This is a genomic window from Mucilaginibacter lutimaris (assembly GCF_042676625.1).
In the GTDB taxonomy this organism is placed as follows: Bacteria; Bacteroidota; Bacteroidia; order Sphingobacteriales; family Sphingobacteriaceae; genus Mucilaginibacter; species Mucilaginibacter lutimaris.
The window spans coordinates 517,510-575,180 of sequence record NZ_JBHTIA010000012.1 but is presented as its reverse complement, the minus strand read 5'-3'; the positions used below and the strand labels follow the sequence as shown (position 1 = coordinate 575,180).

The 57,671-nt window shown below is 44.2% G+C and carries 51 protein-coding genes (2 of these 51 only partly in view); 30 read left to right on the top strand and 21 right to left on the bottom strand.

Annotated features, from left to right (window positions below; genetic code table 11):
- Positions 1-319 carry the start of a helix-turn-helix domain-containing protein gene (locus tag ACFQZI_RS17600; RefSeq protein ID WP_377144820.1) on the bottom strand. 596 nt of this gene lie to the left of the window's left edge, so only the first 319 of its 915 coding nucleotides appear in the window; the start codon lies at positions 317-319; its stop codon lies off the left edge, out of view.
- A 340-nt stretch (positions 320-659) separates the two neighbouring features.
- Between ACFQZI_RS17600 and ACFQZI_RS17595 the strand changes: the two genes are divergently transcribed.
- Together ACFQZI_RS17595 and ACFQZI_RS17590 are read left to right on the top strand one after the other, a co-directional pair.
- The gene (locus tag ACFQZI_RS17595; protein WP_377144818.1) at positions 660-1,127 is read left to right on the top strand and encodes an ester cyclase; all 468 of its coding nucleotides are present in this window, start codon (positions 660-662) and stop codon (positions 1,125-1,127) included.
- Positions 1,128-1,142: 15 nt separating this feature from the next.
- Complete coding sequence (locus ACFQZI_RS17590; protein WP_377144816.1) at positions 1,143-1,820, top strand: SDR family NAD(P)-dependent oxidoreductase; 678 nt, start codon at positions 1,143-1,145, stop codon at positions 1,818-1,820.
- A 63-nt stretch (positions 1,821-1,883) separates the two neighbouring features.
- Here the strand turns inward: ACFQZI_RS17590 and ACFQZI_RS17585 are convergent, their stop codons facing one another.
- Positions 1,884-2,225 (bottom strand): hypothetical protein, encoded by a 342-nt coding sequence (locus tag ACFQZI_RS17585; protein ID WP_377144814.1) that lies wholly within the window; start codon positions 2,223-2,225, stop codon positions 1,884-1,886.
- A gap of 52 nt (positions 2,226-2,277) precedes the next feature.
- The gene (locus ACFQZI_RS17580) at positions 2,278-3,363 is read right to left on the bottom strand and encodes an acyltransferase family protein (RefSeq protein ID WP_377144812.1); all 1,086 of its coding nucleotides are present in this window, start codon (positions 3,361-3,363) and stop codon (positions 2,278-2,280) included.
- Between the two features lie 62 nt (positions 3,364-3,425).
- Here ACFQZI_RS17580 and ACFQZI_RS17575 point away from each other — a divergent pair, with 62 nt between their 5' ends.
- On the top strand, positions 3,426-4,010 hold the full coding sequence (locus tag ACFQZI_RS17575) for a TlpA family protein disulfide reductase (RefSeq protein ID WP_377144810.1): 585 nt from the start codon (positions 3,426-3,428) through the stop codon (positions 4,008-4,010).
- A 277-nt stretch (positions 4,011-4,287) separates the two neighbouring features.
- Positions 4,288-4,956: a DUF2971 domain-containing protein gene (locus ACFQZI_RS17570; RefSeq protein WP_377144808.1), complete on the top strand. Its 669-nt coding sequence runs from the start codon at positions 4,288-4,290 to the stop codon at positions 4,954-4,956.
- Positions 4,957-4,992: 36 nt separating this feature from the next.
- Here ACFQZI_RS17570 and ACFQZI_RS17565 read toward each other — a convergent pair whose 3' ends face one another.
- From ACFQZI_RS17565 to ACFQZI_RS17550, 4 genes are all read right to left on the bottom strand, one after another.
- Complete coding sequence (locus ACFQZI_RS17565) at positions 4,993-6,339, bottom strand: BamA/TamA family outer membrane protein (RefSeq protein ID WP_377144806.1); 1,347 nt, start codon at positions 6,337-6,339, stop codon at positions 4,993-4,995.
- A 96-nt stretch (positions 6,340-6,435) separates the two neighbouring features.
- On the bottom strand, positions 6,436-7,212 hold the full coding sequence (xth, locus tag ACFQZI_RS17560) for an exodeoxyribonuclease III (protein ID WP_377144804.1): 777 nt from the start codon (positions 7,210-7,212) through the stop codon (positions 6,436-6,438).
- 27 nt (positions 7,213-7,239) lie between these two features.
- Positions 7,240-7,617 carry a nuclear transport factor 2 family protein gene (locus ACFQZI_RS17555; RefSeq protein WP_377144802.1) on the bottom strand — a complete coding sequence of 126 codons (378 nt, stop codon included), beginning with the start codon at positions 7,615-7,617 and terminating at the stop codon, positions 7,240-7,242.
- A gap of 5 nt (positions 7,618-7,622) precedes the next feature.
- Positions 7,623-8,354, bottom strand: coding sequence for a GDSL-type esterase/lipase family protein (locus tag ACFQZI_RS17550; protein ID WP_377144800.1), 732 nt, complete (start codon positions 8,352-8,354; stop codon positions 7,623-7,625).
- A gap of 224 nt (positions 8,355-8,578) precedes the next feature.
- Here ACFQZI_RS17550 and ACFQZI_RS17545 point away from each other — a divergent pair, with 224 nt between their 5' ends.
- The 15 genes from ACFQZI_RS17545 (at position 8,579) to gltX (ending at position 25,311) form a co-directional block, all read left to right on the top strand.
- The gene (locus ACFQZI_RS17545) at positions 8,579-9,226 is read left to right on the top strand and encodes an autotransporter outer membrane beta-barrel domain-containing protein (protein WP_377144798.1); all 648 of its coding nucleotides are present in this window, start codon (positions 8,579-8,581) and stop codon (positions 9,224-9,226) included.
- 160 nt (positions 9,227-9,386) lie between these two features.
- The gene (locus ACFQZI_RS17540) at positions 9,387-9,938 is read left to right on the top strand and encodes a hypothetical protein (protein WP_377144796.1); all 552 of its coding nucleotides are present in this window, start codon (positions 9,387-9,389) and stop codon (positions 9,936-9,938) included.
- A gap of 130 nt (positions 9,939-10,068) precedes the next feature.
- Positions 10,069-10,629 carry a carboxymuconolactone decarboxylase family protein gene (locus ACFQZI_RS17535; protein ID WP_377144794.1) on the top strand — a complete coding sequence of 187 codons (561 nt, stop codon included), beginning with the start codon at positions 10,069-10,071 and terminating at the stop codon, positions 10,627-10,629.
- Positions 10,630-10,689: 60 nt separating this feature from the next.
- Complete coding sequence (locus ACFQZI_RS17530; protein ID WP_377144792.1) at positions 10,690-13,425, top strand: TonB-dependent receptor; 2,736 nt, start codon at positions 10,690-10,692, stop codon at positions 13,423-13,425.
- Between the two features lie 7 nt (positions 13,426-13,432).
- A complete protein-coding gene (locus ACFQZI_RS17525; protein WP_377144791.1) occupies positions 13,433-14,707 on the top strand; it encodes an MFS transporter in 1,275 nt (424 codons plus the stop codon).
- Positions 14,708-14,718: 11 nt separating this feature from the next.
- Positions 14,719-15,261: a carboxymuconolactone decarboxylase family protein gene (locus ACFQZI_RS17520; RefSeq protein ID WP_377144789.1), complete on the top strand. Its 543-nt coding sequence runs from the start codon at positions 14,719-14,721 to the stop codon at positions 15,259-15,261.
- Positions 15,262-15,263: 2 nt separating this feature from the next.
- Positions 15,264-15,812: a carboxymuconolactone decarboxylase family protein gene (locus ACFQZI_RS17515; RefSeq protein ID WP_377144788.1), complete on the top strand. Its 549-nt coding sequence runs from the start codon at positions 15,264-15,266 to the stop codon at positions 15,810-15,812.
- A 178-nt stretch (positions 15,813-15,990) separates the two neighbouring features.
- Positions 15,991-16,722: a hypothetical protein gene (locus ACFQZI_RS17510; protein WP_377144786.1), complete on the top strand. Its 732-nt coding sequence runs from the start codon at positions 15,991-15,993 to the stop codon at positions 16,720-16,722.
- Between the two features lie 118 nt (positions 16,723-16,840).
- A complete protein-coding gene (locus ACFQZI_RS17505; RefSeq protein WP_377144785.1) occupies positions 16,841-18,040 on the top strand; it encodes a glycosyltransferase family 87 protein in 1,200 nt (399 codons plus the stop codon).
- Positions 18,041-18,328: 288 nt separating this feature from the next.
- The gene (locus tag ACFQZI_RS17500) at positions 18,329-19,777 is read left to right on the top strand and encodes a circularly permuted type 2 ATP-grasp protein (protein ID WP_377144784.1); all 1,449 of its coding nucleotides are present in this window, start codon (positions 18,329-18,331) and stop codon (positions 19,775-19,777) included.
- 88 nt (positions 19,778-19,865) lie between these two features.
- Positions 19,866-20,801: an alpha-E domain-containing protein gene (locus ACFQZI_RS17495; protein WP_377144782.1), complete on the top strand. Its 936-nt coding sequence runs from the start codon at positions 19,866-19,868 to the stop codon at positions 20,799-20,801.
- A 104-nt stretch (positions 20,802-20,905) separates the two neighbouring features.
- On the top strand, positions 20,906-21,877 hold the full coding sequence (locus tag ACFQZI_RS17490) for a transglutaminase family protein (protein WP_377144780.1): 972 nt from the start codon (positions 20,906-20,908) through the stop codon (positions 21,875-21,877).
- 89 nt (positions 21,878-21,966) lie between these two features.
- The gene (locus ACFQZI_RS17485) at positions 21,967-22,704 is read left to right on the top strand and encodes a peptidase (protein ID WP_377144779.1); all 738 of its coding nucleotides are present in this window, start codon (positions 21,967-21,969) and stop codon (positions 22,702-22,704) included.
- Positions 22,694-23,542, top strand: coding sequence for a transglutaminase-like domain-containing protein (locus ACFQZI_RS17480; RefSeq protein ID WP_377144777.1), 849 nt, complete (start codon positions 22,694-22,696; stop codon positions 23,540-23,542). The genes ACFQZI_RS17485 and ACFQZI_RS17480 overlap by 11 nt, the downstream gene beginning before the upstream one ends.
- A gap of 251 nt (positions 23,543-23,793) precedes the next feature.
- Complete coding sequence (gltX, locus tag ACFQZI_RS17475; protein WP_377144776.1) at positions 23,794-25,311, top strand: glutamate--tRNA ligase; 1,518 nt, start codon at positions 23,794-23,796, stop codon at positions 25,309-25,311.
- Between the two features lie 166 nt (positions 25,312-25,477).
- On the opposite strand, the gene ACFQZI_RS17470 is transcribed toward gltX, so the two are convergent.
- From ACFQZI_RS17470 to ACFQZI_RS17455, 4 genes are read right to left on the bottom strand one after another with little or no spacing between them, the layout of a single operon-like run.
- Positions 25,478-25,972: a GNAT family N-acetyltransferase gene (locus ACFQZI_RS17470; RefSeq protein ID WP_377144774.1), complete on the bottom strand. Its 495-nt coding sequence runs from the start codon at positions 25,970-25,972 to the stop codon at positions 25,478-25,480.
- A 10-nt stretch (positions 25,973-25,982) separates the two neighbouring features.
- Complete coding sequence (locus ACFQZI_RS17465) at positions 25,983-26,723, bottom strand: ABC transporter ATP-binding protein (protein ID WP_377144772.1); 741 nt, start codon at positions 26,721-26,723, stop codon at positions 25,983-25,985.
- A 2-nt stretch (positions 26,724-26,725) separates the two neighbouring features.
- A complete protein-coding gene (locus ACFQZI_RS17460) occupies positions 26,726-28,198 on the bottom strand; it encodes a DUF5687 family protein (RefSeq protein WP_377144770.1) in 1,473 nt (490 codons plus the stop codon).
- 47 nt (positions 28,199-28,245) lie between these two features.
- Positions 28,246-29,526: a replication-associated recombination protein A gene (locus ACFQZI_RS17455; protein WP_377144768.1), complete on the bottom strand. Its 1,281-nt coding sequence runs from the start codon at positions 29,524-29,526 to the stop codon at positions 28,246-28,248.
- Between the two features lie 65 nt (positions 29,527-29,591).
- Here ACFQZI_RS17455 and ACFQZI_RS17450 point away from each other — a divergent pair, with 65 nt between their 5' ends.
- On the top strand, positions 29,592-30,236 hold the full coding sequence (locus ACFQZI_RS17450) for a DNA-3-methyladenine glycosylase family protein (RefSeq protein WP_377144767.1): 645 nt from the start codon (positions 29,592-29,594) through the stop codon (positions 30,234-30,236).
- Positions 30,237-30,538: 302 nt separating this feature from the next.
- On the opposite strand, the gene cphA is transcribed toward ACFQZI_RS17450, so the two are convergent.
- Positions 30,539-33,166 (bottom strand): cyanophycin synthetase, encoded by a 2,628-nt coding sequence (gene cphA, locus ACFQZI_RS17445; RefSeq protein WP_377144766.1) that lies wholly within the window; start codon positions 33,164-33,166, stop codon positions 30,539-30,541.
- A 152-nt stretch (positions 33,167-33,318) separates the two neighbouring features.
- On the opposite strand from cphA, the gene ACFQZI_RS17440 reads away from it, so the two are divergent.
- From ACFQZI_RS17440 to ACFQZI_RS17415, 6 genes are all read left to right on the top strand, one after another.
- Positions 33,319-34,251, top strand: a complete 933-nt coding sequence (locus ACFQZI_RS17440; protein WP_377144765.1) for a cyanophycinase — start codon at positions 33,319-33,321, stop codon at positions 34,249-34,251.
- Positions 34,248-35,090 (top strand): isoaspartyl peptidase/L-asparaginase, encoded by an 843-nt coding sequence (locus ACFQZI_RS17435; protein ID WP_377144764.1) that lies wholly within the window; start codon positions 34,248-34,250, stop codon positions 35,088-35,090. The genes ACFQZI_RS17440 and ACFQZI_RS17435 overlap by 4 nt, the downstream gene beginning before the upstream one ends.
- Positions 35,091-35,278: 188 nt before the next feature.
- Positions 35,279-35,905, top strand: a complete 627-nt coding sequence (locus ACFQZI_RS17430; protein ID WP_377144762.1) for a hypothetical protein — start codon at positions 35,279-35,281, stop codon at positions 35,903-35,905.
- A 189-nt stretch (positions 35,906-36,094) separates the two neighbouring features.
- Positions 36,095-38,239: a carboxy terminal-processing peptidase gene (locus tag ACFQZI_RS17425; protein WP_377144760.1), complete on the top strand. Its 2,145-nt coding sequence runs from the start codon at positions 36,095-36,097 to the stop codon at positions 38,237-38,239.
- A gap of 143 nt (positions 38,240-38,382) precedes the next feature.
- On the top strand, positions 38,383-39,495 hold the full coding sequence (locus ACFQZI_RS17420; RefSeq protein WP_377144758.1) for a ligase-associated DNA damage response exonuclease: 1,113 nt from the start codon (positions 38,383-38,385) through the stop codon (positions 39,493-39,495).
- On the top strand, positions 39,492-41,117 hold the full coding sequence (locus ACFQZI_RS17415) for an ATP-dependent DNA ligase (protein ID WP_377144756.1): 1,626 nt from the start codon (positions 39,492-39,494) through the stop codon (positions 41,115-41,117). The genes ACFQZI_RS17420 and ACFQZI_RS17415 overlap by 4 nt, the downstream gene beginning before the upstream one ends.
- A 30-nt stretch (positions 41,118-41,147) precedes the next feature.
- Here ACFQZI_RS17415 and ACFQZI_RS17410 read toward each other — a convergent pair whose 3' ends face one another.
- Positions 41,148-41,807, bottom strand: a complete 660-nt coding sequence (locus tag ACFQZI_RS17410; RefSeq protein WP_377144754.1) for a metal-dependent transcriptional regulator — start codon at positions 41,805-41,807, stop codon at positions 41,148-41,150.
- Positions 41,808-41,950: 143 nt separating this feature from the next.
- Between ACFQZI_RS17410 and ACFQZI_RS17405 the strand changes: the two genes are divergently transcribed.
- Positions 41,951-44,386 carry a TonB-dependent receptor gene (locus ACFQZI_RS17405; RefSeq protein ID WP_377144753.1) on the top strand — a complete coding sequence of 812 codons (2,436 nt, stop codon included), beginning with the start codon at positions 41,951-41,953 and terminating at the stop codon, positions 44,384-44,386.
- A 211-nt stretch (positions 44,387-44,597) separates the two neighbouring features.
- A complete protein-coding gene (locus ACFQZI_RS17400) occupies positions 44,598-46,868 on the top strand; it encodes a Tex family protein (RefSeq protein ID WP_377144752.1) in 2,271 nt (756 codons plus the stop codon).
- A gap of 114 nt (positions 46,869-46,982) precedes the next feature.
- Here the strand turns inward: ACFQZI_RS17400 and ACFQZI_RS17395 are convergent, their stop codons facing one another.
- The 7 genes from ACFQZI_RS17395 to ACFQZI_RS17365 form a co-directional block, all read right to left on the bottom strand.
- Entirely contained in the window at positions 46,983-47,771 is a 789-nt protein-coding gene (locus ACFQZI_RS17395; RefSeq protein ID WP_377144750.1) for a TerC family protein, read from the bottom strand.
- An 86-nt stretch (positions 47,772-47,857) separates the two neighbouring features.
- Entirely contained in the window at positions 47,858-49,246 is a 1,389-nt protein-coding gene (locus ACFQZI_RS17390) for a hypothetical protein (RefSeq protein WP_377144748.1), read from the bottom strand.
- Positions 49,221-49,796, bottom strand: coding sequence for a hypothetical protein (locus ACFQZI_RS17385; RefSeq protein WP_377144746.1), 576 nt, complete (start codon positions 49,794-49,796; stop codon positions 49,221-49,223). The genes ACFQZI_RS17390 and ACFQZI_RS17385 overlap by 26 nt, the downstream gene beginning before the upstream one ends.
- On the bottom strand, positions 49,793-50,353 hold the full coding sequence (locus ACFQZI_RS17380) for an RNA polymerase sigma factor (RefSeq protein WP_377144744.1): 561 nt from the start codon (positions 50,351-50,353) through the stop codon (positions 49,793-49,795). Before ACFQZI_RS17380 ends, ACFQZI_RS17385 begins: the two co-directional genes overlap by 4 nt.
- Before the next feature lie 134 nt (positions 50,354-50,487).
- Complete coding sequence (locus ACFQZI_RS17375; protein ID WP_377144742.1) at positions 50,488-51,036, bottom strand: AAA family ATPase; 549 nt, start codon at positions 51,034-51,036, stop codon at positions 50,488-50,490.
- Positions 51,037-51,044: 8 nt separating this feature from the next.
- Positions 51,045-51,668 carry a nicotinamide riboside transporter PnuC gene (gene pnuC / locus ACFQZI_RS17370; protein ID WP_377144740.1) on the bottom strand — a complete coding sequence of 208 codons (624 nt, stop codon included), beginning with the start codon at positions 51,666-51,668 and terminating at the stop codon, positions 51,045-51,047.
- A gap of 140 nt (positions 51,669-51,808) precedes the next feature.
- The gene (locus tag ACFQZI_RS17365; protein WP_377144738.1) at positions 51,809-53,863 is read right to left on the bottom strand and encodes a M13 family metallopeptidase; all 2,055 of its coding nucleotides are present in this window, start codon (positions 53,861-53,863) and stop codon (positions 51,809-51,811) included.
- Positions 53,864-54,476: 613 nt separating this feature from the next.
- Here ACFQZI_RS17365 and ACFQZI_RS17360 point away from each other — a divergent pair.
- Both ACFQZI_RS17360 and ACFQZI_RS17355 read left to right on the top strand, forming a co-directional pair.
- Complete coding sequence (locus ACFQZI_RS17360) at positions 54,477-55,616, top strand: acyl-CoA dehydrogenase (protein WP_377144736.1); 1,140 nt, start codon at positions 54,477-54,479, stop codon at positions 55,614-55,616.
- A 57-nt stretch (positions 55,617-55,673) separates the two neighbouring features.
- A complete protein-coding gene (locus ACFQZI_RS17355) occupies positions 55,674-56,906 on the top strand; it encodes a TlpA disulfide reductase family protein (protein WP_377144735.1) in 1,233 nt (410 codons plus the stop codon).
- A 123-nt stretch (positions 56,907-57,029) separates the two neighbouring features.
- On the opposite strand, the gene ACFQZI_RS17350 is transcribed toward ACFQZI_RS17355, so the two are convergent.
- A protein-coding gene (locus ACFQZI_RS17350) for a menaquinone biosynthesis family protein (protein WP_377144733.1) crosses the window boundary here: on the bottom strand, positions 57,030-57,671 show its 3' portion. The gene runs 210 nt beyond the window's last position; only the last 642 of its 852 coding nucleotides appear in the window; its start codon lies beyond the right edge, outside the window — the gene reads right to left on this strand; the stop codon is at positions 57,030-57,032.

The window sequence follows — 57,671 nt, the reverse complement described above, 5'->3', positions numbered from 1 at the left end:
GATGTATCAACAGAAGCCACCCAGTATGCTTCAGATCTCCCTCCGCTTCTATAGAGAAAACCTGCCCCGGCGAAATAAAGATCATGAGGCCTTCATCAAAATCATACTGTTGCTGGCCGTATTTTATTTTGCCGTTAAAATTCCGTTTCAACGCTATAGAATAAAAATCGTGTACCAAAGCTTTAGGCTCTTCATCGGCCAATTTTTTAATATCCTCAAAATTTATAACGCTTACCAACGGATGCTCGGGTTTAGGCAGGTCCATTAGTTTATGGTAGGCGGTAATGGTTTTTATATGGTAAGGATGCACGCTTTTCATAATAGTCTTGAATTAGTTGATTAAAGGTCGGAAATATGTTGATCCAATATGTAGCCTAATCTATTTTTAGTGTAACTAAATCCCCTAAGTATCGAAGCAGTATTCGACCTTCAAAAAAAGAACCCCAGTGTTCACGTTCACGTTTGCACAACCAGCCACTGTTTTCACAAATTGCTCATTATCAATAATTACAGGCTAAAACCACTGACAAGGTCCTGACACCACATATATCAATTATTATCCTAAAAAACTTAAATCCTCACCATTAATACTTAAATCCTCACCACAGATAGCCCTGCCGCTTGCCCGACCTTTGTTTCAATAATTTAAATGAAACAAGATGACAACACAATCAGAAACACCAGGCATGGTAAAGGGCCTTACATCACAAGAACGTAAGGCCATCGAGATATTTTACGGCGCATGGAAAGCCAAACAGCCCGATCTGCTCGACATGGTTTGTACGCCCGACTGGAAAGATATTCCACTGGGGCCGGGGCAGGTTGATGGCCCGCAGGGATTAAAAGACATTATTACTTACTTTACATCTGTACTGCCCGATGTAGAGATCGTTATCCACGAGATCTTTGGTACGCACGAACGCGCCGGGGTTAGGGCATCCATCGTATTTACCCATAACAACGAAATACTGGGCATACCCGCGACTAATAAAAAGGTAAGCATTGCCCTGCACGAGTTTCACTACCTAAAGAATGGCAAACTAACCCACACCTGGCACCTCGAAGATTGGTTTGGCCTGCTCATGCAAAGCGATGCCTGGCCCCCAAAAGGCCTTAACAAAAAATAACTTTAATTAATAAAAATGAGCATTACACATAAAACAGCCGTTATAACCGGCATAAGCAGCGGCATTGGCCTGGCGCTTACCAAAAAATTATTAACCGAGGGCTACAGGGTTATAGGCACAACCCGCACGGGAAGCATCAACGGCCTTAAGCATGAACAATTACAGTTGGTATCGTTGGATATTACAGATGATGATAGTTTAAAAACAGCGGCTAATAACATCATAAAGCTTGCATCATCAGACATTGACCTTTTAATAAACAACGCGGGTATCGCGCCCGATGTATTCGCGGTGAAGCCGGAGCCGGTTAGCTTTACCCAAACCATTGCCACAAACTTAACAGGCACCGTGTTTTTTACCGAGGCGTTAATTGAGCACTTAAATAGCAACGCTCAGGTAATTTTCATAAGCAGTAATATGGCGCTACCCCGCAACGCGGCAGCTAACGGCCCGGGCTACAGGTTATCTAAAGCGGCCATAAATATGTATGCCGCCATGCTTGCCGAGCGACTGAAAACAAGCGGCATCCGCGTTACACCAATGCACCCGGGTTGGGTTAAAACAAAACTGGGTGGCAATAGCGCGCCTTTTACTACCGAACAATCTGCCGATGCGCTTTACCGGGGCATAAGCACAAATACACAAACAGGGAAATTCTGGAATGCGGACACCCATAGTATTGAGGAATACTAAAAGTTGATAAAGCAGAAAGCCTCTCAAATGAATTGAGAGGCTTTAATGTATATGTAGTTTTTACTATTCAACAATATCCAATGCTTCCGGCTTTTCGGTAACTTTTTTCCAGATGGTGTACCCGCCATACATAAATATGCAGGCAATAAGCATATAAACCCAAACCGGGATATCGCGCCCGGCAATTATGATATAGGTGTATGGCACGCTGAAGAAAATACCGGCCAGTAATATCAGTAAGGTAATAGGCTTTTTGGCGCGGAGGTTTCTGACCAAAAAACCAAGGCTGGTAAAAAGCGATACCTTGCTAACCAGGTAAAGGCAGCCCAATAATAAAGGGTCAACGTCGTGCTTGTCGCCAAGTTCAATAACCCATTCTTGTAGTTCCGTTAGGTATTCTGTCATTAATTGCAAGGTATGAATTACTTAACGGTAATTTACCAAGTTTAGCGCATTGTTATTTTGGCAGGCCCTGCTTTCTTTTGCTGGTAAGGTACTTACGCAGCGGCATATCATAAAAAACCATTATCAGGTAAGCAAACGCTACCATCACTATCATCCCCACAATAATAATAAGCGTAAGCTGAGCAGTGGCAGGTTTGTTTGCGGTATAATAGTTGCCGTAAGCCCATATTACGGCGTAATGCGTCATATAAAGCGGGTATGAAATATTGCCGGCAAACTGGTAGAACTTTCTTAGCCCCGGCTTTAATACGGCACCGGCACCAAGCGCAACCAACAGCGGGAAATAGAATAACACTACTAAAGGTTCGGTAAGCCAAACCCATTTGTTAAAGGGCATAACAAATACAAGCATCAACAAAATGCTCAACCCTGTAAAGCCCAGTTTATTTTTGATGATCCATTGACTACGATAAACCAACAGGCCTGCTAAAAACGAATAACTGATGCGTGCGCTGCCATCCCAAAATGTGCCGCCGCTCCATCCGCCTATAACATTGCCGGATCTGTAGGCGATGAAGCAAATACCAAAAGCCGCAAGCAAAGTAAGTACGAGCAAGAGTTTTGGCTTTACCCGCCAAAGTACGAACGCGTAAAAAATATTGGCCACATATTCCCAAAATAGCGACCATGCCGGGGCGTTAAAACTAAACAGATTAAACGCCCGCTCCTGCATTACCGGGTATGGGATAAGCAATACAGAACTTAAAAATATCAGGGCTATTTTGCCTGCGCTATAACCGTTAGGGAATACAACAAACGGATCGAACAAGAAGGCCAGCAAGCCCAGCACCGACCCTAATACCACCAGCGGATGCAGGCGGATGATGCGAGATTTAAAAAATTCGATAACACCCATTTTGCTAATACGGTCGTCATAAGCATAGCCAATAACAAAACCCGACAGGCAGAAAAAGAAATCGACCGCGAGGAAGCCGTGGGCGATAAAGTTTTTTTCGGGCGGATAAACCATCTCCATAAAATGGAAACACACAACTGATAGCGCCGCCACCCCGCGTAAGCCGTCTAATATTTCGAAATGTTGTTTGGTTTTTAATATTTCGGGCGTAGTTGTCTCCATGTATTTCAAAAGCCAATAAGCAGCTAAATGCGAGTGTACACAAAATAAGCTAATTTTGCAGAATGAATTTACAGGCATCAAAAATACTTACCCGGTCTAACTTAGTGAATGGCCTGTTAATAGCTTTATTCCTGCTTGTGCTTTTTGTGCCATCTGTAAAGGGCTTGTTTATTCGCGGGCTAATGAAGGTTGGCTTCTTTCAGCCGGATATTGCCCAAACCATTGATACGCCTGTGATGCTTCCGCCAGTTATATTTGAGGGAGCTGATGGCCATATGCTGAATTTGCAGGGGCAAAGGGGTAAAGTAGTGTTCATTAACTTTTGGGCTACCTGGTGCCCGCCATGCGTAGCCGAAATGCCTTCAATTAATGAGCTTTACGGAAAGCTCAAGGACAACAAAAACATCGTTTTTATTATGGTAGATGCCGATGGCGATTTCAACAAGTCGGCGCTGTTTATGCTTAAGCATAATTACACCATGCCGCTTTACCGGGTTACAGGCAACTTTCCTGAAAGTTTATTCAAGGGCACACTTCCTACAACCGTCATATTTGATAAACAGGGCAAAATGGTTTTCCGCCACGAAGGCAGTGCAGATTATGGCGGGACTAAAGTTTCTGATTATTTGCAGCAGCTGGCTAAGTAATTAGTATGTTTTAATTTCGATTGTAGAGATATAACTATTGTTAAATTAATCAATAGATTTAAATTAATATTTCGATTTAAACTCTATGATTATTTCTCGAACATTTAAACCAAAACGAAATGATAATATATATCATTATTGTGATGCAAATGCCTTCTTATCCATCTGCACTAATAAAAAGATACGATTGAGTGATGTATTCTCAATGAATGATTATTTTGAAATGCATTGGGGATAATCCATTTGGGAAAAGGTCGCAGGAAGCCTAATAAAGGAATTGGGCTTTGAATTTATTGATAGTATAGACCAAATTATACATGCCTCAGGTCTTAACGGCCTAATTGTTTCATCAAGCTTTTCTCAAGAAGAGGATGTTTTAAGTCAATGGAGAGCTTACGCAGATGACGGTAAGGGGTATGTCATAGGTTTTAAAGCGTCTGACATGACAAAAATGGCTGTAAGGCCTCTAGAGGTATTGTATGACGAAAAACTTCAAATTCAAGAACTTACAGCTTTAATTAGAGCTTTTCATCATGTAGAGTCGAAAGAATCAGAAAAATTTGGGAATGATTTTTTTAGAACGTGCCATAATATCGCTTTCGATTTAGCCGCGTTTATAAATCCTGCATTTAATGAGGAGAAAGAAATCAGGCTTGTTCACTTATTGAATTTTGAACAATCAAATGATTTCATGAAATTAAAAGATATCGGCGGTCATGCTTTTGGAAAGAAAAAGAGTCCAGAAACTATTCAATTTAGAACTCGTGGATATGGAATATTGCCTTTTATAGATATTGATTTTTCAAATGAAGGAAAAGTCAACCCCATAAAAGAAGTTGTTATAGGGCCGAAAAATCAAATGTTGCCGACTGCTATTTCCGTATTTCTTGAAACTATTGGTATTGGCAAAGTAAAAATAAAACGCTCTACAGCTTCCTATCGTTAAGTATCAACTTATTTGCAGCAGCTGCTGGCTAAGTAATTAGAACGCTTCGTTCAGGCCTAAGAAGAAACCGCGCGCGCCATAATTTCCCCATGCATAATCTAAACAAAGGTTGGTACGGGTGGCTTTGTTAAACAATACACGCAAACCGGCACCGTATCCGGCCTGCCACCTTTCAAATAGCTTGGTGCCCAGCTCATCATTAGCGGTTTGCACATTTACAAATGCTACGCCGCTTAAGAATTTATTGTTGGTGATGGGGAATCGATATTCCATTTCAGAATAATCATACTGTGTGCCTTTAAAGTAACCTGTGGTATAACCACGGCCGCTGCGGAAAGAGCCGTCTTTAGCAGTTCCGGGCAAATCCAGGTATGGCAAAGCGCCGCTGATGAGGTACGAGCCCCAATTCCAAAAGGCTATCACATGCTCGGGGTGGCTTTCAGACAAGCTGATGTATTTCCTGAAATCGGCAGTAAATTGTAACGCGTTTTTCGAACTGCCCATCCATGATTGGTTAACCCTGAAACCCGCGTCAACATAAATACCTTTATAGGCGCGGTTCTGGTTATCGCGGGTGGTATATTGTACGTTAAACAACAAACCACTGGATGTGTAATGATCGTTGTTGAAGCCGTAACGTTCGTTGTAAATGGAATATGGTGTAGGCACCTCTGGGGTACTAACGTCGGTTATTTTACGCCGCAGATCAAACGATACACCGGCGCCTAAAAACAGGTTTTTCTCTATCTCTTTGTAAACCTTTTCGCGGAAACTGTAAAACTGCGAATGAATGGCGTAACCTTTACGGTTTGGGTTAGTTAATATGGCATCGTTTACGTTACCTGTAGCCCCATTGCCAATACCGAGGCCAAAATCGGGCGTAACGGTTTTAGCGGCGACCAAACTACCCTGAAAATTCCAGCGGTTGCCCGGTGTAAATACGTTGTGATTGATATAAAAATAGATAATGTTTTTTGTGGTGATAGATGCCGATGTTGCCGCTACAGACATAAATGTACCGGGCTCGGTACCCAACACCCTGCCTGCAACAGCCTTGATACCAATCTGCGACCCAATACTGGGGTTTGACGCGATGTTTGGGATTATGGTTATACCCGACGATTTTTTAACGACAGAATCGGGTTTCTTTTTAGGGTGAAAAATATCGCTAAACAGGTTACCCACATCATATTGCTTAGAAAGGTCTGCCGGTTGCGGTTTATGGTTTTTATTAGTATCGGGCGCTGCAACTGTAACCTTTGTAGAATCTGCTGCTACTTTTACCTGGCCATGAGCCATGTTAGCTGCACCCAATACGGCAAATATTACAAATATTGCCCGGAGTAAATTCCTGCTGATGTGGTATGTATGTGCTATGTTCAATTTAATGTCGCTGTGTGTTGAGTGAAAAATCAACTGTTAATACTTTAAAACTGTAACAAGTGTTTTAATTTAATAACAGTTATGACTGTAATATGTTTAAATATCAGCCAGTTCTACCCAAACCGGGCCGTGGTCGCTTGTTTTTTCCCACCCGCGCACATGGCGGTCAACACCTGCTGTTAATAGCCGTTTATCCACATCGGGGCTAAGCAGAAAATGGTCTATCCGTAAACCCGCGTCGCGGCCGTATGCGTTCCTGAAATAATCCCAAAAAGTATATATCACTTTATCGGGGTTAAGCTTACGTATCGCATCCGTCCACCCTTGGTCAACAAGGTTTTTGTAAGCCGCCCGGGTTTCGGGCCTAAACAAGGCATCTTCTACCCAGCGTTCGGCCTTGTAGGCATCAAGTTCGGTTGGTATAGCATTATAATCGCCGGTTAGTACAACAGGCTTACCGGATGCCAGCAGGCCAGCGGCATGCTCGGTAAACCGCTCGAACCATCGCAGCTTGTAATCAAATTTAGGCCCCGGCGCGGGGTTACCGTTTGGCAGGTATAGGCAGCCTATGGTAATACCATTTACAATAGCCTCAATGTAGCGGCTATGTGTATCGTCCGGGTCACCGGGCAGGCCGCGTTGCGTTTCCTCTATCTCGGCATTACGGGCTAAAATGGCTACGCCATTCCAGCTTTTCTGGCCATGCCAAATGGCTTTGTAACCTATGTCGTTTATAGCCTTTAACGGAAACTTTTCATCCGGCGCTTTTAGTTCCTGCAGGCAGGCCACATCGGGCTTTGTTTCTTCCAGCCAGCGCAGCAGTACAGGCAGGCGGCCATTTATTCCGTTAACATTATAAGTAGCTATTTTCATATGGTTTACTTTACAAAGATGCTGCCATTAGCTTTCATCACGTAATCTTATTATTTTGTCGCCGGCAAAAGTAAAGGTCGATCTTCCCGTTAAGTTCAGCTCATCGCCTTGCTTCATGCCATTAGGCAGATCGATGGCTAAAACACCATGATAGGCGATATCAATTATAATTTGGTTAACAGCCTGCGTTAAATTGGCAATTGTTTGCTTTCTGCTGCTAAACAGATCAACAGCCTGTAATGCCTGGTTACGAAATTCTTCTATTCCGTTAAGCGTCATATTTACTTCTCCGCCAGATACGTTCTCAAACACTACCGCTTCATCCATATGAATAAGCATGCCTTCTATATCAAACTTATTATAAGCTTCTATATAGCTTTTAACAATAGATTCTAATTCATCCATAGCTTTTACTTATTTAATGCTTTTGCAATAGCTTTGTCGGTAACCTTCGCCATTATCTTATATCCTGCCGCGTTAGGATGCACGCCATCGGTAGTTAATTCAGCCCGTGTTCCTTTCTTATCATCTACAAGTGGTGTATAATAGTCGAGCAGAATCAGCTTATTTTTGGCCGCGTAAGCTGTTATGGCTTTATTAAGACTAATGATTTTTTCGGCCGGCTGAAGGCCTTTGCGCCAGGGATATTCGTTAATAGGCAAGTATGCACATAGTATAGGTTTGATGCTATGCACCCTGCACAATTCAACCATCGATTTGATATTATCTAAAATTCTCTCGTTAGTTACATGCCCGGTTGTGCCCGCAATATCGTTACTCCCGGCCAGTATAATTACGGCTTTGGGCTTTAATGATATTACATCCTGTTGAAACCTGATGAGCAATTGCGGGGCAATTTGTCCGCTAATACCTCTATCAATATAGTTTTTATGCGCTTCAAAATATTCGGGCATACGTGTTTTCCAAAATTCGAAGATGGAGCTGCCTAAAAACACAACGCGCTTTTCGCCGGGTGCCGGGGCGGGTAATGTTTTATTCTCCGCCTCGTAATGGCGCAGGTTGGCCCAGTCGTCGCTATAATCATTTTTAACGGTGGCGATATTTTTGGCAGAATCGGCTTTTTGCTGGGCAAATACCGGGGCTGTTAATAACAGCAATGGCAGCAGGTATGTTAATTTCATATTTAGTTTTTCGCGGGTAATTAACCTCAAATTTATCTACAGATAATATGCGGTGCAAGGTTTGTAAAGTAAAGAAAATATGGCTAAAAAATTAAATAGCACATTATAAACATGTTAGCCAACATTTAATTTTTTCTTGAGAAGTGTGTTAAACCAAACTTAGAGCGTACCGTCATACAGCCGATTTGCAAATCAAAAACACAACAAACCTTTAAAACAATTTTATGTACAAAAAACTCCTGCTGGTATGCGTATCGGCAATCACAATTCACACCGCAAAAGCACAAACAGAAAAAGGCAGCCAGATGATCGGCGCCAGTTTTGGGTTCTCAACATCAACCTCAAATTTTAAAACATTCGATGCCTCTATTAACGCCTTAGGCCCAACTCAACACAGTAAGTTTACAACTTACAACATTGGGCCCGATTACAGTTATTTTATCGCCGACAACCTCGACCTGGGCGCAGGTGTTTCTTACGGTTATTCAAAACAAGAAAATGAAGCGGGTTTCACTTTCCCTAACGAGCAAAGGTCACGCGCGTTTAACGCCGGCCTGTATTTGCGCAAGTATGTACTGTTTGAAAATAAGATAGGTATCCGTACCGGTCCTTATTTAAATTATAATATGACAAAACTTACTGCATTTGACAGCGGCAACCCTTCCTATTACAACAACACTAATAAAACTTACTCGGGCGGAATCGGGCTCGATTTTGTTTATTTCCCGGTAAAAAAACTTGCCCTTGCAGCCAGGATGGGTAACATCAATTACTCTCACCAAAAAATGGAGGGTTATACCGAGGGAACAAGCAATGGGTTTAACGCGAGTTTTGTAAATGGCGTTAATTTCTCCGTCAACTACGTATTTTAAAACCCTGCCTATACCTTATCATACATGCCCAAGCCCTTTGCATTGCTGCAAGGGGCTTTTTGTTGAACGGTCTGCTTTGTAACATTTCTATTTCACAAAATATTTGCAGGTTAATTTTTTCTTAATACATTTATCCTGACCTAATTAGAAACCTTAATAGTTGAAAAAGCTTTTCGCAATAGTTATGCTTGCTGTGCTTGTGTTTAACATGTGCGGTTACATGCTATTGTATCAGTATTTCATCAACCAATCTGACGCATTTGCCAATGAGCAGATAAGCAAAGGTTACTATAAGCCCGATGAACTTGTAGAAATTAAGATCCCTGTGCGGATGCCTTATGTACAGGAACAGCGCCGTTACGAAAATATCTCCGGCCAGATCCAGCTTAAGGGTAACTGCTATAACTACGTTGCCCTAAAAATGACGCGCGATACCATGTACGTAAAGTGTATCCCTAACTACACCAAAACAAAACTGGTTAACGATAACGTTATTAACGCGAAAGATATAAGCGATAGTCCGCTGGCTAAAAAGAACCACGTGCCCCTTGCCAAAAAGAGCGGTACCGATAATGATTTTAATTACGCCGTTACGTTGTTTAACCTCGCGGTGCCTGCCAGGGCATTGCAGGTGCCTTATATGTATATAGCGCCTAAACCGCTTACTGTTCACCTTACCGCGCTGGGCCAACCGCCCGATGTGCAGGCATAAATCCTATTCATAAATTTATTGGGGATGCTACTGCATGGCTTAGCCACTGCTGTATTGTATTTTGCTTCGGTTTAAACAACCCTCTTTGTTTACGCATTCCCCATTTTGTCTTATTTATTGATGATTTTTTATGCCTTACATAGCACTTGAAGACCATTTGCCGGGCATTACCGGCTTATTAGAATACAGCAAGGGTACCGCGCAGCCTATACGCGAACTTACCCAATTTTTATTGCGCGGACCATCAACTTTAACCGAGGCCGAGCGCGAACTTATTGCCACCGTGGTATCTTACGGTAACGAATGTACTTTTTGTACAACAGCCCACACAGCCGCTGCCGACCTGCTTGCCGGGGACGCCGCTATATCCGCGAAGGTCAAGCAGGATATTGATACCGCACCGGTTAGCCACAAAATGAAGGCGTTGTTAAAAATCGCATCGCTAACGCGCCAAAGTGGCAAAAGTGTAACAGCCGATATTGTACAACAAGCCAAAAACGCCGGCGCTACTGATGTGGAGATCCACGACACGGTGCTTATTGCCGCGCTGTTTTGCCTGTATAACAGGTATGTTGATGGCCTGGGTACCGCCCTCCCCGCCGACCCTGACTATTACAACGTTTTGGCCGACAGGCTTGTTAACCATGGCTATACCCGCCTGCCACAAGGGTACGATCATTTAAAAAAATAGTTACTCAACCCTAATTTAAACTTACTCACAGTGAAAAAACTTTTATTATTAATTATGTTCATGGCATCCCTTAATGTGTTTGCACAGGATGTTAAAATAACCGGTGCAGTTAAAGATGCCGCGGGCAACCCCGTTAGCAATGCCAGTGTTAACGTTAAAAGCAAAACCGTTGGCACAACTACCAATTCAAACGGTACCTTCAGCTTAAATACCAGCGGCATAAAACTGCCTTTTACCATCGTAATATCCGGCATTGGCTACGAGCAGCAGGACATAGTTATAACCACCCCGGTTACTCATATTACTCCCCTGCTAAATGTTAAAACCGTTATGCTAAACGAGGTAGTAACGGCTGCAACCCGTGTAAATCAAAGCAGCCTGCAATCGCCGGTCAGTATCGAAAAATTGGGACAGCGGGCCATTAAAGAAAACCCGTCTTTCACTTTTTATGATGGCTTGCAAAGCCTTAAAGGTATGGAAGCCGTTACCAGCAGCTTAACCTACAAACAGGTTAACACCCGCGGTTTTAACAGCACCGGCAACTCGCGCTTCTTACAATTGGTAGATGGGGTAGACAACCAAACGCCCGGCTTAAACTTTTCTGTTGGTAACCTTTTTGGTGCGTCAGATCTGGATATTGAGTCGGCAGAGGTAATTCCCGGTGCCGCGTCGGCGCTTTACGGGCCGGTGGCATTCAACGGTTTATTATCTATCAAAACCAAAGACCCATTTAAATATGAAGGCTTGGCCGTACAGGTAAAATCGGGCTTAAATCATATTAACGACCTCGCAACAGATTCAAAACATCTGCATGATTTTGCCCTGCGTTATGCTAAAACGTTCAACAATAAATTCGCGTTTAAACTGAATGGATCTTACCTGAGAGGTACCGATTGGTATGCCAATGACTATACCGATATAAGCGCATCTACCCCAGCTGATAAACGCGGCCCCAACAACCCCGCCCGCGACGCCTTAAATATTTATGGCGATGAGGTTACTAAAAACCTGCCTGGCATTGGCCTGGTATCGCGCACCGGGTACGAAGAAAAGGATCTGATGAACTATGATGTGTACAGCCTTAAATTAAACGGCGCCTTACATTATAAAGTAACTAACGATGTTGAAGCCATTTATCAATACAACTACGGCCGCGGTACCGCCAGCTACACAGGCAGCAGCCGTTTCGACCTGAATAATTTTGTATTGCAAACGCACCGCGCAGAGTTAAAAGGAAGCAATTTTTTTATCCGCAGTTATATGGTGAGCGAAAACTCGCACGACTCATACAACACCCGGTCGTTAGCGCAATTTATTAACCGCGATTGGGTGCAGGACCTGAATGGCAAAGTGGTATCGCCGGATAAGGCTGATGCCACCTGGTTCGATCGTTATGCCGCCGCCTTTGGTGGTACCATACCGGGTGTTACGCCAAACAATAACATTGCAGCACGCACCTTTGCCGACCAGGGCATGTTTATGCCGGGCAGTGCCGAGTTTAACAAATCAAAGGATGCATCTATCCATAACTATGGTTTAAGTGGCGCGGGCGTTTTTAGTAACAGTAAATTTTACCATACCGATGGGCAGTACGATCTTACAAAGGCTGTAAAGGTGGTTGAGCTTTTGGTTGGCGGCAGTTTCCGTAAATATTCTATGTTTACCAACGGCAGCTTGTTTGATGATAAAACCAACCGGATAAAGATCAACGAATACGGCACTTTCCTGCAGGCAGGTAAAAAGCTGTTTGATGACGATCTGAAACTAACCGCATCCATCCGCTACGATAAGAACGAGAACTTCAAGGGCAGCTTTACCCCGCGTTTTTCGGCCGTATACACCGTTGCCAAAACGCACAACTTTAGGGCATCGTACCAAACCGGTTTCCGTAACCCAACCCCTGTAGATCAGTTCATCCACCTAAATGTTGGCCCGATAACCATTCTTGGTGGCGCGCCAAATAACAGCGCCGATCTAAACGTTTATCAAAATTCATTTACATCGGCATCTGCAAACGCTTTCCAGGGGGCCGTTGGTGCGGCTATAGCAGGTGGCACGCCACCCCCAACAGCTATAGCGCAAAACAAAGATTTGCTGATAAAAGCAAACGTGCCATACATCAGGCCCGAGCAGCAAAAGGCCTTTGAGGTTGGTTACAAAAGCCTTATAAACGACAAGTTATTGGTTGATGTGAACTATTACTACAGCAAATACACCAACTTTATATTAAATACCGTGGTGCTAAACCCTAACAGCCCGGTATTGGGTGCCGATGGTAAAGTAAACCCTGCCGCTGCCGGCGACCTGGGTTCGGGCAACTTCCACCTTTACCAATTGTATACCAATGCTACTGATAAAGTGTCGGCACAAGGTTTAAGTTTGGGTTTAACTTACCTTATTAACAAAGGCTACATTCTTGGTGGTAACGGTACGCTATCATCATTTAACCTTGGCTCGGCAAACATCAATAACATTGCCCAATACAACACTCCACGCTACAGCACCAACATGACGTTTGGGAACGCCAACGTTGCCGAAGGTTTTGGCTTTGACGTGGCATGGCACTGGCAAACCGCTTTTGATTGGTACGGTACATTTACCAGCACAAGGCCGGGCCGCGTGCAGGCGTACTCCATGGTTGATGCGCAGATCAACAAAAAGATCCCGAAAGCTAACACCACCATTAAACTCGGTGGCAGTAACATATTTAACAAATACATTTCACAGGCATACGGTTCGCCGGCAGTTGGGGCAATCTATTACTTAGCCCTGGTGTTCGATAGCCCTTTAAAATAATATTAACATGAGTACATTAACAATTGACCAGCCGGCGGCTACCTCAAAAACAAGTACGGCATATTTAAGCGCGTTGTTCATCATTTGCTTTGTAAGCAGCGTACTGGGCGGTTCGGTTTCAACATTAATGTCGGTTTATCTCCCTGTGGTTGTTAAAGACTTGCAGGGAGCTTTAAAACCCGACGAACTAAACAGCGTAAGCGGCTTTATTAACGCCCTCTTTATTTTTGGCTGGGCCATTGGCGGCTTTACGTGGGGTGTTATCAGCGATAGGATAGGCCGTAAAAAAGCATTGCTTTGTGCCATTGGTTGTTATGGTTTATTTACGGTGTTAACGGGCTTTATGCCGCAATGGGCGGGCCTTGTAGTTTGCCGGTTTATGAGCGGTTTTGGCGTAGGCGGCGAATTGGTAGTTGCCTTTACGCTGCTCAGCGAAGTTTGGCCTGAGAAAAGCAAAGCTATCATCACCGGCATACTATCCATCGCGTTCCCTGTGGGTATATTTTCTGCCGGAGCAATCAATTACGTAGTACCATTGTGGCGAGAAGGCTTTTTTATAGGTGTAATACCGGTTACAATGGCCCTGATAGGCGCATTTGTAATTAAAGAATCTGCCGTTTGGGTGAACCACAAACAACAACCGCAGGCAGGCGCCAATAAACTTTTTGCACCGGCAAACCGCCGCAATGTTATACTGGGCTCGCTAATGTTTGGCACCATGTTAATAGGGCTTTGGGCGATATTTTCGTGGATGCCTACCTGGGTGCAAAGCCTGTTTACTACCGATGCGCCAAAACAACGCGGCTTAAGCATGATGTTCCTGGGCATGGGCGGCCTGGCCGGCGGCTTCTTTTCCGGCTGGCTGGTAAACCTGATGGGCCTGCGCAAATCAATGATGCTATGCTTTGTGGTTTGTACCGCACTGTCGTTCATTCTATTTAAAACCAACAGTACGTTTTCGCCAATAATTTATGGGGAGATAGCAGTGATGGCTTTATTTTTTGGAGCCAGCCAGGGAGTGCTATCGTCATACATTCCGCAGCTGTTCCATACAGGCATCCGTGCAACGGCTACCGGCTTTTGCTTTAATGTTGGCAGGTTGTTTACAGCAACAGCGGTACTGTTCATAGGTGTTTTGGTAACTACATTAGGTGGTTACGGCAACGCCATATTCATCTTTTCGCTGGTATTTGTACTGGGGCTGATCGTAATGTTTTTTGTGAAAGACAAAACAGGCACAGCCAACGTAAGCGAGATAAATATTTTAGCAGATAACAATTAAAAAAAAATTATATGGCACACATTAATGTTCCTGAAGGCGTACCAGGTATCCGGTCGCTGGTAATGTTCAGGCCCGAAACAGGGCAGCACCTTTATGAGCTGGCCGAGGTTTTATTGCGCGGCGAATCTCCCCTATCGCAAGCCGAGCGTGAATTGATAGCGGCTTATGTATCATCGCGTAACGAATGTATGTTTTGCATGAGCAGCCATGCCGCTGCTGCCCGCTGCCTTTATGGCGATGGCGACACCACGGTTGATGATGTTTTAAAAGATATGCAGCAAGCCAACATCAGCCCAAAAATGAAGGCGCTGCTGCACATTGCAGGCAAGGTACAGATATTAGGCAAGGAGGTAAACACGGAGGATATTGAAGCTGCCCGGGCAATTGGCGCTACAGATAAGGAACTGCATGATACGGTTTTGATAGCAGCATCGTTCAGCATGTTTAACCGCTATGTAGACGGATTAGCCAGCCTTACCCCTACAGACCCCGAAGCGTACAAGGAAATGGGCAAGCGAATGGTACAGGGATATGCTTTACCAAAAAAACAATAAACATGGCATATATAGAACTGAATAACGAACTGCCCGGCATCCGCGGTTTAATGGCGTACCGCCCCGAAACAGAGAAACCCCTGAACGCGCTTGCCGAGGTGTTGCTGCGCGATGATAACAATAGCTTATCGCGCGGCGAACGGGAGTTGATAGGCACCTACGTTTCTTACCTTAACGACTGTTTCTTTTGCCAGAATGTGCATGGCGCTTTGGCCGGCCACTACCTGGGCTGCGATATTGACGAGGTAGACGCTATTAAAAAAGATTTCTCATCGGCAAACGTGTCGCCAAAAATGAAGGCATTACTAAACATTGCCGCAAAAGTGCAGAAAGGTGGAAAATACGTAACCGCAGAAGATATTGACAGGGCGCGGGCAGCAGATGCAACCGACAAAGAGATACATGATACAGTATTAATAGCAGCGGCCTTTTGCATGTTTAACCGCTATGTAGATGGCCTGGGTACCTGGGCGCCTCAGGACAGACAGTTTTACGTAAACCGCGCGCCTCAGCGTGCCGAAGAAGGTTACCAAAGCAGCATATATAAGTAAAGACCTTTTAACATGAGTGAGTAAGTGATTAAAGCTTAAAGCCCCCTCGCGAAAGCCTGGGGGATTTTTGGTTATCTCAATTAATTAGGAGTCAGCGTGTTTTACTTTTTTACGCTATAAAGCAACCTCAAATGGATACTTATCGTATAAAAGGAATATAACCCCTATTAATAACTATATGAAATCCACTTTCTTGAAATTTGGTGCTGTTGCCATGATGGCGAGCGCTGCCCTAACATCCTGCACTAAGGATAAATCCGCAAACACTGCATCAAGCGCCGATGTAGCCTTTGCGATGACCGCAGACAACGCTACATCAAATGTATCCACAACATCAACAGGCGGCTTGCAAGTTAATGTAACCCCCATCTCTAACGCAAGCATCAAATGGACATCAGCCATCGCCAACGTTAGCCGCTTTATACTGGAAGCTAAAAAGAACAACCGGGAAGTTGAGGTCACCACGAAAAACATTAGCAATCTTGACCTGCTGACGTTGGATCCTGCAACCGTTACCGCAAAGATAGATACCGGAACTTACAAAGAAATTGAAGTAAAAGCGTTCCTGTTAAAATCAACAGGTGCAGATATTCCGCTTACCCTTAAAGGCACATTTACAACAGCAGGCGGCGTGGCTGTACCTATTGAGTTTGATTACAATGATAACGCCATACTAAAAACCGAGGCAGAGAATGTAACCGTTGATGCAACTACCAACGTTACCGCTAAGTTAAGCTTCCACTTAAATAGGTTGCTTACAGCTATCCCCTCCAGCCAGATAGACGCAGCTACACGCACCAACGGCACAATTGTTATAAGCAGTACAAGCAATACTGCCATTTACAACAAAGTGATTGTAAACATGCTTTTAGCGTTTGAAGCCCGCGGCTTTGAGCACCATAAAAGATAAGAGACCTAATAATTTTTATTTTTGTGCCGATACCTTTTGGGCCGCTTTTAAAAGCGGCCCTTTTTATTGCATTTAGTCCGGACAGATAAATATATTTTCCTTTATTTTATACCATAAAATGAACGGAAAATTATCACCCAAAAAATTTCTTAACCTTACCGGTTACCAATGGACATGCGTGCTATACTTGGCCGTGGCCATTTTTTGCTGGCAGCTAAAATATTTCAGGCATATTGATAATAATTACCTCATTTTCCGCGCCTCTTACTTTCACTTCAGGGATCATGTAAACCTGTACCTGCATTACCCAAAAGAGTATTACGACGTATATATATACGGCCCGGCATTTACCCTGCTCATAGCGCCCATGTCGCTGATGCCCGAAAGCTGGGGTTTCTTTTTTTGGGAAGTAGGTAATGCCGCCATGTTTTTGTGGGCCATCAACACCCTGCCATTTACTAACCGCACTAAAACTGCCATACTTTTATTATGTGCCATCGAGTTTGCCAACTCCAGCCATTATATGCAGTTCAACCCAACAATTGCAGCCCTTATTATACTGAGTTTTACCTTTGTTAAGCGCCTAAAAGAGCAATATGCAACGTTATTTACGGTATTTGGCACATTGATGAAGATTTACCCAATTGTGGGTTTGGCGTTTTTTGTGTTCTCTAAAAATAAGCTGAAATACATCATTTGTTCGTTTATATGGCTATTGGTTTTTCTTTGCCTGCCGGCCATTATTTCGGGCCCCGGTTTTTTGGTGCAAACCTATAAGGACTGGTTTGCCGCGCTAACCTCCAAAAACCTAACCAACCAGGACCTTACAACCGGGTTCGATTGGTGTTTGATGGGCGCGGTGAGGCGCTTATTTCAGGATAGTACCATACCAAACTGGCCGTTCCTGTTGGGTGGCGCGGCGGTACTTGGCGGGGCTTTATTAAGGTTTAAACAGTATGCCTCGCTAAAATTTCAATTACAAATCATGTGCTCGCTGTTGTTAATGGTAGTTATATTCAGTACAGCATCAGAGCATCCAACCTTTATTATAGCTACAGCCGGCGCGGTAATTTATATGATGATGCAGGAAAAACCTTTTACCCTCTTCAACATCACCATGTTGGTTTTACTGCTTGTAGTAACCGGCCTCGGCCCTTCAGATGCATTCCCGAAACCCGCCCGGGTGTGGATGCAGAACTACGCCATTAAAGCATATATCCCCACCATTATATGGTTTAAAATTGCCTGGGAACTGCTCTTTAAAGATTTTATCAATGATAAGCTACCCCTAAAACACGGCTACACTACCTCACCGTAACTACAATTCAATTCATAAATACTTTACTTACCCACAAACATGGTGTAAGCTTGCTTGTTCTGTAATTGTCCATCGCCACAAATCTGCCGAATAGCCAACATCAAAATTTTTGATTGATATTATTAAATATATTCAGGCAAATATGATATATTGATATAAATTTTGCATTGAATGTGTTATATTTTTTATAATTTACCAAAAAATAATTAATTATGATTGTTAAATCAGGCAGGTATAAACATTTTTTAACTACTGTTCAATTTTTCAGCTCATACTAAGTCAAATTTTATGTACAAAGCGCAACATTTCGAAAAATACAATTTAATTAACGGCGTATGGGACGAAATGCACAACGAAAAAAGCATTGTACGCGGCCATTATCAGAAAGTAATTGAATATTTGTCCAAAGAATCGCCCGATGATCTTAACAAAAAAGAAGAACTGGCAAAGCGCCTGTTCATGACACAGGGTATTACCTTTACTGTTTACAACAGTGGCGAGGGCATAGAAAAAATCTTCCCCTTTGATATTATACCCCGCATTATAACTTCGGACGAGTGGGCATTTGTAGAGCGCGGCATCAAACAAAGGCTTACCGCCCTTAACCTTTTTCTAAAAGATATTTACCACAACCAGTTTATTGTTAAAGATGGTGTAGTACCTATAGATATTATATACTCCTGCCCTCACTTTTTGCGCGAAATGTACCAGTTGAATGTGCCTTACGATGTGTACGTACATATTGCAGGTATTGATCTGATCCGCGATCACGACGGCACCTTTTACGTTCTGGAAGATAACCTGCGCACCCCATCGGGTGTAAGTTACATGCTGGAGAACCGCGAAATAACCAAACGCCTGTTCCCCGACCTGCTGCCCAACTGCGGTGTACGCAGCGTAACAGAATACCCGTCGATATTGTATAAAAACCTGTTATCGCTATCGCCCAGGCAGATCAGCAACCCAACCATTGTGCTGCTTAGCCCGGGCATTTATAATTCCGCTTATTTTGAGCATACCACACTCGCCCGTTTAATGGGTGTGGAGCTGGTAGAAGGGCGGGACCTGGTTGTAAATAATCACAAGGTTTACATGAAAACAACCACCGGCCTGCAGCAGGTAGATGTTATTTACCGCCGTGTGGATGATGACTTTTTAGACCCATTGGTATTTAATCCAAACAGCGTTTTAGGCGTAGCAGGGCTAATGGGCGCGTACCGCAAAGGCAACGTTGCCATTGTAAACGCCATAGGTAACGGTGTTGCCGATGATAAGGCCACCTATATCTACGTGCCGGATATGATCAAGTATTACCTTAACGAGGAGCCGATATTAAAGAACGTGCCCACGCATCGCCTGTCGGACCCTGATGAACGCGACTTTGTTTTTAAGAACATCAACAAAATGGTGGTTAAAAAAACAAACGAAAGCGGTGGCTACGGTATGCTAATGGGCCATGCATCAAACACGGAGGATATTGAAAAATACAAACTGGAGATACTGAAAGACCCGCGAAATTTCATTGCGCAGCCAACTATCAGCTTATCGGCAGCGCCATGTTATATAGGCGGCGTGCTACAGCCAAGGCGTATAGACCTTAGGCCATACGCCCTTTGCGGCCCGGATGGGATTGAGATTGTACCCGGCGGCCTAACCCGTGTAGCCCTAACAGAGGGCTCGCTGGTGGTGAACAGTTCGCAGGGCGGTGGCAGTAAAGATACATGGGTGCTTTATTAACAGAGTCAAGAAATTAGAATCAAGAAACAAGAGAATGATCACTCGGGCGAAACCCGAAACTGAAAACTCGAAATCCGAATAGGAATATATGTTAAGCAGGGTAGCAGCAAGTTTTTATTGGTTAAGCCGGTATATTGAGCGCAGCGACGGTATCTTAAGGATGCTGAAGACCAACTACGCCTCGTCTCAAGATTCGGTAGCGGGGTTTACCTGGGAGCCGGTGATCCGCATTTTTTCAGGGTCGGATGAAGATCTGATAACCAGGCTAAATAACGACAGCCGGGCGGTTTTAAAGTATATGGTGATAGATAAGGAAAATCCAAACTCTATTGTAAACCTGGTAACCCTGGCCCGCGAAAACGCCCGCAGCGTGCAGGAACACATCCCCAAGGACCTGTGGCAATGCCTTAACGAGTATTACCATACCGCAAAAGAGCCGCGCATTGTTAACGGCCTTAAAAAAGACGACCCTATTGGTGTTTTGGATGTATTGATAAAAGAAGTTATGCTGTACTATGGCACCGCCGAAATTACCATGGAGCGCGGCCAGGCACGCAGCTTTATGAATATTGGCAAGTATCTGGAACGGGCCATTCAATCAATAGATGTGTTAGATGTAAAGTTTGGCCCCATAAATACCAACCCCGATCTGCTGCTGGATATTACCTACTGGAAACACCTGCTATTATCCATTGGTGGGTATGAGCTTTACCAGAAAACATATCGCGACGGGCTGGAAGCTCATAATGTTATTGAGCAGGTGATCCTTAATAATGATTTCCCGCGTTCGGTTATCTACTCGGTAAACAATATTCAGCGTTATTTCGATAGGTTAAAGAATAACAGCAACGTGAATGACTACCGCGAGATCTCGTTTCAAATAGGCAAGCTGCAAAGTAATATCAAATATAGTTCGGTAAAAAGCATCAGCCAGATAGGCTTACATGAGTACCTCACAAGTTTGCGTGAGGACCTGTACCGCATAGGAAACTCGCTAAACGAATACTACTTCGCAAATTCATAATACAGATTTGAAAGTGATCACAATTTGAAAATACGCTGATTTGAAAATTTGAAGATGAAAAGACAAGCATCTTCAAATTCTCAAATCTTCAAATTAAAAATACCATGCCCGAATTTAAAATACAACATACCACCAAGTACATGTACGATGGCTTTGTTCGCGATAGTGCCAATAAAATTATCCTTTACCCTATTGTTGATATTTACCAGGATGTTTTAAATCACGACCTTACTATTAGCGGGCACCCGCAGGTAGATACTTATATAGATTATTATGGCAACGAGGTGGGCAGTTTTACCTACACCGAACCTCATAATTTAATGATCATTAATTCGCAATTATCTATCATCACCCATCCCCGCCCGTTGCCCCTCGATGATATGTTTTCGGCAGAGCAATGGAACCAGTTGTTTAACCTGCGTTATATAGTCCCTTACATCGATTTTTTAAAACAGGAATATTTTGAAGGCCTCAGTGAACTGCGCCCGGTGGTTGAAGCCGAACGCAAAGTGGAGGATACGCCCTACCATACCGCCCTTAAATTTTGCCGCTACGTTTATAAAAATTTTGATTACATAAAAGGCGTAACCACCGTGGAGACCACGCTTGATGAGATCTGGAAGATCCGCGCGGGGGTTTGCCAGGATTTTGCGCACCTTTTGATGGTAATGCTGCGTTTAGTTGGCATCCCCGCACGGTATGTTAGCGGCTACATTTGCCCCAATAAAGATGGCATGCGCGGCGAAGGCGCTACCCACGCCTGGGCCGAAGCTTACCTTCCCGGTTACGGCTGGCTGGGTATAGACCCCACCAACAACTGCGTGGCAAACGAAAATCATGTGCGCTTAGCCGTTGGCCGTAACTTTAGCGATTGCTCGCCGGTTAAGGGTGTTTACAAAGGCGCCGCAGGCCACAAGCTGGAGGTATCTGTATCTGTTGGGTACGAAGATGGCCAGATTCACGAAGAAAAAGATATATTTACCGTATCTAATCATCAACCCAAACCATCAACTACAGCATCGCGTAATAGTTATGCCAAGTACATGGAGATGATTCAACAGCAGCAACAACAATAGGAGACGCAAGATTATAGAGACAACGGATCAAAGAGTTTGTCTTGACTCTTGACTCTGGATTCTTATATCCTGATTCTATTTAAAAAATTATGACTTACTGTTTAGGAATTAAAGTTAAAGAAGGCCTAATTGCCCTTGCCGATACCCGCATAACATCGGGCACAGAAACTACCGTAAAAAAGAAACTTACCACAGTTGAAAAAGACGGTGGCTCGATGTTTATCATGACCAGCGGACTACGTTCTGTACGTGATAAAGCTGTTGTTTATTTCAACGAGGTTACAGAGACCCAAACTTACGATAAGCTTTACCAGGCCGTTAATGCCTTTGGCGAACAGGTGCGGCGCGTTGCAGAGGAAGACCGCGCCACGTTAGAAAAAGCGGGCTTTAAATTTGACCTGAATACCATTATTGGCGGCCAGCTAAAAGGCGATGACGAGCATAAATTATTCCTGCTTTACCCCGAGGGTAACTGGGTAGAACTTGGGCAGGGCGCGCCATTTGTTGCCATCGGTAATTCGGGCCACGGCAAGGCCATATTAAATCGTACTATAGACGAAGATTCTGGCATGCATTTAGCATTGAAGGCAGCGTTCCTCTCGTTCGATTCTACAAGGGTGAGCAGTAACAATGTGGATTTCCCGATAGATATTGCATTGTACAGGAAAGATACTTTTAAGTTAGTTGAGCAGCGGTACACCCAAAAAGACATGGCCAGCATATCGGCACAATGGGATGACGAGTTAAAGGCGGCGTTGCAGCATATATCGGGAGATTGGATGGAAAAAGCGTTTGCAAAATTACCCGGTGTAAAAGATGAAGTTTAAAGTTTCGGCTCAGTTAGGTTACGAGGTTAAAGCACCCAGCACGTTAATATTAAATGTACACGCGCTGCGCACCGCGCACCAAACCATACTGAACGAAAAATTATTGATAGAGCCTTACATTAAGGCCGAAGAACTGCCGGCTACCAATGGCGAAAACCGTTTTGTGCGACTGGATATTGAGAGAACAGGCCCCATAAGCATACAGTACGAAGCTACAGTTGACAATTATTTCGAGATTAAAAGCTACCGCGACTTCCGGGAAGTGCCCGTGAGCAAGTTCGATCCGGCAGTGCTTACCTATCTAAATCCAAGCCGTTATTGCCAGTCGGACAAGTTATACCGTTTGGCCAACAACACGTTCGGGCAAATAGAAAATACGTACAGGCAAGTAGTGGCGGTTACCGATTGGATCCACAAAAATGTAGAATACCTGAGCGGTTTCAGTAATTCCGAAACATCGGCTTACGATACAGTTACCCAACAAGCAGGCGTATGCCGCGATTTTGCGCATTTAGGTATAGCCCTTTGCCGGGCATTAACCATCCCCGCACGTTATTTCACGGGTTATGCCTACAGATTGATCCCTGCAGATTTCCACGCGTGCTTCGAAGCTTACATAGGCGGCGAATGGATCTTGTTTGACGCTACCAAACTTGCGCCCATGAACGGCCTGGTAAAAATAGCTACCGGGCGCGATGCCGCCGATGCCGCTATTGCCAGCATTTTTGGCGATGTGTACTGCAACTATGTAAAAGCCGATTGCCAGATGGCAGATGATGAGCCTTTTGAACCGATATATTATACTAAGTCCGTCTTTGACGGGGTTACGTATTTGTAGAAAATGATAAAAGCGGCGGCACGTGCGATTCCTTCCCCGGGGAAGGGGAGGTAGGGGTTTCTTCGTTTTCGGACGTACGGCAACCCCTCCCCGCCACCACACAGGCAAACCACACCCCTCCCCAAGGAGGGAATTACAAAACATTAAAAATCCTTCGACAGGTTCAGCTTGACGTTGGGGTTTGTTTGTGTGCCGCCACATTTCACATCAAACTTTCGCCTTCGGGTTATTCGCATTATCTTTGCTGCGCGATGTCAGAAAAAAAAGTAAGAGTCCGTTTTGCGCCAAGCCCTACAGGTGGTTTACACCTGGGTGGTGTGCGTACCGTTTTGTTTAATTACCTTTTTGCCAAAAAGCACAAAGGCGATTTTATACTCCGTATAGAAGATACCGATCAAACCCGCTATGTGGATGGCGCCGAGCAATATATTATAGATTGCCTTAAATGGTGCGGCATTACGCCGGATGAAAGCCCGGTGGTTGGCGGCCAATATGCCCCTTATCGCCAAAGCGAGCGCAAACCTATTTACCGCGAGTATGCTGAAAAACTGGTTGCACAAGGCTACGCCTATTACGCTTTTGATACCGCCGAAGAGTTGGATGCAAAACGTAAAGAAGTGCCAAATTTTCAATATGGCCTTGCAACCCGCGAGGGCTTGCGCAATTCGCTTACGCTGCCCCTGCATGAAACCGAGAAACTGTTACGCGAAGGTGTAAGGCATGTTATCCGCATAAAAATGCCGGATGACGAAACCGTAAGCTTTAACGATATGATACGCGGCCACGTTAGTTTTGATACTAACCAGGTTGACGATAAAGTGCTTTTAAAAGCTGATGGTATGCCAACATACCACTTAGCCGTAGTAGTTGATGATTACCTGATGAAGATAAGTCATGCCTTCCGTGGCGAAGAATGGCTGCCATCTGCACCGGTACACATCCTGCTTTGGGAGTACCTGGGCTGGAAAGCCGATATGCCGGAATGGGCACATTTGCCTTTAATATTAAAACCCGACGGTCATGGCAAACTGAGCAAGCGCGATGGCGCACGACTTGGTTTCCCGGTTTATGCCATGAACTGGCTGGATGCTAAAACAGGCGAACTAACACCCGGTTTCCGTGAGTTAGGCTTCCTGCCCGAAGCATTTTTAAACCTGCTTGCCATGCTGGGTTGGAACGATGGTACCGACCAGGAGATATTTTCGCTGGACGAAATGATAGAGAAATTCTCTATAGACCGTATCAGTAAGGCCGGCGCGAAGTTCGATTTTGAAAAGGCCAAGTGGTACAATGCCGAGTGGATAAAACGTACCGATGCCGAAAGCTTAAAGCTAAAGGTATGGGAGATATTGAAGGCTAAAGGTGTAGTTATAAAAGATGAGGCTTACCTTTTAAAGGTAATTGATGTAGTTAAAGAACGCTGCGTTTTATTGCCTGATTTTTACCAGCAAGCAGGGTACTTTTTCCAGCAACCTGCGGAGTACGACCTGAACGCGGTTAAACCGAAATGGACGGACGCTAAAACAGATTTCTTCAATGCGTTTATTACTATACTAAGTGCCGAACCCGTAGACGTGCATGAGCTGGAAACTAAATTTAAAGCCCTTGCCGAAGAAAAAGGCCTTAAGCCCGGCGATGTGATGCTACCGTTCCGCATTATGCTGGTAGGCGGCAAGTTTGGCCCGCATGTGTTTGATATAGCCAAATTATTAGGCGAAAGCGAAACGATAATAAGGATAGAAAAGGCTGTTGAGACCTTTACGGCGTAAAAGCCGAAAAAATACAAAACAGCAAAGGCGCATTCATAAATGCGCCTTTGCTGTTTTTAAATATGTCATTGCGAGCGATAGCGTGGCAATCTCGCCGCTCGCATATTAAACGCGACGAGATTGCCACGTCGCTACGCTCCTCGCAATGACATGATTTTTATTCGTTTTACAACTTCTTCCTCATCACATAATCATTCATCCAATACTGCCCAATGGGGATATCCTCTTCGTAAATTACTTGAAAGCCCATTCTCTCGTAGAAACTTTTGGCGTTATTATAACGGTTAACGTTAAGTTCTAACATTCGCTTGCCGGCTTCAAGGGCTTTATCAGCAACGGCATTTATCAGTATCTTGCCGTAGCCTTTGCCCTGTGTAGCAGGTAAACAATACAATTTATGCAGTTTGTAAATTTCTGCATCCTCCTGGCGCGGCGAATAAGCGGCAAACGCAACTGGCTGCCCGTCTTCCATCAGCAATAAAAATATTTGTTGCTTTTCTGAAATTTGCCTGCCTATCTTTTCGGCGGTGTATAATTCGCCAAGCATATAAGCCACCTGCTCTTTGCCTAATAACGGCTCGTAAGTAGGCCACCAGGTTTGTTCGGCTATCTGCAAAATGTCGTCAACATCGGCTACGGTTGCTTCCCTTATTAAGTACATAGGCCGTGTTTTAGTGGTTCTCTTCGGGGTCTACCGGGTAAGATGCGCTGCTTTGCCCCACACCAAAATATTCTTCAAGCTCGGTTAGGGTTGATGAACTGGTGGCAATATCTTTTATCACCACACCTTTCTCCATCAGCAAAATCCGGTCACAAACATCAGTTACATGGTTCAAATCATGGCTGGAAACAATTGTGGTAACGCCGCGCGATTTGTTCTGTTCTTTCAAAATATTCTTCAGCCTAAACTGCGTACTGGGGTCTATATTGGCAAAAGGCTCATCCAGCATCAGCAACTCCGGCTGCTGCAGCAGGCATGCCCCTACACCAACTTTGCACTGGTTACCCTTAGAGAGGTCGCGAATGTATTTACCCTTTTTAATGATCTCGCCGTTAAAAAACTCCGACATACCTGCAAGCTTTTCATCAACCTGGGCTTTATTTTGGTTGTGCAGGCCGCCTATAAAATACAGGTACTCTTCGGGGGTAAGGTAATCGATAAGGAAACCCTCGTCAAGGTAGGCCGCTGTATAATTTTTCCAGGCTTCGCTACCGGCAACGTTTACTCCATTAGATAGCACTTCGCCCTTATCGGCACGGATAAGGTCTAATATCATACGGAACAGTGTGGTTTTGCCCGCGCCGTTATTACCTACAAGGCCAATGCTTTCACCTTTGTTTATTTGCAAATGCGGCACATTTACTACAGTTACACCGTTGTAAACTTTTTTAAGGTCTTTTATCTCTATCATGATTATTTATTTCTAAAGCCTTCGGCTATTTGATATCTTTTAGTTTGAAAATCCTGCTCAAGTTTTTTTATCCAGAAGTCGCGGGTGATAATAAACACCACGCCAAGCAATGCCAATACAACAAGGGCAATGTTATCATACCCAAAATGCTTAAGCGGCCAGTATATTACGTAGGGGAATGCTATTAACGGGAACGACAATAATAATTGGCTCGCGCCTACGCCCTCCCAGTTAAATGATGCACCCTTGCTCAGGTCTATACGTTTATAATTGCGGTTGGCAAAGTAAAGTACAATGGTGGTGTTGATGCCCAGGTTCCATAGGTACATTACAAAGTGTATCAATACCGTTTTCCATCCAAAGTAAACGTAAGGAGTGGTAAGTATAAATGCCACTGTAGACACAATGGTAAATAGCAAATATTTAGCTTTTAAAAAATCTCTGAATTTTACCTTGCTTACCAGTATGCCATCAAAGTGGGAGGCTTGCCAGCTAAACATAAATTGCCCGTAGTTTATGATGAAGATGCCTGTCATAAACATCCCCACAAATATTTTAAAGCCTTCGCCCATTTGGGGGTTGGTATAAAATATAAGCCCGTAAAACATAAAGAATAAGCCCATAATAAGGGCCGATCTGGGGCGCTTGTTACGCAGTATCAGCTTCACCTCATTGGCAACAAGGTCGCCTACGTGCCCAAAACGGCCAAGGAAAGGAATCTCGGTGCTACTTTTGGCGTGCTCTTTTTTAGAGCTAAGCTCTTCGAGATACAAGTTGCCTTTTAAGTAATAAAAGTTAATGTAATACATGGCCACGGCAAGCAATAAAGGCAGCAACACCAGGTAAGGCTTTACCATGAGGTTACCAAAGAAAAGGTATGATATGGCTTTAAGCGAATACCAATGCCACAAGTAATCGCCGCAGGTAGCTAAGGCTAATATGCCGCCGGCTATTAAAAATATCCAGCCGTTTAGGTTGGCTTTACGCTTAATATACAGGGCCAGATAGTTATTAAATAACGCCAAGGCAATAATAGAAAACATAAAAGCCAACGCCACGCCCGACCCCGAATCGGGTAAAATAACTTTAATAATAAACGGCCCGAAAAGCACTATGGGCCATAAATTGAAAAAAGACAACAAAGCGGTTAAAGCAAGGTAACTTACCACGCTATTGCGCTTAACAGGCAGGTGCAGATAGGGTTGTACTTTAAGGGTTGGCAGCTCCTGTAATTGCATGCGCATGAGCAGGTCTGTAAGGAAGTAGACCAGGATAATACCGCAGAATGCCACCGTAAGATCTTCTGCAGGGAACATTTTGCCGAGTATAATATCCAGGAATATGCCAAAAGCAAGTACATATAAAAGCAGTATGAAGATCAGTACCCCCATAACTATTTTTATCGCAATGCTTTTACCCGTGTTTTTTGACCGCCAAAAAGATTTTAGTTCGTGACTAAAGAATGTTGATGTCATGTGTGTGAGGAAGTAAGTTTAAGCCAAATTAACCAGCGGTTAAGATACTAATATTTGTACCTGTCGCCCCAAAGTTTCTTCAGCTTTTCTTTTGATTCATTCTCACGCGCATTGTTACCGGGGTTATAAATTTTTGTACCGCGGATCTCTTCAGGCAGAAAATCGAGGTCGGCAAAGTTACCCTCAAAATTGTGGGCGTACTTATAGTTTTTACCGTAGCCAATGTTCTTCATTAGCTTAGTTGGCGCATTGCGTAAATGCAGCGGAACTGGCAAGTCGCCGGTTTCGCGTACCAAGGCAATAGCTGCGCCAATAGCCGTAGTTGCCGAATTGCTTTTGGGAGATGTTGCCAGGTAAATTACCGTTTGGCTCAGGATCAGCTGCGACTCGGGCATACCAATTTTATTTACCGATTCGAAGCAAGCTTGCGCCAGCAGCAATGCGTTAGGGTTGGCATTACCAATGTCCTCCGATGCCAGTATCAGCATCCTGCGGGCAATAAACAGCGGGTCTTCACCACCCACTATCATTCGTGCCAGCCAGTACACCGCGCCGTTAGGGTCGCTGCCGCGCATACTTTTAATGAATGCCGATATAATGTCGTAATGTTGCTCGCCGGTTTTATCATACAGTGCCATGTTTTGCTGCACATGTTCCAGCACAACATCGTTGGTCAGCACAATTTTTTTACTGTCGAAAGCGTTTACCAGCAGCTCAAAAATATTCAGCAGTTTACGTGCATCACCGCCGCTTAAACGCAACAAGGCTTCGTGCTCCTTTATAACGATGTTCTTTTCTTTCAGTACAACATCTTCTTTTTGAGCTTTTTCCAATAGGTCGAGCAAGTCTTGTTCTGCCAGGTGCTGTAGTATATAAACCTGGCACCGCGACAGCAATGCGGAGATCACCTCGAACGACGGGTTCTCTGTAGTGGCCCCAATAAGCGTAACAATGCCGCGCTCAACCGCGCCCAGTAATGAGTCCTGTTGGGATTTGGAGAAGCGGTGGATCTCATCTATAAACAATATCGGTAGTACTTCGCCCTGCTCTTTTAGTAAAGATGCTTTTTCTATCACCTCGCGCACATCCTTTACGCCCGAGTTAATGGCACTTAAAGAAAAGAAAGGGCGATACAGCGACTGCGAAATGATATATGCCAGCGTAGTTTTACCTACCCCCGGCGGCCCCCAAAACAACATGGAAGGCAGCGTGCCACTTTCAATAGCCTTGCGTAAAACCGCGCCTGGGCCGACAAGATGTTTCTGTCCCACATAATCATCAAGTGATTTTGGGCGCATGCGTTCGGCTAATGGCGGCAGGTTATTCATATGGTAAAATTCTGAAATAGAAACGCTAAATCCTAAGAAATTTAGTAAGTTTATATAACAATTATATGCCGCAACAGTTTACACAAGCCACCTATCATTCCATTTGCGACAAGCTTGCCACAATGGATACCGACTTCGCCGACGTTATAAAACTATATGGTTATCCGCCATTTTGGTCGAGGCCTAATACGTATGAGAGTTTGGTTCATATTATCCTGGAGCAACAGGTGTCTTTGGCGTCGGCACTATCGGCCCTGAATAAGTTATGCGAACGGGTAGGCAAAATTACACCCGCCCATGTTTTGTTACTAACCGATGCCGAAATGCGCGAGTGCTATTGCAGCCGCCAAAAAACGGACTATATCCGTTACCTGGCAGAGGCCATTATTAGCGGGCAAATAAACCTCGAAGCGTTTGAGCAGATGGAAGATGAAGACATCCGCAGGCAATTAACCGCCCTAAAAGGGATTGGCAACTGGACGGTGGATGTGTACGTGATGTTCGCGCTGCACCATACAGACGTTCTTCCCATCGGCGACCTGGCAATAGTTAACGCCATCAAACGCTTAAAAGGACTGCCCAAAGAAACCACTAAAGAGGAGTTGGCTTTGGTAGCCGAACAATGGAAGCCATATAGAACTGTGGCGAGTATGTTGTTGTGGCATTATTATTTGGCCTCACCCAAGCCCTCAACAAAGGGGAGGGCTTAAAATACGATTGTCAATATGGAGCTAAGACTTATACGGTTTGCAAATGGTTCGACAGGCTTATCATGACAAATTTAGCTTTTATAACTGCCCGGTTTACTCACCCCGCGGCACTTCGTGCGCGATCCTCTCTGCTTCGCAAAGAGGGTTAAAAAAAATCAAATAAATCCCTCTTTCCGCTTGCGGAGAGAGGGTGGTTGAGCGAAGCAATGACCGGGTGAGTAAATTCGCAAACAAGAAAGCCCGCCTGAAAATCAAGCGGGCTTTTAGAACCCTCTCTTTAGAAGAGGGCAGGGTGAGGTGCTCTATACGTTAAACAACCCGTTCCGCTCCTGCTCCTGGTAGTTTTGTACCGTTTCAATGGCGTTATCTACCACGTCGCTTAGGGCGGTAATAAAGGTGCCAGGTTTGGCAAGGCTCATGGCGTGTTTAATGGCGTCTATTTCCTTGGGCACTATCTCGAATGGTTTGTTAGTGTCAACGGATTTTATACCGCTGATAAGAAGATCGAGAATATTTTCGGCAGTGCGGCCGCGGAGGTGTTTCTCCTGGCGCAGAATGATGTAATCGAACATCTCACCGGCAATCTTGCCAATTTCCTGGATGTCTTCGTCGCGCCTGTCGCCCGTACCGGCAATGATACCGATTTTTAGCGGCGAATCAACGTGGCTCAGGAAAGTTTTAATTCCGTTGTATCCATCCGGGTTGTGCGCAAAGTCTATCATGAAACGGAAATCCTTAAATTCAAAGATGTTCATCCTGCCCGGCGTTTGCGCGGCAGATGGGATAAAGGTTTCTAATGAGATCTTGATATCCTCGGTTTTAAAGCCATGCAGGTAGGTAGCCAATGTGGCGGCCATTACGTTATCTATCATGAACGGCACGGTTCCCCCAAACGTTAGCGGGATAAGGATGGTGCGCTGTACACGGATCTTCCAGTCGCCTTTAATGATGGTGACAAAGCCATTTTCGTGCACACAGGCAATACCGCCTTTTTTACAGTGCGATACTATTACAGGGTTATTCTCATCTTGGCTAAAGTAGGCAACATTACAGTCGGCTTTTTTACCTACTTGTACACAGTATTTATTATCTGCATTCAGTACCGCCCACCCATCTTTTTTTACCGAGTTAATGACTACACTTTTAACGCGGGTAAGATCTTCCAAGGTGTGTATGTCTGATAGGCCGAGATGGTCTTCCTGGATATTGGTGATCACGCCAATATCGCACTTGCTAAAGCCAAGTCCCGAGCGCAGTATACCGCCGCGGGCGGTTTCTAATACGGCAAAATCAACGGTAGGGTCTTTCAGTATAAACTCGCTGCTTACCGGGCCTGTGGTATCGCCCTTTAACATCATTGTATTTTGTACATAAATACCATCGCTTGTTGTAAAACCCACACGGTGCCCGTTGTTTTTTACAATGTGCGCTATTAAGCGCGTAGTAGTGGTTTTACCGTTGGTACCTGTTATGGCAATAATAGGTATACGTGCCGATTTACCCGGCGGATAAAGCATATCTATCACATGCCCGGCTACGTTGCGTGCCAAGCCTTCGCTTGGTGCTATGTGCATCCTAAAGCCCGGTGCGGCGTTTACTTCCAGCACTACGCCGCCATTTTCGGTAAGCGGCTCGGTAAGGTTTTGCGCCATAATGTCAATTCCGCAAATATCCAGGCCAATGATCTTGGAGATGCGTTCGCAAATAAAGATATTTTGCGGATGCACATGGTCGGTAACATCAACCGATGTACCGCCGGTGCTTAAGTTAGCTGTAGATTTTACAAAAACCTTTTCGCCCTTTTCGGGCACGGTTTCTAATGTATAGCCCTTCTTTTCCAGCAGGTCTAAAGTATCCCGGTCAACATCTATCAGGGTCAAAACATTTTCGTGTCCGTAACCTCGGCGAGGGTCGGTGTTTGCTTTGTCTATCAGTTGCTGAATGTTCAGTTCGCCATCGCCAATAACGTGTGCCGGGTCGCGCAGTGCAGCGGCTACCATTTTATTATCAATTACCAGCACCCTAAAATCGTACCCGGTAACGTACCGTTCCACAATAACCCGGCGCGAAATTTTGGCGGCATGCTCATAGGCTGCAATGGCATCTTCGGTAGTGTTAATGTTGATGCTGATGCCACGGCCGTGGTTGCCATCAAGCGGTTTAAATACCAGCGGGAAGCCAATACGGTCAATAGCTTCTATCACCTGTTCAGTTTTGCTGATGGTCATGCCCTTGGCAACCGGGATGGCCTGCTCCTGCAAAAGGCGTTTGGTTTCGTCTTTATTGCTGGCAATGTCAACCGCAATGCTGCTGGTTTTCTCCGTCATTGTAGCGCGGAAACGTACCTGGTTTTTACCATAGCCCAGCTGCACTAAAGATTGGTTGTTTAACCTTATCCACGGTATTTTACGGGAAATCGCTTCCTCAACTATCGACCCCGTGCTTGGGCCAAGGCGCGTGTTCTCCCTAATTTCGCGCATGGTTTGTATATCCTTTTCCAGGTCGTAGTCCGTACCGTCTATCAAAGCCTGCACAATTTTCACAGCGCTTTCGGCAGCAAAAACACCAACCTTTTCTTCCACATAAGCAAATACCACGTTATAAGTGCCCGGCGTTTTGGTTTCGCGGGTGCGGCCAAAGCCAGTATCCATCCCCGCAAGGGTTTGTATCTCTAAGGCAACATGTTCAATAATGTGTCCCATCCAGGTGCCGGCAATAACTCGCTCAAAAAAGCCGCCCGGCACACCCGGCGAGCAACGATGGTTATACAGGCTTGGTATAAGCGCTTTCATACGCTCGTAAAAACCATCAATAGTATTTGATGGGTGTTCCTCCATTTCCTGCAGGTTTAACCGCATTTGTATCAATTTTTTGCGGCTAATGCTCCAGATGTTAGGGCCACGCAATACCTGTATATTTTCAATCTTCATATATGCTCCAAAAATGGGTAGGGAATTTCTTTTTAAATCTAAAGAACTTATCAATCTAATAAAATGTTTCGGCCAAAAAATGCAGTTTTATTAATTAAAGCATTCGTTTTTAACCAATTTTATTTTAATTTGTATAAATTGATATAAAGATTATGGATGCCCCTAAAGGAAAATTAGTAATTATTGGTGGTGCTGTGGATATGGGCAGTAATGTTAGCGTACTTGAGAATATTTTGCAGCCTAACTATATCAAATTTTTTGAAAAAGGGATTCTAAGGCGCATTATTAACGAGTCGGCCAGGCACGAAGGCTCTATTGTTGAGGTGATCGTAACCGCATCGCAAATACCAGAGCTTGTTGGTAACGAGTACATTAAGGCTTTTAACCAGCTAAACGTTACGCATGTAAACGTATTAGACATCAGGAGCCGTGAGGATGCTGCTAATCCCGAATATCTGGAGCGCATTGGCAAAGCCGATGTGGTTATGTTTAGCGGCGGCGACCAACTGCGTTTAACCGCGATTTTCGGCGGCACACAATTTTTACAGATATTAAAACAGCGTTATCAGAACGAAAATTTTGTAATAGCGGGCACATCTGCAGGAGCGGCGGCGGCATCAACCCACATGATCTATCGCGGGCAAAGCAACGAGGCGCTTATAAAAGGCGAGGTACAAATAACCGCCGGGCTGGGCTTTATAGATTCGGTTATTGTTGATACCCACTTTGTGCAACGCGGCCGCATTGGCCGTTTATTGTACGCGGTTGCTACCAACCCCGGCATACTGGGCATTGGCCTTGGCGAAGATGCCGGCCTGCTGATTACCGAAGGCTCGATGATGGAGGCCATAGGATCGGGATTAATAATGCTGGTTGATGGCAAGAATATTGTAGAGACCAATGTATATGACGTAGAAATAGGCGACCCTGTTTCTATAGAAAATTTAAAGGTGAATGTAATGTCGATATTTGATAAATACGACTTGTTGCAGCACCGCATGATCATTAAAAAAGCGGTTAAGGTTGAAGAGGACGTTTATATTGGCGTTCAGGATGGGGAAAGCAAAAGCGATCTATTACAATGAAGTTGATCATACACGGCGGGTTCTTTAGCGAATCGGACACAAACCAGGAGGTAAAAAAAGCCAAGCAGGATGCTTTGCGCGAAATTGTTACCCTTGGCCATAAATACCTGGAGAACCACACAGCGGCCCAAACCGTGGTTTATGCCGTACGCTTACTGGAAGATTGCGACCTTTTTAACGCTGGTACCGGCTCACAGATCCAAAGTGATGGCAAGATAAGGTTAAGCGCTTCGCTTATGGACGGCAAAACCCAAAAGTTTAGCGGTGTAATTAATATAGAGGATATTAAAAACCCCATCTGCGTAGCCGAAAAGTTGATGGAGTACGACGACCGAGTATTGAGCGGCCGGGGGGCAAATAACTTTGCCACCGAGAATGGCTTTACCTATTACAATCCCGAAATACCCCAGCGCCGTAAAGAATACGAGAAAAAACTAAGTGACTCTATCCGCCTGGGCACGGTTGGCTGTGTGGCGCTTGACATTTATGGCGACATCGCGGCAGCAACTTCTACCGGCGGTAAAGGTTTTGAGATCCCGGGCCGTGTTAGCGACTCGGCTACAACAGCAGGCAACTACGCCAATGCGTTCGCGGGTATTTCCTGTACGGGTGTGGGCGAAGATATTACCAGCGCGGCTGTTGCTTCTAAAATTGTTACCCGCGTAACCGACGGGATGCCCCTACCCGTCGCTACAGAAAAAACGCTCGACGAAATGAAACCTTACGACGGCTTTGCAGGCATCATTGGCATAACCAACACAGGCGACATTTACCATGCCGATACCCATCCCTACATGGTATGGGCCCTGCATGATGGGGATGTGGAGGTGTTTGAATAATAGAATGCTCTATAATAATTACCACCCGGTATAATATTTAACTACGTTTTCCGTTTCGATTTCGGATTGTATAACCCTGTAAATCAAAGCTATTTATACCCATTTTAAGGTATTGTAAATCAGAAAACTAATTTTTATATTTGCATACCAGTTAAAATAATTAACTTAAGTTCCCTCTAATAATTTAAATGCGATACATCATCTTAGTAATCTTTTGCGCTTTAAACCTATCGGCATCTGCCCAGTGGTGGCGCGGCGATTTTAAAAAGCACGTGCGGTACCCCCAAATATCGCAGGTGAAAGATCTATCCTTAAAACGTTTCCTGGCTGATAAGCAGGCGCGTTACAACCCAATGCGCCTTGCAAAAAACGTAGTGCCCCGCAGCCAGTTTAGCCTGGAAATAAACGAGCGCGTTGTTATGCGCGCGGCCCAGCATAACATGCGTTTTCATGAGTACTCTTTAGCCAGCTACCGTTTTAGCGAATTGGCAAAGATATACGTAAGCGAGAACCGCCTGTCGGAAGCTAAGTGGTACTACCTGCAAAGTATCCTGATATCTAAACAACAAAACGACCACCAACACACTATCAATAACTTAGTAAGCCTGGCACTGATAAAAGCCGACCTTGGCGACCTTACCCAGGCCCAGCAAGACCTTGCAGAAGCGCGCGACCTTGCACGTAATACAGGCCGTACCGATGACGTTAAGTTAATTGATGCCAAGATCAAATTTGTACAAAGCAACAAGGTTTGGTTGCCAAAATCAGAGCTGCGCTATGCCGAGGCTGTTGATGTTACAGGTAAATCTAAATAATTACCTGTTATTGTAACAATTAGGTAAAATGCGGCATCTATTATAAAACAACCCAAACATTATTGTAATATTGTTATTCAGTATATTAGCGGGACGGCTTGGTGGCTGTCTCTTTTTTTATTGTACAAATTAAAAAAGGCACAAGTATTGATGTTTCACACAGGTACCGACTTAAAGAGTGTAAAAAATATGTTCAAGAAATTATATTTAATGCTTGCATTAGCTACCGCGTTTGCGTGTAATGCAGCACCCGCAAAAGTAAACTACAAACATGCAGGTCCTAATGATTTGCAGCCCGATGAGCAGCAAAGTGTTGTTTTAAAATATGTATACACTCTTGTATCCGATTATAATTATAAGAAGGTACCGTTGAACGATTCGATATCGGCTATTATATATGACCGTTACATCAAAAAGCTTGATGAGAACCACAACTACCTTTTAGCATCAGATATTAAGGAGTTTGACCAGTTTAAAAACACCTTCGACGACGATATTAAAGCAGGGAACCTGGCCAATGTGTTTTACATATTTAACGTATTTCAAAAACGTTATAACGAGTATGTTAACTTTTCGGTAGCGCAGTTGGGTAAAACATTTGATTTTACCCAAAATGAAACCTACACTTACGACCGCGACAAACTGCCCTGGGCAGCATCAGAAACCGACTTGCACAACATTTGGGCGCAACGCGTGAAGTACGATCTGCTTAATCTAAAGCTTACCGGTAAAGATATTGCTGCTAATAAAGAGACTTTAAAGAAACGTTACACCAATATACTTTCGCAATCCAATAAATTATCTAACCAAGATGTTTTCCAGGCATTTATGGATTCGTTTACCGAAGCGATTGACCCGCACACCAATTACTTTAACCCATCTAACGCGGCCAATTTCAATATAGATATGTCTCGTTCGTTAGAAGGTATTGGCGCGTCGTTATTGATGGAAAACGAATACGTAACCATTAAAAACGTAACACCGGGCGGCCCTGCCGATAAAAGTAAACTGGTAAATGCCGACGACCGCATTATCGCTGTCGCACAAGGCAAAACCGGCGAGTTTCAGGATGTTGTTGGCTGGAGGATAGATAACGCCATAGCGCTTATACGTGGCCCTAAAGGCACAACAGTAAGGTTGCAATTATTAGCAAAAGGCGCGGCTCCAACCGCTAAACCAAGGGTGATTGAACTGGTTCGCGAAAAGATTATCTTAAAGGATATTTCGGCACGTAAAGACATCCGCACTTATATGCAAAATGGCAAAGCCGTTAAAATTGGTGTTATTTCTATCCCTGCATTCTATATTGATTTTGCCGATTACAAAGCAGGTAATCCTAACTACAAAAGCACCACCCGCGATGTTAAGCTGATACTGGACACCCTTAAACGCGAAAATGTGGATGGCGTAGTAATAGACCTTCGCCAGAATGGCGGCGGCTCATTAATGGAAGCTGTTGAGCTAACCGGTTTATTCATTAAAACCGGCCCTGTTGTACAGGTACGCGATTCGCGCAACCAGGTAGAGGTTGATAAAGATGAAGACCCTGCTATTGCTTATTCGGGCCCCTTAGCCGTGTTGGTAGACCGCTTTAGTGCTTCGGCATCAGAGATATTCTCGGGTGCTATACAAGATTACGGCCGTGGTTTGATACTGGGCACGCAAACCTATGGTAAAGGCTCGGTTCAAAACGCTATAGATCTGGATAAGGTTATCACCCCATCATTAAAAGATAAATTGTTAGCCGTTGCCGGTAAAACTAAAACTGTTGCTACAGGCAGCCAAAATAAATTTGGGCAATTAAACTTAACTATCGCCAAATTTTACCGCATAAACGGAAGTTCAACCCAACACAAAGGCGTGTTACCTGATATTGATTTCCCTTCTATAATTCCATTAGATAAATACGGTGAAGACACCGAACCATCTGCTATGCCGTTTGATGTAATTGAGAAAAGCGATTACACCCCGGTAGGTAACTTTGCAACTGTGTTGCCGCAGCTTAAAAAATTACATGAAGACCGTATGGCGGCAAGCGTGAGTTACAAGTACTTGTTACAGGACATTGAAGAATCGAAAAAACAAGCAGAAGAAAAAAGCGTGACCCTTAACGAGCAGCAGCTTAAACAACAGCGCGATGCTGATGAGCAAAAAGCGTTTGAGCGCAATAATCTGCGCAGGGTAGCATTAGGCTTGCCGGCACTTAAAAAAGGGCAGGCTAAACCTAAAAACGAGGACCTGGACTTCCTGCAAAAAGAAGCAGGTCAGGTACTAACCGATTACCTTTCTTTAGGCAATAAGTTAACTACCGTAAAATCTGCAGGCACCAATTAACGGCTCTAATGTTTAAATGATATACAGAGGCGCGATAAATATCGCGCCTCTTTTTTTGTGCCTTGGTGTCGCACAATTTGCCGGACTATTAACTCACAGACAATGGCAAACTAAATAAGCCGCTAAAGGTTAATACAGTAACCATGGCTAAACCACTGCTTGAATTTACCGACCGCGGCATTTACTGCGAACAGGGTCGATTTTATATCGACCCCTGGAAACCTGTAGACGATGCCGTAATAACCCATGCCCATGCCGACCATGCTTATTGGGGCCATAAGAACTACCTGGCACATCATCTCTCGCGCGAGGTGATGCGCTATAGGCTTGGCGATATTAATTTACGCACAATTGAATACGGCGAAACTGTAACGAAGCACGGTGTAAGTATTACTATGTACCCGGCGGGCCACGTAATTGGGTCGGCACAGATAAGAGTAGAGTATAAAGGCGTGGTTTGGGTGGTTTCCGGCGATTATAAAACCGACGACGACGGTATCTCTACCCCTTTTGAACCGGTTAAATGCCAACATTTTATATCAGAATGCACCTTCGGGATGCCTATATATTCATGGAAGCCACAGGCTGAGATCTTTACCGATGTAAACAACTGGTGGCGCAGCAATGTAGATAATGGTGTGGCTACCGTTATAGTAGGTTACTCATTAGGCAAGGCACAGCGCATCTTGCAAAATCTCGACCTAAACATCGGCAAGGTGTATACACATGGCGTTATCGAAAACACCAACGAGGCCCTGCGCAGGAACGGTGTTATTTTAAACCCCACTGAACGCATTACTTCCGAGTCTTCTAAAGAAGAGGTTCGTAAAGGTATCATCATTGCGCCGCCATCATCGGTAGGCACGCCATGGATGCGCAAGTTTGGACCATACAGTTTTGGTTATTGCAGCGGCTGGATGGCCATTCGTGGGGCAAAACGCCGCCGTGCTGCCGACAGGGGTTTTATCATGTCTGACCATGCCGACTGGAATGGCCTTGTTAGCGCCATAGATGCCACAGGCTGCGAATGCGTTTACCTCACCCATGGTTCCACAGCATCATTCACAAGATATTTAAATGAGATAGGCTTTAACGCCCGGGAAGTGCATACCCTATATGGGGGCGAGGAAGAAGACACGGAAGCCTCTCCCCAGCCCTCTTCAAAGGAGAGGGAGTCAGAAGATGGGAATGAAAGTATTTCTCAAGTCTCCCCTAATGGGGGAGATTTAGAGGGGGCTAAGGAGGCCAAAGCATGAAAGCATTCGCACAACTCTTCCTCTCTTTAGACGAGACCAACAAAACCAACGAAAAAGTTAAGGTACTTAAGGATTATTTTATCAATGTGCCCGATACGGATAAAATGCACATGCTCGCCCTGTTCACAGGGAGGCGGCCAAAAAGGCCGATCAATTCAACGCTTATTCGTAACTGGGCTATTGAGGCATCAAACATCCCTGCCTGGCTGTTCGAAGAAAGTTATCATGTGGTGGGCGATCTGGCCGAAACAATGTCGTTACTGATGCCCGAAAGTCAAAGCAGTAGCAACAAAACTTTAACAGAATGGATTGCCGAGATCAACGCCGTTGGCAGCAAAACAGAGGAAGAAAAGAAGTTATGGCTGATAGAATCGTGGGCGATGCTGGACAGGCAGGAACGCTTTGTATTTAATAAGATCCTAACCGGTAGTTTCCGTATTGGTGTGTCCAATAACTTGGTGGTAAAAGCCCTGGCGGATATCACCGGGATAGAAGCCCCTGCACTTACCCACCGTATTATGGGCAACTGGATGCCTGAAAATTACACTTACGATCAATTGGTACAAGAGCAAAACGCGGCAGATAATATCTCCCGCCCCTATCCCTTCTTTTTGGCTTACCCTATACAGGAAACTTCGGAGAAAAGAAAGTCGGCAGAGGATGTAGGCAATGCGCTCGGCGAAGCAAAAGATTGGCAGGCCGAATGGAAATGGGACGGCATCCGCGCGCAAATGATCAAACGCGGCGGCCAGATCTTCATCTGGAGCCGGGGTGAAGACCTGGCTACCGAGAAATTCCCTGAACTGCACCCCTTTTTGAATGCCCTGCCGGATGGGACTGTACTGGATGGCGAGATCCTGAGTTTTCAAAACGGTTTGCCTATGTCGTTCAGCGTATTGCAAACCCGCATTGGTCGCAAAAACCTGAGTAAAAAAATATTGGCCGATAGCCCGGTGGCGACTATCGTTTACGATTGCCTGGAATACGCCGGCGAGGATATCCGTTATAAAACACAATCGGAACGGCGGGAGATACTGGAAAAGCTACAGGCTGCAACAGAGTTCCCGGAAGTGTTCCGCATTTCATCACTCATTAATTTTGATAGCTGGGAAGAATTGGAAACCACCCGCGAACAATCGCGCGCCATGGTAGCCGAAGGCATTATGCTGAAACGTAAGAGTGCTACCTACCAGGTTGGCCGCCGGCGCGGCGACTGGTGGAAATGGAAGATAGACCCATTATCTGTAGATGCCGTAATGATCTACGCACAGAAAGGGCACGGCCGCCGCGCCGACTTGTACACCGATTATACCTTTGCTGTTTGGGATGGTGATAAACTGGTGCCTTTTGCCAAAGCCTATAGTGGCTTAACGGATGCCGAGATCAATAAAGTAGATTATTTTGTGAAGCGCAATACATTAGAAAAATTTGGCCCCGTGCGCACCGTAAAACCCGAATTGGTTTTTGAGATCGGTTTTGAAGGAATCAACAGATCCACCCGCCATAAATCGGGCATCGCCCTGCGCTTCCCAAGGATACTAAGATGGCGGCATGATAAGCCAAAAGAAGAAGCAGATACGCTGGAAAGTTTAAAGGATCTGTTGGGAGAGCATGGCGGGTAATATCTTTACCTATTCGTCATTGCTGACGGTTTAGGAATTATCTATCAGCAAACTCTCTCCAAACTTTTGCGACACGGTTTTATGCTCATTACCGTTGATGCTGATCACCAATGAGCCATCAAAACTTATCTTCTCTATCAGTTGAATTTTTGTGCCAATGTTAATGTCCAGCTTTTGCAGGTATTGTAAAAACTGGCTTGTGGTATCTTTTACGGCTACCACCCGGCACATGCCACCGGCTTTAACATCTGCCAGAGTGGTAGAAAAACGCTTGGCCATTTTGCCGTTGGCCTTGGGTATAGGGTCGCCATGCGGGTCATACTCCGGGAAACCCAGGAACTTATCGAGCCTGTCGGCAAGCGTGGCATCTTTAATATGCTCCAGTTCTTCAGCAATATCGTGTATCTCGTCCCAATGGTAACCTAATTTTTCTAATAAAAACACTTCCCAAAGGCGGTGGCGGCGCACAATAAGCGTAGCGTCCTTTTGCCCTTGAGCGGTTAACTCCACCCCCTTCTTTTTATCATAAGCTATTAGTTGCTTATCAGTAAGCTTACGTATCATATCCACAACAGACGCCGGGTTATTCCCAAGCGACTCGGCAATGGCGGTGGGTGTTATCTTTTGGCCCTTATCCTGCCAAAGGCGATAAATACATTTCAGGTAATTTTCTTCGGAGAGCGTGTGCATACAATTTATTGGGTTATACAAACATAAACAAAAAGCTTTGGTTATAAACAAAATTAGACAAGACTAACTTTATTTAATAGATTAATAAAATAATTTATATACGTTTGTTCAAAATATCTATGCGTCATACACTAATAATTATATTGACACTTGCTACACTCACAGTATCGGCCCAAAAAAACTCGCTGAAAGGGACTGTTAAGGTTAACAACATACCATTAGCCTATGCTACCGTTGCGCTTAGCGGTACAAAACACGGCACAACTACCAATGATAAGGGATTTTACGAACTCAAAAATATAGCGCCTGGCGAATACACGGTGCTTTTTAGCAGTGTTGGGTATTATACCGAACGGATAAAAGTGACCATATCTAACGGAGCCATTACTACTCTGCATGCCGAACTAAAGGAAGGCAATTCAAAACTGAACGAGGTAGTGGTAACCGGCGTTTCGCGTGCTACAGAACTGCGCAGCAACCCGGTACCTATTGTGGTACTCAGCAAAAAAGAGATAGACCAGCATGTCAACAATAATATCATAGATGCTATTGTAAAAGGCATCCCGGGCGTTACGGCTGTTACTACGGGGCCAAACATTTCCAAGCCGTTCATTCGCGGCCTGGGCTACAACCGCGTACTTACCTTATATGATGGTATCCGTCAGGAGGGCCAGCAATGGGGCGACGAGCATGGTATTGAGGTTGACCAGTATGGTATTGCCCGGGCCGAGGTTATTAAGGGCCCCGCAAGTTTAACCTATGGGTCTGATGCGCTGGCCGGGGTTATTAACCTGATACCTTACATCCCTAACGGGCAGGACGGCAAACTGAATGGCGATATTATTACTGATTACCATACCAATAATGGGCTTATAGGTTCGTCGCTTGGCCTGTCTTATAAAAAACACGATTGGAAATACGCTTTTCGGGCTACTGGTAAGATGGCTCATAATTATCAGAATAAAGTGGATGGTTACGTTTATAACTCGGCTTTTCAGGAATACATCCTGTCGGGAATGGCGCGGGTTGATAAAAAATGGGGCTACTCGCAATTTGCCGTAACAACCTATAACAACAAACAAGAGATTCCCGATGGTAGCCGCGATTCGCTTACCCGCGGGTTTACCGTGCAGGTAGCCGAAGGGGTAAACGATGATATTAAGAGTCGCCCTTTTGCCCCGCAAAAATGGCTGACATCTTATGGCGTAACACCGCTGCACCAGCATATACAGCATTACCGCGTTTACAATAAAACCGAAATTAAGCTGGGCGAAGGAATTTTTGCTTCGGCGCTTGGATGGCAGCAGAGTGTAAGGCGCGAATATAACCACCCAACGCAACCGGGCCAAGCGGGCTTATACGTTACTTTAAACACCCTGAATTACGATTTAAGATACAGCCCCAAAGTAATTAACGGATGGGAAACTTCATTTGGGGTAAATGGCATTGCGCAAACTAACCGCAGTAAGGATGCTACCGATTTCCCGATACCCGATTATAACCTGTTTGATATTGGCAGTTTCCTTTTCATAAAAAAGAGCGTTGGCAAAGCCGATATTTCGGGCGGTATAAGGTACGATACCCGCAATATCAATTGGGGCGATTTTTATGTGGGTGCTAATCCCGTAAACGGGTTTGAACAAAAGGTTAAAGCAAATACCCCGGGTGGTAAACTACAGTTTCCCGGTTTTAAACACACCTATCATGGTATATCTGGTAGCTTAGGCCTCACCTATAACGTGAGCGAACGGGTGCTGCTAAAAGCCAATATAGCGCGTGGCTACCGTGCGCCAAACATTACCGAAATTGGCAGTAACGGCCTGGACCCCGGCGCGCATATTGTTTACCTGGGCAACCGCACCTTTAAGCCGGAGTTTAGCTTACAGGAAGACCTGGGCTTTATTGCCTACCTTAAAGACGCAGACCTGATGCTCGAAGTTTTCAATAACCAGATCTCCAACTACATTTATCAATCGCGGTTAGATGATGCAAACGGCAACCCGGTGATTATTGTTCCCGGCAATACTACTTACCAGTACCAGCAAAGTAAAGCAAGGTTATACGGTGCCGAGTTTACCTTTAACCTGCATCCGCATAACGCTAAGTGGTTCGAACTGAATAATAGCGCGGCTTATGTAATAGGGCTCAACCAAAACGAGAAACTAATAGCGCAAAGTAACGGGGCCGCCAAAGACCTGCCATTTATCCCGCCGCTGCATGTACGGAGTGAAGTGAAGCTAAAATTGCAGGGCACTTATGGCATATTCTCTAAAGTTTATTTCCGTGCCGAGGCAGATGCGTATGCAACCCAAAACAAATATTACGCTTTAAATGATACCGAAACACTAACACCGGGATATACCCTAATTAATGCAGGTATTGGCTCTACATTAAAAGCAAAATCTGGCAAAACCATCTGCGAGGTATTTTTACAAGCCGATAACCTGTTTGATGTTGCCTATCAATCTAACCTAAACCGATTAAAGTATTTCGAGTATTATAATGCATCTCCCGATGGCCGAAGCGGAATTTACAATATCGGAAGGAATTTGAGTTTTAAGGTGATTGTGCCGTTTTAATATTACATCAGTCCTTGTGTCATTTCGAACGAGGTACGAGGAGAAATCTTGTTAGATCGGCACTGCCGTAATGCTTATCTAACAGGATTTCTCACTATCGTTTCGAAATGACAGGTAGTAATAGTTGAAAAATATCCGTTTGATTTCTCCCTAAAGAGTGCCAACTTCGCATTTCCCGGTAATCATCATCGGTGAAATCAATTTTTAATCTGTGGAATCTACAAGTCATAATATTAAAATAGCGCAGGAGTTGTCTGTTGGCAGCAAGCAGGTAAGCGCAACCATAGCCCTGCTTGATGAGGGCGCTACCGTTCCCTTCATTTCACGTTACCGTAAAGAGGTTACCGGTAGTTTAGATGAGGTGCAGGTGGCCGCCATTCGCGACCGTGTGTTGCAACTGCGCGAGTTGGATAAACGCCGCGAGGCCATCATAAAATCACTTACCGATTTAGGAAAACTAACTCCGGAGTTAGAGAAACAGGTGAATGCCGCCGAAACCATGGTGCAACTGGAAGACATCTACCTGCCCTACCGCCCTAAACGTAAAACACGCGCAACTGCTGCCCGCGAAAAAGGACTACAGCCATTGGCAGATATGATCCTCGCACAAAAAAGCATCGACCCGGAGCTGGAAGCAACGAATTTTATTGATGATGAAAAAGGCGTTGCCAGCATAGAGGAGGCTTTGGCAGGCGCCCGCGACATTATTGCCGAGTACATCAGCGAGCATGCCGAAACACGCGCGAAAATGCGTGAATTATTTACGGAAAAAGGTGTTTTTGAGTCCAGGGTAGCGCCGGGCAAAGAGGAAGAAGGCATCAAATACAAAGATTATTTTGAGTGGACAGAACCCGTTAAATCAGCACCATCACACCGCATACTGGCCATGCGCCGCGGCGAAAAAGAAGAAATACTTTACCTGGATATAAAGCCCGCCGAAGAGGATGCTATAGCTTTACTGGAGCGCGAATTTATCACATCACGCAATGCCGCGGCTACACAAGTTGGCCTTGCCATTGCCGATGGTTACAAGCGTTTGTTGAAACCATCTATGGAAACAGAAATTCGCCTGTTAACCAAAAAGAAGGCCGATGAGGAAGCCATCCGTGTATTTGCCGAAAACGCGCGACAATTGCTGTTAGGCGCACCGCTTGGCCAAAAACGCATAATGGCTATCGATCCGGGTTTCCGCACGGGTTGTAAATTGGTTTGTTTGGATGAGCAGGGTAAGCTATTAGAAAATACCGCTATTTATCCGCACACCGGCGCAGGCCAGGCCAAAGAGGCCGAAAAAACCGTGCAACATTTATTTGAACGCTATAATATTGAGGCAATTGCTATCGGTAATGGCACCGCCGGCCGCGAAACAGAGTTGTTCGTACGCAACCTGAACCTGCCGGGCGCAACCATTGTAATGGTTAACGAGAGTGGGGCATCGATATACTCAGCATCCGAAGTGGCACGCGAGGAATTTCCGGATAAGGACATTACCGTTAGAGGGGCTGTATCAATCGGTCGCCGTTTGATGGACCCGCTGGCTGAGTTGGTGAAGATAGACCCAAAATCTATTGGCGTGGGCCAATACCAGCACGATGTGGACCAGAATAAGCTGCAAACTTCGCTGGATGATACGGTGATAAGCTGCGTGAATGCGGTTGGTGTAGAACTTAACACGGCATCGAAACAAATCCTCGCTTATGTATCGGGCCTTGGCCCACAGTTAGCGCAGAATATAGTTGAATACCGTAACCAGAACGGCGCCTTTAAACGCCGCGATCAGTTAAAGAAAGTTGCCCGCCTGGGCGATAAAGCCTACGAGCAGGCTGCAGGTTTCTTACGCATCCGTGAAGCAGAAAACCCGCTGGATAGCAGCTCGGTACATCCCGAGCGTTACGCTTTAGTTGAACAAATGGCAAAAGACCTGAAATGCAGCGTGCAGGATCTGATGCGTGATAGCAACCTGCGCAAATCCATCCCGTTACAAAAATATATATCTGATACAGTAGGCTTGCCTACCCTTAATGATATTATGGCGGAACTTGCCAAACCGGGCCGCGACCCGCGCGAGCAATTCGAAGCATTTAGCTTTACCGACGGTGTTAACGCTATAGGCGATCTTAAGGTAGGCATGAAGTTGCCGGGCATTGTTACAAACATTACCAACTTTGGCGCCTTTGTAGATATTGGCGTTCACCAGGATGGATTGGTGCATTTAAGCCAGATAACCAACCGTTTTATTAAAGACCCTAACGAGGTCTTAAAAGTGCACCAAAAGGTAGAAGTTACCGTTACTGATGTTGATGTTAGCCGCAAACGCATTGCCCTAAGCATGAAGGAGAACGAAAAGCGGGAAACGCCTGCGCCAAGGCATCAATCACATAAGCCCGTTCAAAAAAACTTTGCACCTAAGCCAAAACCCGCTCCCGAACCCGAAATGGATATGATGAGCAAACTGGCCGCGTTGAAAAATAAGTTTAAGTAACCAGGCACATCTTATTGCGAACTATATGTGGCAATCTCGTGGCATGAAAATCGCCTATGCATCACTACGAGATTGCCGCGTCGCTATCGCTCCTCGCAATGACACATAAAAATGCTATCCCTTTTTTGTTGACATTTCTTTAACACCCTTTGCGCTTTTGGCGGCTTTCTTACTCCGCATTTTTAAGTTCAGCATCTCTACCAAAATAGAGAATGCCATTGCAAAATAAATATATCCTTTAGGTATGTGCTGCTCAAATGCCTCGGCTAATAGTGATACACCTATCAGCAGCAGGAATGATAGCGCAAGCATTTTTACAGTGGGGTGCTTGTTCACAAATGCGGCCACACCACTTGATGCCCACATCATAATTCCTACTGCAACTACTACTGCAGCTATCATGATCTCTACATGCTGGGCCATACCCACGGCGGTAATAACCGAATCTAAAGAGAAAACAATATCCAACAACATGATCTGGACGATGGTTCCCCAGAAAGAATGTGGCTTAACATTTTCAGCACCATCTTCATCGCCCTCAATTTTATGGTGGATCTCGGCGGTGCTTTTATAGATCAAGAATAAGCCCCCGATAATCAATATCAGGTCGCGGCCGGAAATAGCCAATTTTTCTACCCATTCGGGGTCGGTAGCGCCAACAATGCCTGCCAGGCTAAATAAAGGCGCAGTAAGTTTCATTACCCAAGTAATGGTAAGCAATAATAAAATACGGGTGATCATGGCCATACCCAACCCTAGTTTGCGGCCTTTTTCCTGTTGATTTGCGGGTAGTTTGTCGGATAATATCGATATGAAGATCACATTATCGATACCCAAAACAATTTCTAATACGGTAAGTGTGATAAGCGATACCCACGCTTCCGGGTCAGTTAAAATTTCCATGCAGGTTTATTGTATGCCCTAAAAATAGCAAAAGCCCTGCCGTTTAGAGCAGAGCCCTTACATTTATATTAGATACAATAGTTTTTCTAATTAAAGCGCACCTCGGTATAGCTCGAATTGATGGCGATTTTTCCATCACTATTATTTTTCCCGATATAGCCTTTGTAAATTTTTGTAGATGACCAGCCCCTATCTTCAACAGATGGTGTTTTGGCTGTTACTTTTATATTGTCATCATTGTAATTAAAACTACCCAGTTTAGTTACTACATCGAAGTTATAATTATCAGCACCTTTAAAATCAACCTTTACTTTCGTATAGGATGCATTAATGCTTAGGTCCTTTACCGATTTGTCTATAGTAGATATACTGATTCCGTCACCATATTTAACGCGGAAAATTGATGAATTCTTTAGTTTGTCAACATTTACAGATGAAAACGACACATCACCTTCAACGTTATTAAGCACACCGATCTTCATTTTTCCATAAGCTACCCTAAACTTTCCACCATTAAGTATGGCAATCGATGAGGTTTTATCCTGAGTATATTTTATCTGTATGTCGTTTTGGGTATTAGTAAGCTGTTGGGCTATTAAGTTGCCAAAGTTTAGTCTTATTGTTACTTTACCGCTTAAATTAGGTAAGACAATATCTTCATACCTGTTAGTAATATCAATCGCATTGCCTGCCGGCATATAAACGGTGTAGTTTACTTCCATATGGTTATCTCCATTGCTACCATTGTTACGTGCAAGATTGGTTTTGAATGACACAACAGAACCTACTTTACTATCGCTGATGCTTGAATTGTTGATCATATTGTTTACATATTCTTCATCGTCGGCGCCAAACTTCATTTGCACATCAACCTTAAATTCCTTTTTTGCCCAGGTATTTACTACCACCTTACCAAAGCTGTTGCTAATTTGTAAAACATCATTAGCATCTGCACTATAGCTTTTGCTGTAGTTCTTTACCTTTTCGGTAACCTGGCCATTGGCAAGTTTCTCTTTATAGTTGTCGCTGTTATAGCTTATGTCATTAAAGTTCTTGAACGATTCGGAAAAGTCGGGGGCCATTTCCTTAAAGCTGCCAGCGAAATTCTTACCAAAATCTTTGAAGTTGGCGCTAAAATTCTTGTCAAAATCTTTAAAACTTTCCTTAAATGTTTTATCGAACCCCTTAAAACTCTCACCAAAGTTCTTATCAAAATCTTTAAAAGCGAAGGCCATATCCTTATCGGCTTTAAAGCTCTTCTGCTTCATCTTTATTTTAAGATCGCGCATCTTCACTTTAAGGTCGGCTATTTTTTTGTTAAAGTTTTTCCTATCAAACTTCGGTGTTGTTACTTCCGGCGCTTGGGGTGGCGCAGGCGGTTGTACAGGCGTTTCCTGTGCAAAGGCAGCTGTGCCAATTGCTACTACTGCAATAGCGGTAAGTAGCCCGTTAAATATCTTTATTTTCAATTTCATGATCCTTTTTACTTTGATTAAACTGTTCAATAACATTCAGTTGCTGATTAAGTACCTCGGTTTGTATTTGCAAGTTCCGGATCATTGCACGTAAAACACGTTCCCGATTAGGGCTGGTCGCTAAATCAATATTTAATTTTTTGTAGCTGGCGTCCATTTTTAATAGTTCCGCGTTAAACTCGTTATATAACTGCGGGTCAAATTTGGCTACCAGTTTCAGGCGGGTGCGCTTGCTCTCTATCATTGAGGCATAGTGCACCTGCTGTTTAGCGTAAGTGGGGCTAATATCGGCCAGGTTTATACCTGCCGGTTTTTGATTTTTTAAATACAGGCCAAATCCTAAACCCATTACCACAATTACCGATGCGGCTACTTTTAGCACAAAACCCAACGAAAAGGTTTTTGCTTCGCGCTTTTTTGTCTGCATCTGTTTCTCCTCGTCCCATGCATCAAGCTCCATCGCAATGTTGTTCCAGATATCGGCACGTGGCTCCAGGTCGTCAAACTCCCCCCTGTTGTTCGTCATAAAATCTTCTAACCGCTTGCTCATTTTTTAATTCCTTTCCTTGTTAATATGTCGCTCAGTTTTCTTTTAGCTCTCAAAAACTGTGTTCTTGATGTGTTTTCTGTTATGTTAAGCACCTGTCCAATCTCTTCGTGGTCGTACCCCTCTAATAAATAAAGCGATAGTACTACGCGGTAGCCTTCGGGCAGCTCTTTCATAGCTTCTTTAACCTGTGCTGCCTGGTACTGTACGTCTTCATCATCCCAGGGTTCTTCGTCGGGCACATTATCCAGGTGGCCGTCTTCAACCTCAACAAACTCTAACCTGCGTTTGCGTAACAGGTTTATAGAGCGGTGCACAACAATTTGTTTAAGCCACAACCCAAAGGTGGTTTCCTGCCTAAAATCCTTCAGCTTATGAAAAGCGTCGGTAAACGATTCCTGCAAAACATCTTCAGCCTCGGCAATGTTGCCCACTATCCTGAAAGCGACGTTCAACATCGCTTTTGCGTATAGCTTATACAACTCATAACAGGCCTTTTTACTGCCCTGCTTGCACTCAACCACAAGGTTGTAATGTTTATCTACGTATACGGCTTCCAAATTATTGACAGGTTTCAGGTTAAATGACGCAGGGCATTTAGTAACGTTGCATGAGGAGGATAAAAAAGATTGTCTGAACTCGAATTTTTCGAATTAAATAAATTTGCGGGATTTTATTAATTACAAAAATCCATTTAATCCTGACTCAAATACCTATCTATCACCTCTACAGCCTTTTCGTACCTGTCATCGCCCGTGCCGGAGATAGTTACGTAATTGGCATTAAGGGCTTTTAACTCGGTATGCCATACCTGCATAAAATGTTCGCGCATGTGGGGGAAATCGCGCAGGGGGTCGTCCTGCCAGGGGAGATCGATATCTAACAGCAGGTACAGATCGTAAGGGTGCTTTGGCAGCTCATCTATCACTTCCTGTGGCGCTTTGCCAAACATCTCATCGCTCCATACCTTTACCGTAATAAATGTAGTATCGCAGATCAAGATCTTACTTGCCTTTGGTAATATTTCTGCTTCCAATGCAAGCTGTCCATAAAACATATTTATTTCGTCCTGCCAGGTAGGGGGCTCGGTTAGCTTAGCACAGTAGTCACGTGCATATTCGGGTACCCAAACCGTGTTATAATGCTTTGCCAAAAATGCCGACATGGTTGACTTACCCGTTGATTCGGGACCAACAACTGCTATCTTGATGATATTGGGATAAGAATTTTCGGGTTTACTCATTATGTATATTAAAAAAGTTGCCTTTTATATTCCCTACGCCAATCCCTGTAACCAAGTGCAGCTATAATAATTAATATAAAAAACATAAATGCTGTTACCTGTAAGTCCTTTTTAAAATAGATAACAGTATAAATAATATCAACAAAAACCCATATCAACCAGTTCTGCAAAATTTTACGGGTCAGGAAAAACTGAGCAACAAAACTACAGGCAGTGCAAAAGCTATCGATATAAGGATAAGCCGGTGGACGATAATTAAGTTTTTGGGTGAAAGTAATTAATGTATAGCCTAAAGCGGGGGTTAATATCATTACAAAAAGCGATGCGTAAAGCATTTGTTTTGTAGTGATGGACACGATTGGCGTTTTATCCTCAACCTTTGGATGTTTGCTCCAGTTATACCAGCCATACATACTGGTAAGGCATAAATAAACATATTGCAGCATATCTGCATACAGCGCCGCCTTATGGTAAATATAGATGTAAAGCGCTGTACTGATTATGGCTATTGGCCAGTTTAGGATATTGTTTTTTGCCGCCAAATACACACATGCAAGCCCAGTAATAACCCCTGTAAGCTCTTGCCAGGTTTGATGCTGCCACCAATCTTGCAGGGTGTAGATGATTTGCATGTGGTAAATATACTAAGCCCCCTCTAAATCTCCCCCGAAAGGGGAGACTTTATTAATTTCCAACTTCACCCCAAACCCCTCTACGGGGCGAGAGGGGCTTAAGGAAAAAACTCTCCCCTTTTGGCGAGTTTTAAGAGAGATTACCAGATCTTCACCCGCTTATCCGGATCAAGCCACATTTTATCGCCTTTTTTAACGCCGAACGCCTCATAAAACTCGGGGACATCACTAAACGGTCCGTTTACTCTCAAGAATCGCGGCGAGTGTACATCAGTTATGATCTGGTTAGATAAAGCCTCGGCCCTATCGTGCCCAAGCCAACCCAGGGCATACCCCAAAAAGTAACGCTGTACAGGCGTAAGGCCATTTATGGGTTTACCCTCTTTATACTGCTTTGTCTTTTTAAAAGCGTCCAGCCCTATAACTACGCCGCCAAGGTCGGCAATATTTTCGCCAAGGGTAGCTTTACCGTTTATATATTTATCGCCTACCTTGTAGCCGCTAAACTGCTTTGCCAGCATATCTGCACGTTGTGCAAACTTAGCCGAATCCTGCGGTGTCCACCAGGCTTTAAGGTTACCTTTCTCGTCGTACTGGCGGCCCTGGTCGTCAAAACCATGGGTAATTTCGTGGCCAATTGTTGATGCCGCGCCGTAGCCATACACAACGGCATCATCTATCTTTTCATCTAATGTACCCGGCACCATAAATATGGCAGCAGGTAATACAATTTCGTTGTTTGATGGGTTATAATATGCATTATATGTTTGTGGTGTCATCCCCCACTCGGTACGGTCTACCGGTTTACCCAATTTATTGGCGTTAAACTTACGATCGAACCGGGCGCTGTTCATAATATTTTGCACGTACTGGTTCTTATTGATCTCTAAGCCCGAATAATCTCTCCAATGATCGGGAAAACCAACTTTAGGATAAACTTTTTCCAGCTTTTGATACGCGCGTTTTTTTGTTTCGGCGCTCATCCAATCCAGCCTCTCAATATGCTCTTTAAACGAACTGCGTACCGCTTCTACCATATCCTCATATCGTTTTTTGGTAGCCTCGGGGAAGTATTCTTTTACAAAAATTTGCCCCAGCACCTCGCCCATTACGTCCTCTTCAATATCCAACACGCGTTTCCAGCGGGGTAATTGTTCTTTACGGCCTGATATTACAGTACCATAAAACCTAAAGTTTTCGTCGGCGACGGCTTTGTTCAGGTAAGGGCTAAACTCGCTAAGCAGGTTTTTGCGCAGGTAGTTTTTCCAATCATCAATACTAAATTTTGTTAGCGCGGTATTTACGGCGCGCAGGTATTCAGGTTGCCCAACAATAACAGTATCTACGTTTTTGTAATACATATCATTAAAGGTGGCTCTCCAATTTAACAGCGGCGCAAGTTTGTTTGCACCATCTACAGCCATCTTATTGTAATTGTGATACGGGTCGCGCAGGTCTTCCAATGTACGAGAGCTATCGGCCAAAAACTTTTCTAAGGCATAAGTTTTTTGCGCCGCTGTTTTTGCAGCATCATCATTATTACCTAAAAATTTAAACAGGGCGGGCAAGTGCTTTTGCTGATAATCGTTACGAACGGCTGTAGTATGCTCGTCTGTTTTATAATAATAATCGCGGTTAGGCAGGCCAATACCCGATTGCGACAACTGCATAACTATTTTTTCGCTGTTACGATCATCCTGCCCGGCGTAAGTAGCTATAGGGTTTCTTACGCCAATGGTTACTAGGTTAGCAAATTCGGCAACCAGGCCTTTCACATCTGTTATAGCATCAATCCGGGACAATTCACCCTTAAGCGGTGCAAGCCCTAATTTTTCAATGTTTACAGTATCCATACCACTGTAATAAAAATCGCCTATTTTTTGGGTATTGGTACCTTTGGCAGCATTTGCTTTAACGGCATCTTTATTAATCTTCAGCATTTTGTTCCGGAGGTCTTCCTGCACCAGGTTAAAAATACTCCAGGATGAATATGCCGCAGGTATGGGGTTCTTTTTTAACCATGCGCCATTAGCATATTTAAAAAAATCGTCGCCCGGTTTTACGCCCTTGTCGATATTATTGATCAATACATCGTGCTCGGCGTAAAATTTATTTTTATCCTGGCAGGCGGTTAAAAGCATCGCTCCTATTGCAAATGCAGAAACGGCCATTAGTGTGTTATTTTTTATAGTCATTTTAATAAATTGTCTGAAAATAAATACAGCATGTGTATAGAAAAACAGAATGGAATAATTTTCTGTACACTGCTTTTACAGTAAATTTTCCTAAAAATGAGGTTATTGAATCGCTAAAGCAAAATATAATTAATTTTTTTTCACTATTACATAATCACGTAGTTCTACTTGGTTTTAAGTTATAATTAAAGATGTTCAAACTTCTTTAATTGCTGTAACATCCTAATTATCAACATAAATTAAAATTAACTACAATTTCGGTAGATTTAATTAAAGCGACATTTAGTCTGTTTTATCATTTTTAACGGCCTGCACCATTTAATTATTTACCCTTATTAAAAATTATGGCTTAGCTTTTGTTAAAATCTAAACGGTCCTGCATACATCTTGAAAAATATATCATCTACCTATGAAAAATTTTCAATTTGTTAATAAGGTTTAAGTGAATTCTCAGTTGCCCAAGTTGAGATGAATATGTTCTTTTATTTTGGGTTTAATCAATAGTTTAAATTAATTAGGGGAAAAGGGAGCTTCAAAAGAGCTCTCTTTTTTTGTGTTCACATTTTTACTATGCACGCATAGCATTAACTGAAATTTGTTATACATTTACATTATGCATTTTGAACTAACCGAAGAACACTTAATGATACGCCAGGCGGCGCGCGACTTTGCTCAAACCGAACTTAAGCCCGGCGTAATAGAAAGAGACGAACACCAGAAATTCCCGACCGAGCAAATTAAAAAGCTGGGCGAACTTGGCTTTTTAGGGATGATGGTATCGCCCCAATATGGCGGCAGCGGAATGGATGCCATATCCTATTCAATTGTAATGGAAGAACTATCTAAGGTTGATGCATCAACTTCGGTAGTAGTGTCGGTTAATAATTCGTTGGTTTGTTACGGGCTGGAGAAATACGGTAACGAAGCACAGAAACAAAAATATTTGATACCGTTGGCACAAGGCCAGGTTATAGGTGCATTTTGCCTGAGCGAGCCTGAGGCCGGGTCTGACGCTACATCGCAGCATACTACTGCCATAGATATGGGCGACCATTACCTGCTTAACGGCACCAAAAACTGGATCACTAACGGTAGCACGGCATCAACGTATATTGTAATGGCCCAAACCGATGCCAGCAAAAAACACCGCGGTATTAATGCGCTGATAGTAGAAAAGGGCATGGAAGGCTTTACCATTGGTAATAAAGAGAACAAATTGGGCATACGCGGCTCTGATACACATTCGCTGATGTTTACCGATGTAAAAGTGCCTAAAGAGAACCGCATAGGCGAAGAGGGCTTCGGCTTTAAATTCGCGATGACCACATTAGAAGGCGGCCGTATCGGCATTGCATCGCAGGCGCTGGGTATTGCTGCAGGTGCATATGAGCTATCGGTACAATACGCCAAAGAGCGCAAAGCTTTCGGTAAAACGCTGGCTGACTTGCAGGCCATTCAGTTCAAACTGGCCGATATGGCCACAGAGATAGAAGCGGCAAGGCTACTTTGTTATCGTGCCGCATGGCTAAAAGATAACGGCCTGCCTTATGCACAGGCGGCATCAATGGCAAAACTTTTTGCCTCAGAAACTGCCATGCGCACCACTGTAGAAGCTGTACAAATACACGGCGGATATGGTTTTGTAAAAGAATATCATGTTGAGCGATTGATGCGCGACGCTAAAATTACACAGATCTACGAGGGTACTTCAGAAATTCAGCGCATTGTCATATCACGCGAAGTGTTGAAATAGTTGGCTACATTTATTACTTTTGACAAAGTATATAGATTTAGTAGACTATTTTTACAAATGATAAAAAAGATCTTATTCGGCGCGGTATTCGTTGCCGCGCTTACTCAAATAACTATAGCACAAAGCACACTTAAAACAGGTATGTGGCGTGGTGCTTTAATAACAAAATCAGCCAATCAAATCCCCTTTAATTTTGAGGTTAGTAGTACCAACGGCGAACAGCAACTGGCCATAATAAACGCAACCGAGCATTTTAAGGTAACCGATGTTATAGCCAAAGGCGACTCTGTATTCATAAAAATGCCGCTATTCGATTCGGAGTTTAGGTTAAAGCAAAGTGGCGGCAACTTATCAGGCCAATATATAAGGCACTTAGGCGACCGTGATGTACCCATGGATTTTACCGCTACGGCTGGCATACCTTGGCGCTTTTTTAAAATTCCTGCAAAAACAAACTATAATGTTACCGGCCGCTGGTCGGCAGTTTTTGGTGAAGGTAATGACCGGGATACCACCGTGGGCGAGTTTAAACAAACCGGCCAAAAAGTTACAGGCACTTTTCTTACTACAACCGGCGATTACCGCTTTTTAGAAGGCTCAGTTAGCGGCGATAGCCTTTACCTCTCATGCTTTGATGGCGGCCACGCGTTCCTGTTTACCGCAAAAGTTTCTGATAACAATACTTTAACCGGGGGCAAATTCTTTTCGGGCCTAAGCGGTAAAGATGTATGGACGGCGGTACGCAATGAGAACGCCAAACTGCCCGACGCTTATTCCCTATCGGCATTAAAGCCCGGCTACAAAAAACTTGACTTTACGTTTAAAGATCTTAACGGCAAACCGGTATCCCTTACCGATGCAAGGTTTAAAAATAAGGTAGTGATCGTACAGATCATGGGATCGTGGTGCCCGAACTGTATGGATGAAACGGCCTACATGGTAAACTACTATAAAAAATACCAACCACGCGGCGTTGAGGTAATTGGCCTGGCCTATGAGCGCACCACCGATTTTTCAAAATCGCAAAAAGCATTAGCGCAATTAAAGAACAGGTTTGAAATTAAATACCCAATATTAATTACCGGCTATACCAGCAACAAAGTAGAAACCGCCAAAAGCCTGCCCGCTTTAACCAAGGTTGTAGGTTTTCCTACAACTATTATTATTGATAAAAAGGGGGATGTGCGCAAGATCCACACCGGTTTTAGCGGACCTGGTACAGGCGAATATTATACTGAATTTATTAGTGAGTTTGAGAAATTAACGGATGACCTGCTTGGGGAAAAGTAAGAAGACTTTCGCGTAACGAGTTTCACTCACCCGCTCATTGCTTCGCTCGACCCTCTCTTCGCTTCACGAAAAGAGGGTTTTTCCTTTTCCTCTTTGCGTGATATGAAGGGATGACAAGCGTATTTACGGGTTCAAAAACAATCCCTCACTCACTTTAGGTATAATTTCCTTTTCCAGCGCGGTATCAAATAATAGTTTAACAGCTTTTTTACCTTCTTCTCCAAGGTCTATCGAAAATTTGTTTACGTATAGATCTATGTGTTTGTACATCACCTCTTCGCTCATTTCTTGCGCGTGTGAACGGATGTACTCCAGTCCTGATTTGGGGTTGGCAAAGGCAAACTCTACCGACCGTTTGATAACACGGTTTATTTTATGCTGAACATCTAAAGGCAAATTGCGGTTGGCAACAATGCCTCCCAACGGTATAGCACAGCCTGTTCGTTTTTCCCAGTAATCTCCAAGGTCAAGAATTTTGTGCAGCCCCTTATCCTGGTAGGTAAAGCGGTTCTCGTGGATAATGAGGCCAACATCTACACGGCCATCCAAAACAGCATTCTCAATATCCGAGAAAACAAGTTCCTGCTTATTAATTGCATCCGGGTAAGCCAGGCTTAATAAAAAATTGGCCGTAGTATATTTCCCCGGCATTGCTATTTTAAGGGATGTATCGCCGGCCCCAAGTCGTGCTTTTAAACCGTCTGCATCTCCTTTGCAAATTAGCATAGGGCCAACACCAAAACCCAGTGCGCTTCCTGCATCAAG

Coding starts and splice junctions, on each gene's coding strand:
- ACFQZI_RS17410 (WP_377144754.1), bottom strand. CDS start 41,807: ATGCACACGCTCTCCGAAGAAAATTACCTGAAATGTATTTATCGCCTT.
- ACFQZI_RS17530 (WP_377144792.1), top strand. CDS start 10,690: ATGGCATCCCTTAATGTGTTTGCACAGGATGTTAAAATAACCGGTGCA.
- ACFQZI_RS17495 (WP_377144782.1), top strand. CDS start 19,866: ATGTTAAGCAGGGTAGCAGCAAGTTTTTATTGGTTAAGCCGGTATATT.
- ACFQZI_RS17490 (WP_377144780.1), top strand. CDS start 20,906: ATGCCCGAATTTAAAATACAACATACCACCAAGTACATGTACGATGGC.
- ACFQZI_RS17430 (WP_377144762.1), top strand. CDS start 35,279: ATGCGATACATCATCTTAGTAATCTTTTGCGCTTTAAACCTATCGGCA.
- ACFQZI_RS17355 (WP_377144735.1), top strand. CDS start 55,674: ATGATAAAAAAGATCTTATTCGGCGCGGTATTCGTTGCCGCGCTTACT.
- ACFQZI_RS17435 (WP_377144764.1), top strand. CDS start 34,248: ATGAAGTTGATCATACACGGCGGGTTCTTTAGCGAATCGGACACAAAC.
- ACFQZI_RS17470 (WP_377144774.1), bottom strand. CDS start 25,972: ATGTACTTAATAAGGGAAGCAACCGTAGCCGATGTTGACGACATTTTG.
- ACFQZI_RS17415 (WP_377144756.1), top strand. CDS start 39,492: ATGAAAGCATTCGCACAACTCTTCCTCTCTTTAGACGAGACCAACAAA.
- ACFQZI_RS17575 (WP_377144810.1), top strand. CDS start 3,426: ATGAATTTACAGGCATCAAAAATACTTACCCGGTCTAACTTAGTGAAT.
- ACFQZI_RS17420 (WP_377144758.1), top strand. CDS start 38,383: ATGGCTAAACCACTGCTTGAATTTACCGACCGCGGCATTTACTGCGAA.
- ACFQZI_RS17480 (WP_377144777.1), top strand. CDS start 22,694: ATGAAGTTTAAAGTTTCGGCTCAGTTAGGTTACGAGGTTAAAGCACCC.
- xth (WP_377144804.1), bottom strand. CDS start 7,212: ATGAAAATAGCTACTTATAATGTTAACGGAATAAATGGCCGCCTGCCT.
- cphA (WP_377144766.1), bottom strand. CDS start 33,166: ATGAAGATTGAAAATATACAGGTATTGCGTGGCCCTAACATCTGGAGC.
- ACFQZI_RS17365 (WP_377144738.1), bottom strand. CDS start 53,863: ATGACTATAAAAAATAACACACTAATGGCCGTTTCTGCATTTGCAATA.
- ACFQZI_RS17525 (WP_377144791.1), top strand. CDS start 13,433: ATGAGTACATTAACAATTGACCAGCCGGCGGCTACCTCAAAAACAAGT.
- ACFQZI_RS17395 (WP_377144750.1), bottom strand. CDS start 47,771: ATGGAAATTTTAACTGACCCGGAAGCGTGGGTATCGCTTATCACACTT.
- ACFQZI_RS17500 (WP_377144784.1), top strand. CDS start 18,329: ATGTACAAAGCGCAACATTTCGAAAAATACAATTTAATTAACGGCGTA.
- ACFQZI_RS17590 (WP_377144816.1), top strand. CDS start 1,143: ATGAGCATTACACATAAAACAGCCGTTATAACCGGCATAAGCAGCGGC.
- ACFQZI_RS17520 (WP_377144789.1), top strand. CDS start 14,719: ATGGCACACATTAATGTTCCTGAAGGCGTACCAGGTATCCGGTCGCTG.
- ACFQZI_RS17510 (WP_377144786.1), top strand. CDS start 15,991: ATGAAATCCACTTTCTTGAAATTTGGTGCTGTTGCCATGATGGCGAGC.
- ACFQZI_RS17460 (WP_377144770.1), bottom strand. CDS start 28,198: ATGACATCAACATTCTTTAGTCACGAACTAAAATCTTTTTGGCGGTCA.
- pnuC (WP_377144740.1), bottom strand. CDS start 51,668: ATGCAAATCATCTACACCCTGCAAGATTGGTGGCAGCATCAAACCTGG.
- ACFQZI_RS17425 (WP_377144760.1), top strand. CDS start 36,095: ATGTTCAAGAAATTATATTTAATGCTTGCATTAGCTACCGCGTTTGCG.
- ACFQZI_RS17545 (WP_377144798.1), top strand. CDS start 8,579: ATGTACAAAAAACTCCTGCTGGTATGCGTATCGGCAATCACAATTCAC.
- ACFQZI_RS17595 (WP_377144818.1), top strand. CDS start 660: ATGACAACACAATCAGAAACACCAGGCATGGTAAAGGGCCTTACATCA.
- ACFQZI_RS17535 (WP_377144794.1), top strand. CDS start 10,069: ATGCCTTACATAGCACTTGAAGACCATTTGCCGGGCATTACCGGCTTA.
- ACFQZI_RS17465 (WP_377144772.1), bottom strand. CDS start 26,723: ATGATAGAGATAAAAGACCTTAAAAAAGTTTACAACGGTGTAACTGTA.
- ACFQZI_RS17585 (WP_377144814.1), bottom strand. CDS start 2,225: ATGACAGAATACCTAACGGAACTACAAGAATGGGTTATTGAACTTGGC.
- ACFQZI_RS17485 (WP_377144779.1), top strand. CDS start 21,967: ATGACTTACTGTTTAGGAATTAAAGTTAAAGAAGGCCTAATTGCCCTT.
- ACFQZI_RS17375 (WP_377144742.1), bottom strand. CDS start 51,036: ATGAGTAAACCCGAAAATTCTTATCCCAATATCATCAAGATAGCAGTT.
- ACFQZI_RS17360 (WP_377144736.1), top strand. CDS start 54,477: ATGCATTTTGAACTAACCGAAGAACACTTAATGATACGCCAGGCGGCG.
- ACFQZI_RS17440 (WP_377144765.1), top strand. CDS start 33,319: ATGGATGCCCCTAAAGGAAAATTAGTAATTATTGGTGGTGCTGTGGAT.
- ACFQZI_RS17515 (WP_377144788.1), top strand. CDS start 15,264: ATGGCATATATAGAACTGAATAACGAACTGCCCGGCATCCGCGGTTTA.
- ACFQZI_RS17390 (WP_377144748.1), bottom strand. CDS start 49,246: ATGAAATTGAAAATAAAGATATTTAACGGGCTACTTACCGCTATTGCA.
- gltX (WP_377144776.1), top strand. CDS start 23,794: ATGTCAGAAAAAAAAGTAAGAGTCCGTTTTGCGCCAAGCCCTACAGGT.
- ACFQZI_RS17550 (WP_377144800.1), bottom strand. CDS start 8,354: ATGAAATTAACATACCTGCTGCCATTGCTGTTATTAACAGCCCCGGTA.
- ACFQZI_RS17455 (WP_377144768.1), bottom strand. CDS start 29,526: ATGAATAACCTGCCGCCATTAGCCGAACGCATGCGCCCAAAATCACTT.
- ACFQZI_RS17450 (WP_377144767.1), top strand. CDS start 29,592: ATGCCGCAACAGTTTACACAAGCCACCTATCATTCCATTTGCGACAAG.
- ACFQZI_RS17505 (WP_377144785.1), top strand. CDS start 16,841: ATGAACGGAAAATTATCACCCAAAAAATTTCTTAACCTTACCGGTTAC.
- ACFQZI_RS17555 (WP_377144802.1), bottom strand. CDS start 7,617: ATGGATGAATTAGAATCTATTGTTAAAAGCTATATAGAAGCTTATAAT.
- ACFQZI_RS17580 (WP_377144812.1), bottom strand. CDS start 3,363: ATGGAGACAACTACGCCCGAAATATTAAAAACCAAACAACATTTCGAA.
- ACFQZI_RS17385 (WP_377144746.1), bottom strand. CDS start 49,796: ATGAGCAAGCGGTTAGAAGATTTTATGACGAACAACAGGGGGGAGTTT.